Origin of the sequence: Streptomyces sp. NPDC019890 (assembly GCF_044903445.1) — a bacterium.
Classification (GTDB): domain Bacteria; phylum Actinomycetota; class Actinomycetes; order Streptomycetales; family Streptomycetaceae; genus Streptomyces.
This window is the reverse complement of record NZ_JBJDQK010000009.1, coordinates 228,134-283,574: the sequence shown is the minus strand read 5'-3', so window position 1 is coordinate 283,574 and position 55,441 is coordinate 228,134. Positions and strand designations below refer to the sequence as shown.

Sequence of the window (55,441 nt, the reverse complement as noted above, 5' to 3'; positions counted from 1 at the left end):
AGCGGTGGGTGTTCCGTACGAGCGTGGAGGTGCCGCACAGGGCGTCGTGGCGGCCGCCGGTGTCCTCGACAAGGGTGGCGAGAACCCGGCCCTGGTCGGAGAGGAGGAGCCGGCCGGCGCGGAGGTAGGCGTTCCACTGGACCTTGACGGTGTCGGCGGCGTTGAGCCGCTCCCAGGGGCGGCCGTCGACGTACAGCAGCAGGTGCGCGCAGGCGTCGCCGCGCAGGTCGGTGAGCCGCAGCTCGGTGCCGCGGGCGATGACGCGGTGCGTGTAGTTGCCGCCGGCGACGGTCTCCGCCCAGACCAGATGCCCCGCCTCGCAGGGCGGGTCGGGCCACTCGGTGGCCGGCACGACGGGCATGGCTTCGGCGCGGACGCCGTCCTGGGCGCGGGCGTGGTCGCGGGCTCCGTATGTCGTGGCGGTCGCCATGGCGGTGTGCCTCCTCCGGCTCGACGGATGTCGCGTTCTATTTCTGTCGCGCGACAGAAATTAGGCGGAGGGGGAGTCGTGTCCATTGCCCGGCCATTGCCGGACCGTTACGGAACGCTCACCGTGATCTTGCCGCAGGAGGCCGGTCCGTGGTGTGCGACGATCGGCAGCATGAGCACCACCACGGGACGACGGGTCGGACGGCCGCGCGCCAAGCAGCGGCCGGACAGCGGAATGGCCACCCGGGACGAACTCCTGCTGGCCGCAGCGGAGTTGTTCACCACGCACGGATACGCGGCGACCACGACCCGGGCGGTCGCCGAGAGCGCGGGCATGCGGCAGGCGACGATGTACCACTACTTCAGCGGCAAGGAGGACCTGCTCGCGGAACTCCTGGAGTCCACGGTCACCCCCTCCCTGACCCTGGCACACCGCCTGCTCGCCGACGAGTCGCGCCCGGCGGAGGCTCGCCTGTGGGAGCTGTGCCGCTCGGACGTGGAACTGCTCTGCGGGGGTCAGCACAACCTGGGCGCGCTGTACCTGCTCCCGGAAGTGCAGGGCGAACGCTTCGCGGGCTTCCACCGGGTGCGGTCGGACCTGAAGTCGGCGTACGGGGAGCTGCTGTCGGCGACGGAGGCGGGGGCGGAGCTGGAGAAGGACGAGCGGGCGCTGCGTACGGACCTGGTGTTCGGCCTGATCGAGGGAGTGATCCTGGTCCACAGGGGCGACCCGGACCGCCCGGTGACGACGTTCGCGTCGGCGACGGCGGACGCGGCGCTGAGGATAGTGGGCTGCGTGCTTGCCTGAACCTGGGAGCTGACGCGCCGGGCGCTGTGACCGGCGAGGGGTGTGGTGGAGGTCATCTTCCCTGCTGGTCGAGGCACTTGGACTGCGTTGCGATGGGCTTGACGGCGTCGGAGAGCGCGACCAGGACGGCATCGACGGACTTGCTGCGCTCGGAGATGGTCAGCTCGACGGCGGGCCTTCGGCCGTAGGTGACCAGCAGCCGCCCTCCCCTGCCGTGGTCGGGCATCTCGCGGATGACCCAGTCGGTGTTGTTGATGCTGGCGCACGCATCGGTGGTCTTCTCGGGCGGGGTGACGCCGCAGCGGGCGATGACCTCGTTGTTGCCCCAGACGGTGACGCCGGGGCTGAGTGCGCCCTGGCGGCTCAGTCCGGCGAGCTTGCCCGGGAGGCGTTCGGCCAGCGCGGCGCAGGCCGGGTCTTTGGCATGCGGGCCGGGCTTGGGCGCGTCCTCGCCGGTCAGGGCGGCGAAGGTCACTCCGAGGGCGGTCAGGGCCAGGGCGGCGATGAGCAGGAGCCAGCTCGAGCGGGATCGGTTCCTCACAACTTTGAACCGTACGGCAGGACTGGGGCCTGGAGTTGTTCGGGGGCTCCCCTTCAGGACGACCTCCAGGTGTCCCGAGCGCCGTGCGGGCTACTCCCCGGTTCACGGTGGGTGATCTTCGAGCGTAGCGATGGGGCTCCCGGTGCGGTATTGGCCGTTGGGGTACTGCCCTATGGGCCGATGCGGGGCGGGAGTTGACGTCGGTAGGGTGGGGTGGTCCAGCCGCCCCGGGCGAAGCGCGTACTCCTTCGATCCACAACGGGGCGGGCGTCTGTGTGTGTTGGGGTCTTGGGATACTCGCCGACCATGAAGAGGATCACGTGGCCTGTGGTGGTGGCTGCCCTGGCGGTGTCGCTCGCGGCATGTGTCGGGGGCGAGGAACGCGCCGGCGAGCGTGTTGAGGGCGGCACGAAGAAGATCGCGGCCGGGCACCGGCAGCAGGCGGCGGACATCGAGGGCAGGACCCCTGGCGGGGAGCCGGTTCGGCTGTCGGACTTCCGGGGGAAGGTCGTGGTGATCAACGCGTGGGCGTCGTGGTGCGGGCCGTGCCGGGCGGAGACTCCCGGTCTTCAGAGACTCCACAAGGAGCTGGGCGGGCAGGGGTTGCAGGTGCTCGGGGTGAACGGCGAGGACGATGCGGCGGCGGCGCAGGCGTTCCTGGGCGAGTACAAGGTGACGTACCCGACGCTGATGGACGAGGGGGGCCGTCAGATGCTGCGGATGCCCAAGGGCCTGGTATCCCAGCTCGGGTTGCCGTACACGCTCGTCGTGGACCGGGACGGGAAAGTCGCTGCCGCGCATGGAGGGGCAATCAACGAGGCTGAGTTGAAGGGTCTCGTCACGCCGCTGCTCAAACCGTAAGAGGCGGACGGTGTCCGCCGGTGCCAGGTTGCGTCAAGATCCTTAACTTCCTGTGCGTGCGGGGTGTTCGGTGGTGGCGTGGAGTGGGACGAGGGCCCGGGTGTTCGAGCCCGCGCCGGTCCCGGACGGGTTCACCTCGAACGAAGAAGTATTCGACTGAGTGATGTTCTTGGAGGGCATGTGAAGGGCGAGATACGGTCGCTGGCGGCCATCGTGGGTATGACTGCCGTGATCGGCATCGGAGGTGTTTCCGGGACCGCGCAGGCGGCGCCTGAGCGGGCACCTGCGGTCGCGGGGGCGTGTTCCATGGGTTCTGTGTGCCTGTGGGATCTCAAGGACTACAAGCGGCAGCAGACCTCCTGGGCCGCCACGCCTACATCGGTCAACGCCTGCTCCAAGGGCGCCAGGGGCCTGATCGACATCCGGCGGTTCACCAACCGGCTGCCCCGCTCGGGATGGAACAAGTCCCCGAAGAACTGGCACCTGATCGGCAAGGACAAGAAGACGGTCAAGCTGACGATCCCGAAGCGGGGGATGCGCGGCTCGAAGGTGCCGGACATCAGGAAGTACAAGGAGATCTACTTCATGTGCTGGAAGTAGGGCTACCGGCACGGAGGGGGAACGGAAGGGCCCCGCACGCGGAGGGATTGCGTGCGGGGCCCTTGCTCATGTGCGGGTCAGCACTTCACGACGGGCGTGTACGGCAACCCGAGCTGGGATACCAGGCCCTTGGGCATCCGCAGCATCTGACGGCGTCACGACGTACATGTGTACGTGGACGAGATCAAGGTGTAGTGGAAGGTTGAGCCAGTTCCGGGAGAGGCTGAGCAGGCGTTGCCGTGTGCACTCGCCTTGTATTCCGCCACCGCCAGACGGCTCCGAGCCCAACGCTGACAATCAGGAACAGCACCGTGAACCACTGGAAGTACCAGTGTCCGCCCGACGGGTCGTACACCGACGCCCGCGGCCACGCCAGGTTCACCGTCATGAACAGGCCGTACGCCAGTGCCACGATGTTGATCGGCAGGCCCCAACGGCCCAGTGAGAACAGCGGGCGGCCCGTCTCGTCCGTCTCCGCGGTGCTGCGGTCCCAGTCGCCGCGCAGCCTACGTACCAGCATCGGGCCCGTCACCATCGCGTACGCGAGATAGAGCATCGCGATACACGTGGTGCCGATCGCGAGGAACGCCTCCGGCGAAGCGAGGTTGAGCAGGCCGAGTGCCGCCGCCGCGATGCCCACCGCGAGGGCGGGGGCGGCCGGCATGCCCGTGCGGGGGGAGACCTTTGCCAGGCGGGGCGAGAAGGGCAGCACGCCGTCCCGGGCCATGGAGAAGAGCATCCGCGATCCGGCCGTCTGGATGGCCAGCGTGGCCACGGCGATCGCCACGACCACGTCCGCGAGCAGCGCCTTGCCCACGCCGTCGCCGAGGCTGCTCGTCAGGACGTACGACAGACCTTCCGTCGCGAGCCGCCCGTCGGTCAGGCTGGGCGCGGCGAGAATGCCGCCGAGCAGCAGCAGCCCGCCGAGTGCGCCGGCCGAGGCGAGGGCGAGCAGGATCGTGCGGGGCGCGGTGCGGCGCGGGGCGTGGGTCTCCTCGCTGAGTTCGCCCGCGCTGTCGAAGCCGATGAGGACGTACGCCGCCGTGAACGAGCCGACGAGCAGCGCGCCGATGGCTCCGCCCTGGCCGCCCGTGTGCAGGGTGACGCCCGCCCCGCGTTCGGAGTGGGTGAGGAGCAGCACCACGATCAGTGCCGCCCCGATGATTTCCGCGGTGACTCCGATGCGGTTCACGGCCGACATCACGCGGTTGTCGAGGAGGTTGACGCCGGTGGTGAGTGCGAGCAGCACCACGGCGAGTACGGCCGCATTGGCCGCGCCGGTCGGCGTGGTCGGCGCGGGGTCGCCGCCCACCAGCTGGAAGCCGGACCAGATCGCGGGCAGGACGACCTGCAGCGCGAGTGCCGCCGCCGCGACCACGACGACCTGGCCGATCACCATGATCCAGCCGGCGAACCAGCCGAAGCCGGGCGTGCTCAGCCGCGTCGACCATTGGTAGATGGCGCCCGACAGCGGGTAGCGCGCCGCGAGTTCGGCGAAGCAGGCGGCGACCAGGAGCTGTCCGGCGAACACCGCGGGCCACGTCCAGAAGAAGGCCGCGCCGCCGAACGAGAAGCCGAAGGCGAAGAACTGAAAGACGGTGGTGAGGACGGAGATGAAGGAGAAGCCCGCGGCGAAGGAGGCGTACCGCCCCATGCTGCGGTGCAGCTCCTGCCGGTAGCCGAAGCCGGCCAGCGCGGCCGAGTCATCCTGCTCGGTCCCGTGTGGACCCGGCCGTACGTCCGAGGGTGCGGTGGCGGTCATGGCAGCCCCTGTCGCTGATTCCTGTCGGATGACAGAAATTAGGGAGAGGCTGTTTCACCGGCGTCACACCGCCATGTCCGTACGGGGCCCAAGTCCTCACGCTCCCTCACCCCGGGCACCGCCCGGCGAAAAGATCTACCGCCCGACCAATCCGGCGCCCCCAGCGCGCCGAATGCCCACCGAGGGGCGGTGCCCGAGGCCGGCCCGGAGGGAGCGGGAATGGTAGTGGAACGGCGGCGTACGTGCTGCGTGCTGCCCGGCGCAATCCCTGGGCCACCCTCGCCGTGTCCGCCGCCGTCCGGCTCCATGGCATCCACCTCTTCCTGTCCTGACTGTCCGGACTGCCCGGACTGCCCGGACTGGATGTCCAGCCCCGTCCTCGTCAGCTGCCCCAGGAGGGTGTGAAGTGACCGTGTCCCTGTCCCCGGCGTCCCCGCGCACCGCGTTCGTCGACGCGCGGCGCTGGCCCGATGTGGCCGCCCTGCCCAAGTACTCCCGGCTCCGGACTGCTGTCGCCGAACGGCTCGTGCGGCACGCGCTCGGCCGGCTGCCGCTGCGCGTGCGGCTCGGCGGCGGCCACCCGGTCGGTCACGGCGGCCCCCTGATGGAAGTGCACGACCCGGACGCCCTCTTCCTCCGCGTCGGCGCCTGCGGCCTGATCGGCTTCGGCGAGTCGTACATGGCCGGCGAGTGGGAGGCCCGCGATCTCGTCGGCGTGCTGACCGTGCTCGCCGAACACGCCGCCAGCCTCGTCCCCGAGCCGCTTCAGCGGCTGCGCGGCGCCTGGGCGCCCCGGCAGCCGGCCGCGCGGCGCAACACCGCCGAGGGCTCGCGCGCCAACGTGAGCCACCACGACCTCCCCAACCAGCTGTTCGCGCTCTTCCTCGACGAGACCCTGTCGTACTCCTCCGCCCTCTTCCGCGGCTTCCCGGCACAGCACCATCTGCTGGCCGCCGCGCAGCACCGCAAGATCGACCGGCTGCTCGATCTCGCCCAGGTCGGATCCGGCAGCCAATTGCTCGAAATCGGCACCGGCTGGGGCGAGTTGGCGATCCAGGCGGCCCGGCGCGGCGCGCGTGTGCTGACCGTCACGCTCTCACGGGAGCAGCAGGAGCTGGCGTGGCGGCGCATCCGGGACGCGGGCCTTCAGGACCGTGTGACCGTCCTGCTGCGCGACTACCGCAAGGTGCTCGGCCGCTTCGACGCGATCGTCAGCGTGGAGACGATCGAGGCTGTCGGCGAGGAGCACTGGCCCGAGTACTTCATGACACTGGACCGGCTGCTCGCACCCGGTGGACGGGTCGCCCTGCAGGCGATCACCATGCCGCACGAACGGCTGCTGGCCTCCCGCGGTACGTACACCTGGATCCAGAAGTACATCTTCCCCGGCGGGCTGCTGCCCTCGACCGAGGCGATCGAGCAGCTCGTCGCGCGCTGCACCGCGCTGCGTGTGGCCGAACGGGACGGCTTCGGCCCGCACTACGCGGAGACGCTGCGGCTGTGGCGCGAACGCTTCACCGCACGCGCCGCCGAGGCGGACGCCCTCGGCTTCGACGAGACCTTCCGCCGGATGTGGACCTTCTATCTCGCCTACTCCGAAGGGGGCTTCAGGTCCGGGTACCTGGATGTGCAGCAACTGCTGCTGACGAAGGGGGAGACGGCCGACTGAGCGGTCGGCCCGGCACCGCGGGGCCCGGGCTGTGGACATGGTCCACAGCCCCCGGTTGTGACCGCTCCGGGGACGGCCGGCTTCCGCACGGTGTCCCTGGGCGGCGCGATCAGTGCAGGCTCCGGCCCCGTTCGAGCCGCGCCCTGCGTTCGGCCTGGTCCACCAGCGGGTCCGGGTAGTCCAGGCGGGCCCGTTCCAGGCCGTCCAGCGTCCAGGGCTGATGGACGGCGGGGCCCGCCAGCCCCTCCAGCTCCGGGACCCACAGGCGCACATAGTCGCCGTGCGGGTCGAACCGCTTCGCCTGCGCGAGCGGGTCCAGGATGCGGTTGGGGCGCGAGTCGGTCCCCGTGCCCGCCGCCCACTGCCAGTTGAGCTGGTTGTTGGCGATGTCCCCGTCCACCAGCAGATCCAGGAAGTGGCGGGCGCCGACGCGCCAGTCCACGTACAGCGTCTTGGTGAGATAGCTCGCCACCAGCATCCGCGTGCGGTTGGGCAGCCACCCCTCGTACCGCAGCTGGCGCATCGCCGCGTCCACGATCGGGGAGCCGGTCCGGCCCTCCTTCCACGCGGTGATCTCTTTCTCGTCCCGGAACCAGTGGTCGCCGCGCGCCCGGTAGTCGGCGTGGGCCGCGCCCGGCCGGGCAGCCAGTACCTGGTGGTGGAAGTCCCGCCAGGCCAGCTGGCGTACGAAAGCCTCCGCGCCCGGGCCGCCCTTGCCGCGCGCCCGCTGCACCACCTCCGTGGCGGACAGCGTGCCGAAGTGGAAGTGGGCGGAGAGCCGGGACGTGGCGGGGCCGGCCAGATCGTCGCGCCGCTGGTGGTACGCCTCGATGCCGCCGCTCTCGTCGGCGAGCCAGCGGCGCAGCCGCTCCCGGGCCTCCGGCTCACCGCCCCTGGGGAGCCCGGGCGACGTACCGGCGACCGTACTGCGCCGCGGCAGGGGAAGGCCGGCCAGTTCGGGCACCGACACGGCGCGCGGCGCGGCAACCGCGTCACGCAGCCCGGCAGCCTCCCACCTGCGGAAGTACGGCGTGAACACCGCGAAGTGGTCTCGGTCCACGGGCGTCACCTGCCCCGGCGGCAGCGCCGTGACCACCCCGTCGTGGACGTGCAGGGCGCACCTGATCGCCTGAAGTGCCTCGCGCAGCCGCCGCTCCCTGCGCAGGGCGTAGGCGCTGACCCCGCCCGCGATGTGCACCACCCGCGCGCCGCTCTCGACGACCACCCGGCAGACCTGCTCGACGACTTCGCCCGCGCGGATCACCAGCCGGCCGCCGCGCTCGTGCAGCCCGGCGTCCAGCGCCGCCAGGCAGTCGGCGAGAAAGGCGCGCCGGTTGGGCGCGTCGAAGCCCGCGCGGCGCACGCCCCGGTCGAGCACGAACAGCGGCACCACCTCGTCCGCCTCGCGCACTGCGGCGCACAGCGCCGGCTGGTCATGAAGCCGCAGATCGGAGGTGAACAGCATCACCGCAACGCTCATACGGGTCCTTCCTCAGGCGGGAAGTGCATCAGGTGGGGAACTGCATCAGGCGGGAAGTGCACCATGCCGGAAGTGCGTCGGACGGGAGGTACGTCGGGCCGGAGGTGTGCATCAGACCGGGAAGTTCATCAAGGCCAGCGGGTCGGTGGTCGGCTTCGGCGAGCCGCCCGCCGGTTCGACCGTGATGCCCATGCCCGACGCGGCGTTCAAAGGTCCGTCCATCAGCACGGCGTTATTGGTGACCGCGGGATCCATCAGACCCGCCGGACGCATCACTCCTCCGTCGTTGAACCAGAGTTGGTAGACCTTCCCATGCGGCGGCTTGGGCAGCCCGGACGTGAGGAACGCGGCCTTGTTCCTGCTGTGCGAGACGACGACCGTGCCCCGCGCCCCGTCCGGGAGCTTCGTCGTGCTCACCCTGGTGTCGGGCGCGGCGAGTACCAGGGCCAGCTCCTCGGCCCGCTGCTGCGCGCGCTGCGCCTGCAGGCGTGCGTCCGTCGCCTCCTGGTGCTGCCAGAAGGCCACCCCGCCGAACGCGGCGGCAGCGGCGAGACAGGCCGCCAGCACGAACCGGGACAGCGTCCGGCCGCGCTTGGCCCTGCTGGGCACAGCCCGCCGCGAGATGCGCGGTGGATCCTGGCGTTCGGCGGAGACCCGACGCAGTACCTGCTGCTTGAGCGCGGGCGGCGGCGTCATGGCCACCGCGAGGCCCAACTTGCTTACGGTGGCAGCCAGTTCACGCACCTCCTGGGCGCAGGCCGGGCACACCCCCAGATGCCGCTCGAACTCGGCACGCTCGTCGGGCGCCAGCGCGTGCAGCACATAGGCGCCGGTCAGCGTGTGCAGATCCGCCGTGGTCATGCGCTCACCCCCAGGCAGTCGCGCAGCCGGATGAGCCCGTCGCGCAGTCGTGTTTTGACCGTGCCGAGCGGCACGGAGAGCAGTTCGGCCACTTCCCGGTAGGCCAGCCCGCGGTAGTACGCGAGCGTCACCGACTGCCGTTGCAGCTCGGTCAGGGTGCGCAGGCAGCGCCGTACCTGTTCGCGTTCGAGGCGGGCCTCGACCTGTTCGGTGACCTCGTCGTACGCGGGGGTCTGCGCCAGCAGTGCGGCCCGCCGCTCGCGGTCGGTGGATGCCTGGGACGATCTGACCCGGTCCACCGCCCGGCGGTGGGCGAGGGTGAGGATCCAGGTCATCGCCGAGCCGCGGGAAGGCTGGAAGCGCGCCGCGGTACGCCACACCTCGATCAGCACCTCCTGGGTCACCTCCTCCGACTGGGCCGGGTCGCGCAGCACGGCGCGCACCAGCCCCAGTACCGGACCGCAGACCGCGTCGTACACCCGGGAGAAGGCCTCCTGGTCGCCACGGGCGACCAGGCTCAACAGTTGCTGCAGGTCGGTTCCCGTCGAGGCGGGGCCGCCTATCGGTACTGCTTTGTTCACGCGGCTTTCCTCCACTGTGCGGGCATGTTGTCCGGACAGATTTCACCAGGCATTCGGAGCCGAGGGGAGGGTGGATTGGTCCGGGTCCGCAGATGCTTTCACGCCGGTCCCGCGTGATGCCGCCCGCCACGTGTGTTACAGCGGTTGTACGGCCCGGTGCCCCGCTGTGGCCCCGGACCGGGCCTTCGCCGCGCGCAGCACCAGGAAGACGACGAGGGCGATGGGCGACAGCAGAATCGTCAGGACCAGCAACGGGCTCATCACCAGCGGGCGGATGCCGAGCCGCCTCGCCTCGAGGAACATCCACTGGCCGAGGAGCAGGTCCCAGGCTATGACCTGCGCCCAGATCGCCCCGGCGCCGTTCGCCAGGAGCGTCAGATCCCGGAATCCGTCGATGTCCGGGCTGCGGACCGCCGCCCAGAGCTCGGGGAAGACCGGGATGGCCATGGTGAAGTAGACGACCAGGACCGGGACGACGGTGAGCGGCGAGGCGGCGATGCGGGCGGTGGGGCGCCAGCGGGGCGCGAAGATCATCAGCAGCCAGACCGGGCTCGCCAGCCAGAAGGAGAGTTCGAAGAGAAAACCGGTCATGCCACGAGCTCCTTGTCAATGTCGACTGCCTTGGGGGATACGTGCGTTGTGCGCAGGGCGGTGTACGAGCCGATGGCGGCGGCGACGAGGATCACGGCCGCGGCGGTCAGCGTCGCGCCGTCCGGGTGGATCAGCGGCTGGCCGCGCAGCGCCTGCCAGGTGACGAGGGCGAGCACGGCGGCGTACGTCCCCGCGGCGACGAGCACCAGCCGCAGCCGTACGCGCTCGTTGCGCAGCCGGGCGACCCGCGGTGCGAGGGCGATCAGGGCGAGCAGGAAGAGCGGCAGCACCTGCAGGGCGTGCATGCCGACGAAGTGGGGGATGCGCAGATCCCCGCCGGTGGTCGACCACCCCGTCAGTGGCATCGAGGGGCCGCCGTCCGGCACACCGACACTGTGCGCACCGACGATGGTGGAAACACCTCGGCCGCCTGCCGCCTGCTGCTCGGGCGTGGGCTGCGTCATCAGATTGCCGAGCCCGGCTCCGACGAGGGCGATGGCCGCGCCGAGCCGCATCGCCCAGGCGGACGCGCGGTCGGCCAGCCGGGAGCGGAAGAGCAGGATCGCGATGACGAGTGAGCTGATCCAGAGGACGATGATCGTGGCCCCCATGATGGTGAACAGTGTGCCGTCGAGGTCGGTTTCGAAGTTGAAGTGGCTGCGCCTGCCGCGGATCACCTGCCCGGTGATGATCACCATCTCGATCGCGCCGGTCAGGGCGACGATCGTGCCCGCCCACCAGCCCGCCCGGCGGCCGCGGGTGGCGAGCGAGAGCATCCAGGCCAGCGTCAGCGCGTAGAGCCCGAGTGAGAACGAGAACTTCAGGGGCTTGAACCAGATCGGCGAGCCCACCAGGACCCGGTCGTCGGCGACCATGCCCACCACCGAGACGACCGTGAGGACCGCCATCGACGCGGTGAAGATCATGAGTGGCCGATGCCATGTGCGCCATGAAGGCATGAGGAATCCCCTCCCTTGGGAGAATAGATAGCGGCACTATCTGCTATCCGATAGTGGAACTATCTATGATGGGATGTGGCCCTGGCAAGGGCGGAAGGGTGAATGGGTAGTGCGCATTGGCGAGTTGAGCCGCAGGACCGGTGTTCCGGTGCCGACGATCAAGTACTACGTACGCGAAGGGCTGCTCCCGGCCGGTCGGCTGACGAGCCCGAACCAGGCGAGCTACGACGATGCGCACGAGCGCAGGCTGCGGCTGATCCGCGCGCTGCTGGATGTCGGCGGACTGAAGGTGGCGGCCATCGCGGACGTCCTGGCGGCGGTCGACGACCCGGACCAGTCGGTGCACAAGGTGCTCGGTGTGGCCACGGATCTGATCGTCCCCACGTACGCCGACGAGGAGCCGGACGCCGAACTGGACGCCGAACTGGCCGCGGCACGCGAGGAAGTGCGTGAGCTGATCGCCCGACGCGGCTGGCTGGTCGACGACGGCTACCCGGCCGCCGAGGCGCTCGCCGCGGCGCTCGCGGCGCTGGAGAGGGTCGGCCACGGGGCCTTCTCGTCGGTGCTCGACGCCTACGCAGACGCCGCGGAGCGCGTCGCGCGGGCCGACCTGGCCTATGTCGCAGGCCGGGCCGGTCTTGACGACCTGGTGGAGAGCGTGGTGGTCGGCACGGTGCTCGGGGACGCCGTGTTCGCGTCGCTGCGGCGCCTCGCACAGGCCGACGTCTCCGCCCGCGTGTACGAGGGCGACGAGGGCGACGAGGGCGACGAGGGCGACGAGGGCGCGGAGAGCGGCAGCGGTCGGACCACGAACGGCGAGACCTAGAACGACGAGAGGGGCAACGGGCGGACCAAGGGCGCCGCGCCCGGCAACGGCAGGCCCGGGAACGACGAAACCCCAGGCTGAGCTCAGCCAGGGGTCCGCGCGGAAGCAGAGTGTTACCAGGGGTGTGTCAGGCCGACCGCTCCTGCTCGCGCTCCACCTGTTCGTTCCACTCGCGCTTGACGGCGCGCCACGCCTCGTCCGTCTTGCCGAGCCGCCAGTACCCCGAGATCGACAGCTGCTCGCGCGGAATCTGCCGGTCCAGCCGCAGATGGCGGCGCAGCTCCTTCACGAACGCCGCCTCGCCGTGGACGAAGGCGCACACACTGCCCTCGGGGAAGTCGAGCCCGCGGACGGCCGCCACCAGCGCCTCGCCGACCGGGCGGTCGCCGCGGTGCAGCCAGGTGATTTCGATGCCGTCCGGCGTGACGACCTTCTGCTCGTCATCGGGGCCCTCCACCTCGACGAAGGTGCGGACGACCGCGCCCGCCGGCATCTGCTCCAGCGAGGCCGCGATCGCGGGCAGTGCGCTCTCGTCGCCGACCAGCAGATGCCAGTCCGCGGCCGGATCCGGCGCATAGCCGCCGCCGGGGCCCAGAATGCGCATCGTGTCGCCGACCTGCGCCCTCGCGGCCCACGGGCCCGCCAGGCCCTCGTCGCCGTGCACCACGAAGTCGACCGTCAGCTCGCGGTGGGCCGGGTCCCAGCTCCGTACCGTGTAGGTGCGGTTGGCGGGCCACTGCTCGCGTGGGAACTCCTCCCGGATCCGGTCCACGTCGAACGGCTCCGGATAGCTCACGCCCTCGGGCGCGAACAGCAGCTTGACGTAGTGGTCGGTGAACCCGTCCATGGCGAAGCCGGCGAGCCCTTCACCGCCCAGGACGACGCGCACCATGTGCGGGGTGAGCTGCTCCGTGCGGACCACCTGCGTCTCGTACGGCTTCGGTGCCTTGCGGGCCGGTCGTTCTGCCACGGCGGTCTCCCCTGAACTCGTGCTCTGCTTAGGCTTGCCTAAGTTAACACCTCAGCCGTGAAGTGTGGACAGCAGCCGCTGCAGTGCGCCGCCCAGGCCCCACCGGGCCGCGAGCTCGTCCAGCGTCGCCGGATCACGCGGCTCGGAAGGCAGCGCGGGGTCGAAGTCCGGCAGCGGCACGTCCGACGCGACCCGTACGACCTTGGGCGCGACGGCGACGTACTCCCTGGCCTCGTCAAGGCGCTTGCGCTGCGAAGGCGTCAGCTTGGCGAGCGGATTGCCTACGGCCGCCATGATCCCGGCCAGATCGCCGAACGAGTCCAGCAGCTTGGCGGCGGTCTTCTCGCCGATCCCCGGGACACCGGGCAACCCGTCGCTCGGGTCGCCGCGCAGCAGCGCCAGATCGACATACCCCGGGCCGTCGACGCCGTACTTCTCGCGCAGCCAGGCCTCGTCCGTGACCTGAAGCGTCCCGACGCCCTTGAGCGGATACAGCACCCGCCGACCGCGCGCATCGTCCACCAGCTGGTAGAGGTCGCGGTCGCCCGTGACGATGTCGACGGGCCCGGTGGCGCGCCCGGTGAGGGTGCCGATGACGTCGTCCGCCTCATAGCCGTCGGCGCCGATCCGGGCGATGCCGAGGGCGTCCAGCACATCGATGATCACCGGCACCTGTGGGGAGAGGGTGTCCGGGATCTCCTCCTCGTCGGGACCCTTCTCCGTCTCGACGGCGACGCGATGCGCCTTGTACGAAGGGATCAGCTCCACCCGCCAATGCGGCCGCCAGTCGTTGTCCCAGCAGGCCACCAGATCGTCGGGGCGGTGGTCCTGGACCAGTCGGGCGATGAAGTCGAGCAGCCCGCGCACGGCATTCACCGGTGTGCCGTCGGGAGCCCTGACCGAGTCGGGGACCCCGAAATAGGCCCGGAAGTACAGGGAAGCGGTGTCGAGGAGCATCAGGCGTCGCGTCACAGCCCCGATGATGCCGCACCCCACTGACAGGCCGCCGTACGCACCTCTGAAGGACAACCCCCCTCTCGCAAGTGGACGCCGTTCGCCAAGGCGGCCAAGAAGTAGGAGCAGCCTCAGAAATAGGAACAGCAGCCTCCCGCTCGCACCAGTGGTGGTTCCCGCCGATGGCGGGGACCACCCCTTCGCGCGCTTCGCCGGCCCCGCCCGCAGGAGGAGCCTCGGCGCGAAACCGGAGCCGGAAGCTGCGTAAGGTGAGACATGACCAGGGAAGGGGAGCCCGGCAGATGGACGCGAAGGACGCGAAGGACCCGAAGGAACCTCTTCGGGTGGGCGTGGCCGTGCGCAGGCGCCGCCGTGCCCTGGACCTCACGCTCGCCGCAGTAGCGGCGCGCAGTGGCCTCTCTGTGCCCTTCCTCAGCCAGATCGAGAACGAGCGGGCCCGCCCCAGCATGCTCTCGCTCCAGCGGGTGGCGGACGCCCTGGAGACCACGACGGCCCGGCTGCTCGCCGCATCCGACGCCACACGCACGGTCAACGTCGTACGAGGCTGGGACGAGGCCGCGCTTCCGCCCGCCGCCAGGACCCGCCGGCTTGTGCGCGGACGTCATCAACTGCAGGCCCTGGAGTTCATCGGGGAGCAGGACGCGGGCCGCGAGTTCCAGCACCCCAACGACGAGCTGATGTACGTCGCGGACGGCACCGCGGAGGTCGAGGCGGAGGGACGCGCCTACCGGCTGGCGCGCGGCGACACGCTCTTCCTCTCCGGCGGCGTACGGCACCGGTGGCGCGCCACCTCCCCGGACACCCGGATCGTCGTCGTGACGGTCTCCGACCACATCGAGACGCCCGAGAAGTAGGAGCCGTAGTGCGCGTCGTCTCGCTGGTGCCCTCGCTGACCGAGGCCGTGGCCGTCAGCGCGCCCGGGCTGCTGGTGGGGGCGACCGACTGGTGCAGCCACCCTGCCGGTCTCGACGCCGTACGCATCGGCGGCACCAAGAACCCGGACACGGCGGCGGTGATCCGGCTGCACCCCGACCTCGTGATCGCGAACGAGGAGGAGAACCGGGCGCCCGATCTGGCCGTGCTGCGCGCGGCGGGCGTCGAGGTGCTGGAGACCGAGGTACGCGACCTGGATCAGGCGTTCCGCGAACTGGAGCGGGTACTGGTGGGCGGCTGCGGACTGACCCGACCGCGCTGGCTCGACCAGGCACAGGAGGCGTGGTCGGCTGTTGGGCCGATGGGGGAGCTGTCGGCGGTCGTACCGATCTGGCGGCGGCCGTGGATGGTGCTCGGCCGCGACACCTTCGCGGGTGATCTGCTTCGCCGACTGGGCGTCCGGAATGTATACGCGGGGCACGCCGAACGGTATCCGCGCATCCCACTGGACCAACTGCGCGACTGCGGCGCCCATTTGGCGGTCCTGCCCGACGAGCCGTACCGCTTCGCGGCGGACGACGGGCCCGAGGCCTTTCCGGGGCTGCCTGCCGCGCTGGTCAGCGGGCGCCATCTCACGTGGTACGGGCCGTCGCTGGCGGAGGCGCCCGGCGTGCTCGGCGCGGCGCTACGACGAGCACTTCGCTGAATGGCTGCGGCCAGTACCGGGATCCGCCCGGGGTCTGCGAACCCTGCCCCGAGTAGGCGCACACAGGGACTACAGCCCGGACCAGGGGTCTTCACGCCTCCACAGGGTGGGAAAGTGCAACGAGACAGCCTGCTCAGTGGCGAGTCGGTCGATGACGCGCATGGTGGCGTCGAGGTCGTCGCCCAGATAGGGCAGTGCGCGCAGGGGCTTGCTGAGTGGCCGGAAGAAGTCGTCCCAATGGATGAGGACGACCCGACGTGCACCCACCGTCTCGACCGTCTCCTTCCAGTAGGTCCGGATGTAATCCTCGTCCTGAAGGCCCAGTTGTCCTACGCCGAGGTAGACCACGTCGGCCGACCGCCCACTCAGGAGGCCTGGGACGAAACCTGCACTCCCTTGAATCAGTGCGCTGCGGCCGCCGGTGTGCTCGAGGAGGAGGGACCAGGCCTCGCCGCAGCGGTACGCCGATGCCATGACTGGCGGCACGACGGGGTCGTTGATGGCCCCGGGGTACCGGTCGGGTGGGCAGTGACAGGACTCGACCAGGGTCAACGTGAAGGCGCCGCACCTGACCTGTTCGCCGGGCGTGACGTGCACAATCCTGTCGTCGGGCAGATCGCCGCCACGTCCGACGTTGGCTGCGGAGGGGCCACCGACCAGGCGGGCTCCGGTGCGGGCAGCGACCACCGCCGAGTCCATGGCGTGGTCAAAGTGGGTGTGTACGGGGACGAGCGCGTCCAGTGACGTCACCTCAGCCCGCTTCAAAGCGGCGTCGATACGAGCATGGTTCGGGGCAATTCGTCGCGCGAGAACCGCCAGGAGTGAGGGGCGCGAGAAGAAACCGTCGGTCATGACGGCTGAGGTCCCGTCCCCGACGAGGAGGGTGGACACGCCCAGGAAGGTGACGGACAGCCCTTGATCAGCCTCGGGCAAGTCGAAGCGGTCCGCGTAGCGGGAGATGTCGGGGCGACCGAACCGAATCTTCACGGGACGACCCTATAGTCGGCCTTGCTTCGCGACGGCCCCCATGAGCGACGGGGTACGACAGTGCGCGACCGCCGACTTCAGGGCAGCTGGCCGACTACCAGGCGCAGTCGTAGGCTGAGCCCGTGGCCGTAGCAGCAGGTGAGTACGAGATTGGCCGGCAGACCGGTCGGTTGCTGCTGCGTACCTTCCGCCAGGGCGTTGCCGCAAGGGTGGGACATGACCTGCTCATCGAGGCCACCCTCTGGCAAGGTCACGTCACCGTGCCCGCAGACTCCGCCACCCGGCCCGCAGTGTCCGTACGCGTGGACCTGGGGGCGCTGAAGGTTCTGGAAGGCACCGGCGGGGTCAAGCCGCTCAGCGACGGCGACAAGCAACAGATCCAGCAGACGATGCACAAGTTGCTGAAGGTCGATGGCCACCGAGATGCGACCTTCACCTCCACGGGTGTGGAACTCCACGACGACAGCGCAATCGTCGCGGGCGAGCTGACCCTGGTCGGGCAGACCCGCCCGCTGCGCTTGGAGGTGCGGCAGCAGGACGACGTCACCGTCGCCGGTACCGCGAGCCTGGTGCAGTCCCAGTGGGGCATCAAGCCATACTCAGGCTTCTTCGGCGCCCTCAAACTCCGCGACGCGGTCGACGTCGAGTTCACCGTCGCCCTTCCGAGAGGTTGACGCAGCAGGCCGACAGCAGCGCCCAGTGGGTGTTGCGAGCAGCGCTCCGCTGAACAGGCCGCGCAGCGTACGGAATCCTGCCACCGCCCAGGCCGTGAAGAGGAACGCATACAGGCCGACCGCCAGCCAGTCGAAGGCGACCCGGCCCGTGTGGTGCGCAAGACCCTCCGCGCCGGTCACGCAGGTGCCGACCGGGAAGGTGAAGGCCCACCAGGTCATCGCGAACGGCATGCCCTCCCGCGCGGCTCGCACGACCATGGCGCCGGCGAGCAGCAGCCACAGCAGGGCGAAGGCCATCACCGGGACGCCGTAGATCACGGCGAAGGTGCCGAGCGCTTCGGCGTACGGGGTCCGGATCGCGCCCGGGGCCACGTCCGCCAGTTTGTTGACCGCGGTCGTCGACTGGCCGAGCGGGCCGAGCACGAGGAAGAGGGTGGGCGTGAGCGCGAGCGGCAGCGGGCCGAGGTGGATCAGCCGGGAGAAGAGCATCGGCAGGATGATCAGGGTGGCCAGCAGGCTGAGCGCGAACATGGCGTAGCTCGCCAGCAGCAGCCCCTCCCGCCACTGCCCGGCCGGCAGTCGCGGTACCAGGAGGGAGCCGAGCGAGGCGGAGACCATCGGGGAGACGACGGGCAGCAGCCAGACGGGTGAGGCGGCGCTGAGTGCGACCCGTTGGCGTACGACCATCCGATACGGGACGACTACGGCGGCAGTGAGCCCGATCAGGGTGCCGGCGATGAAGAGGGCAGCCGCGGTCGTCACGGCCGCGGGCTCGCCGATCACATCCTCTCCGACCGTCAGGGTGCCGATGCCGACGGCCAGCAGCGCCATGGACAGACAGCCGTAGAAGGGCGCGATCGCCGGGTCGGCGAGGTGGGCGCGGGCCTGGTCGCGGTGGTGGACCCAGTGCGCGGCGCGGGCGGCCAGGACGACGGCGAGCAGGGCGGCGGACAGCGCCCAGACGGCGGTGCAGGCGGTGCGCAGGCCGGGGAAGTCGAGAGGGAGGCCGACGCCGGCGTTCGCGACGATGGCGGTGCCCATGACGGTCGCGTACCAGTTGGGGCCGAAATGGCGGAGCGACGGCAGCCGTACGGTGGTGAAGGTGGACGCGGTGGCGTGGCGGTGGGGCTGCACGGCGATGACCATCTCCCCACACTCGCGTCGGGCGTGGCTCCCCACCAGGGATGATTCTCCTATGGACCCATAAACTGGGCTTATGAGCGAAGCCGAGGAAGAGCGGGTGCCGCTTGCGCACCGGGTGCCGGATCTGGGTGCGCTGGAGCTGCTGCTCTCCGTCGCGAGGCACGGCAGCCTGGGGCGTGCGGCGCGTGAACTGGGCATCACCCAGCCGGCCGCCAGCAGCCGGATCCGCTCGATGGAGCGCCAGCTGGGGGTCGCGCTGGTGGACCGGTCACCGCGCGGGTCCCGGCTCACGGACGCGGGGGCGCTGGTCACGGACTGGGCGCGGCGGGTCGTGGAGGCGGCGGAGGCGTTCGACGCGGGGGCGCAGGCGCTGCGGGGGCGGCGGGACTCGCGGCTGCGGGTGGCGGCCTCGATGACGATCGCGGAGTATCTGCTGCCGGGCTGGCTGATCGCGCTCCGCGCGCAGCGGCCGGGCACGGCGGTCTCGCTGCTGGCCGGAAACTCGGCGACGGTGGCCCGGCGGCTGCTCGCGGGCGAGGCGGATCTGGGCTTCGTGGAGGGGCTGTCCGTGCCGCAGGGCCTGGACGGCGCGGTCATCGGCCACGACCGCCTCCTGGTGGTGGCGGCCCCGAGCCATCCGTGGGCCCGTCGCCGGGCTCCGCTGACTCCGGCGGAGCTGGCGGCAACCCCGCTGATCCTCCGCGAACGGGGTTCGGGCACCCGCCAGGTCCTCGACTCGGCGCTGTCGGCCTGCGGCGGGCTGGCGGAACCCCTGCTCGAACTCGCCTCCACGACAGCGGTCAAGGCGGCGGCGGTGAGCGGGGCGGGCCCGGCGGTCCTGAGCGAGCTGGCGGTCACGGAGGAACTGGCGGCGCGCCGCCTGACGGCGGTCCCGGTGGAGGAGGTGGGCCTTCACCGGGACCTGCGTGCGGTCTGGCCGACGTCGCATCGGCCGACGGGCCCGGCGCGGGATTTGCTCACGCTGACGAGGGGACGGTCGACGGCGGGGTGACACCGGGTTCCCGCGCGTCGATCGCCTGCGGCGGGCTCGCCCCCATCCCGGCCCTTCCCGCTGGGCCGATTTGCGGCTCCGCCGCGTGGGGGCTCCGCCCCAGGCCTCACGCCTCAAACGCTGGTGGGGCGAGTCACCGGGTTCGTGGTGAGCGTGGGCCAGGGGGGCGTTGGTGGTTGCTGTCCGGTGGGTGGTTTCGCGGGCGAACCGCAGGAAAGGGCAAGGCAGGGGAAACGCTCCCCTCAGGACGACGCCGCCGCGACCAGCGATGACATCACCCGGTCGTCATCCCCCGCCTCCGGGTGCCACTGCACCCCCAGCGCCCACCCCGCGCCCGCCTGCTCCACCGCCTCCACCGTGCCGTCCTCCGCATACGCGCTCGCCACGAGGGTGTCGGCCAGGCGGTCCACCGACTGGTGGTGGTACGTCGGGACCGACGACTCCTCCGGCACGATCGACGCGTACCGCGTCCCCGGCACCGGCTTCACCGTGTGCCGGCCGAACACGCCCACACCCCCCACGTGACCGTCCAGGTGCTGCACCAGCGTCCCGCCCAGCGCGACGTTCAGCAGCTGCAGCCCCCGGCAGATCCCCAGCAGCGGCGTCCCCGACGCCAACGCCGCCCGGATCAGGGCGAGTTCCCAGGCGTCCCGCTCCCGCGCCGGCGGGCCCGTGCGGGGGTCGGGCTCGGCTCCGTACCGTAGGGGCTCGACATCCGCGCCGCCCGCGATGACAAGGCCGTCCAGCCGGGCCACGACCGACTCGGCCATGGACGGGTCGTCCGGTGGGAGGAGCGTGGCCAGGCCGCCCGCCGTCTGGACGAGGCGTGGGTATCCGGCGGGCAGTAGCGCCGCAGGCATCTCCCACACGCCCCACTTGGCCGGTTCCAGATACGTCGTGACACCGATGAGCGGCTTGGACACAGTGACTCCGTTTCCCGCGGATCCAGTTCAGTTGCGTTCGAGTCAGTTACGTTCGAGCTCGGCCTCGGCCGCCGCCAGCGCCGCGAACTCCTCCTCCGGCGCCCGCGCCACCAGGTGATGGCGACTGTAGATCGCGAAGTACGCGAGGGCCACGGCATAGACGCCCAGCGCGATGAATGCTGCGTCCTTGTCCACCAGGAACGTCGCCACCAGCGCGGAGAGGGCGAGCACGAACGCCACCGAGGAGGTCAGCACGCCTCCCGGGGTGCGGTACGGACGCTCCAGGCCCGGCTCCCGGCGCCGCAGCACGATGTGCGACAGCGCCATCAGCGCGTACGAGATCGTCGCGCCGAAGACCGCGATGTTCAGCATCCGGGCCCCGTTCCCCGTCCCCGCCGCCAGCGCGAAGCCGATCGCCCCGGGGATCAGCAGCCCCAGGTACGGCGACTTGCGACGGCTGGTGAGGGAGAGGAAGCGGGGCAGATAGCCGGCCCGGGAGAGTGCGAAGAGCTGGCGTGAGCCGGCGTAGATCAGTGAGAAGAAGGACGCGACCAGGCCGGCGAGACCGGCGTAGTTGACGAAGCGGCTCAGCGGCGTCGGGTCGCCGTCCCCCTGCAACGCCACCACCAGCGGGTTTCCGGCCTCCTGGATGGCGTTCGAGCCGCGTGCGCCGGTCGAGGCGAAGAAGGTCAGCACGGCCAGCAGCACCAGGATGGCCATGGAGATCGAGAGCGCCCGCGGCATGGAGCGCACCGGGTCCTTCGCCTCCTCCGCCGCCAGCGGTACGCCCTCGACGCCGAGGAAGAACCACATGCCGAAGGGGAACGCCGCCCAGATGCCCAGCAGCCCGAACGGCAGCCACGAGCCCGAGCCGAACGCGTTCTTGTCGACCGGGATGTCGTCGAGCCCGCCCGCGCTGAAGTCGGTGAACGCGCCGACCGCGAAGATCAGCAGCGCCGCGACCGCGATCGCCGTCACCACCAGGCTGAAGCGCAGCGCCTCGCCGACGCCCCACAGGTGGATCCCGATGAAGATCGCGAAGCAGGCGAGATAGACCGGCCAGCCGGATTCGAGGCCGAACAGACCGAGCGATTCGACGTAGTCGCCGATGAAGATGGAGATCGCGGCGGGCGCGAGGATGTACTCGATGAGAATCGCGGTGCCGGTCAGGAAGCCGCCCCAGGTGCCGAGCGCGCGGCGGGCGAAGCCGTAGCCACCGCCCGCCGTCGGCAGGATCGCCGACAGCTCTGCGAGCGCGTAGACGAGACAGGCGTACATCACGCCCATCAGCAGCGTGGCGACCGCGAGTCCGCCGAAGCCGCCCTTGGACAGGCCGATGTTCCAGCCGGAGAAGTCCCCGGAGACGACATAGGCGACGCCGAGCCCGGTGAGAAGCAGCCAGCCGGCGCTGCCCCTGCGCAGGGTGCGCCGGTTCATGTAGGCGTCGTCGGCCGGGGAGGAAGAGGGGGAGGAGTCGTGTGTGGTGGTGCCTTCGGCCATGGGGTCGCTCCTGGCAGAGGTCAAAGGTTTGTGCGGACACCATTGCGGCAGTCTTCGGGAATGCGCAAGCCCCCTGCGTAAACCCGAGGTTACGGATGAGCAGCGGCCGGGGGTCAGGACAGAAAGCCGCGCAGCAGTGCCGCCGTGCCCTCGCAGTGCTCCCGCATCACCTCGCGCGCCGCGTCCGCGTCCTGGTCGAGGACCGCCTCGACCAGCGCCGTGTGCTGGTGCTGCGAGTGCTCCAGATTCCGTACGAGCAGCGGAATGCAGTCCAGCAGATCGTTCAGCGTCGCCCGCACCGCGGCGTACTGCGCGGTCAGCGTGGGCGACCCGGACAGCTCGGCGAGGGTCAGATGCAGCAGCGTGTCCTGCCGCCGGTACTCGGTCAGCGGTGCGTCGTGCGTCGCGGCAAGGGCCGTACGCAGGCGTGTTATGCCCTCGTCGGACAATCCGTGGGCCGCGCACAGCCCGGCGGCCCCCACCTCGAGCACCTCGCGGAAGCGCAGGGTGTCCTCGACGTCCACGTCCGCCACGCGCCGGCGCAGCTCGTCCTCGCCGTGGGCGTCGGGGCGGTGCAGTACGAACGTGCCGCCGTACCGGCCGCGCCTGCTCTCCACCAGGCCCTGGTCGGTCAGCACCTTCAGCACCTCGCGCAGCGTCACTCGGCTGATCCCCATCCGCTCCGCGAGCTCGCGCTCCGCGGGCAGCCGGTCCCCGCGCGGGACCAGCCCGAGGCGCAGCAGCTGAAGAATCTGTTCCAGCGCCTCTTCGAAGCCGTTGCCCGCCCGCACGGGGCGCAGTACGGGGGTCAGCGGGTCTGCCGGTTCACTCTTCTTCACCACGTCGCCGTTTCCTCTTCCCATGCAATGGTCTTCAGTAATACCTTATGGCTTCCGGCTGACCCAAGGAGGCGTAATCCCGTGGCAGACCGCAAACCCCCGCTCGGGGTCGAGGAGCTTCGCGCCCTCGTCGCGAGCGGCGAGATCGACACAGTCGTCCTGGCCTTCCCCGATATGCAGGGACGGCTCCAGGGCAAGCGGTTCGCCGCACCCTTCTTCCTGGACGAGGTCCTGGAACACGGCACCGAGGGCTGCAACTACCTCCTCGCCGTCGACACCGAGATGAACACCGTCGACGGCTACGAGATGTCCTCGTGGGAGCGCGGCTACGGCGACTTCGCCATGCACCCCGACCTCACCACACTGCGCCGGATCCCCTGGAACCAGGGCACCGCTCTGCTCGTCGCCGACCTCGCGTGGAACGACGGCTCACCCGTCGTCGCAGCTCCCCGCCAGGTGCTGCGCCGCCAGCTGGAGCGCCTCGCCGAGCACGGCTTCACCGCGCATGTGGGCACGGAGCTCGAGTTCATCGTCTTCCGGGACACGTACGAGGAGGCCTGGGACCGCAACTACCGCGACCTCATCCCGGCCAACCAGTACAACATCGACTACTCCGTCCTCGGCACCGGCCGGATCGAACCACTGCTGCGCCGGATCCGCAACGAGATGGCCGCGGCCGGCCTGACCGTCGAGTCCGCCAAGGGCGAGTGCAACCCCGGCCAGCACGAGATCGCCTTCAAGTACGACGAGGCCGTGGTCACCTGCGACCAGCACGCCGTCTACAAGACCGGCGCCAAGGAGATCGCGTCCCAGGAAGGTGTCTCGCTCACCTTCATGGCCAAGTACAACGAGCGCGAGGGCAACTCCTGTCATATCCACCTCTCGCTCCAGGACGCCGACGGCCGCAATGTGATGGCGGGCGACGGGAACGGCCAGGGACACGACATGTCGCCGGTCATGCGGCACTTCCTGGCCGGACAGCTGGCCGCGCTGCGTGACTTCTCGCTGCTGTACGCGCCCAACATCAACTCCTACAAGCGCTTCCAGCCCGGCTCCTTCGCGCCGACCGCCGTCGCCTGGGGCTACGACAACCGCACCTGCGCGCTCCGCGTCGTCGGCCACGGCCGCTCGATGCGCTTCGAGAACCGGCTGCCTGGCGGCGACGTCAATCCGCACCTGGCCGTCGCGGGACTCGTCGCGGCCGGTCTGTACGGCATCGAACAGCAGCTGGAACTCCCCGACGAGTGCACCGGGAACGCGTACACCGCCGGATACGAGCAGGTCCCCACCACGCTGCGGGAAGCCGCCGAACTCTGGGAGAACAGCCCGATCGCCAAGTCCGCGTTCGGCGCCGAAGTCGTCGCGCACTACCTCAACATGGCGCGGGTCGAGCTCGATGCCTTCGACGCCGCGGTGACCGACTGGGAGCTCCGCCGCTCCTTCGAACGTCTGTGAGGAACGTCTTGTCGTACGCGTACCACGAGGTGCTCAACCCGGCGACCGGCCAGGTCGTCGAGACCGTGCGGGCGACGACGGCCGCCGAGGTCGATGCCGCCGTCGCACGGGCGGCCGCCGCCCAGCGCGGCTGGGCGGCGGCCGCACCGGCCGACCGCGCCAGGCTGCTGCGCCGCTTCGCGGCCGTCGTCGACGAACACCTCGAAGAACTGGCGCAGTTGGAGGTGCGGGAGGCCGGTCACACCATCGGCAACGCCCGCTGGGAAGCCGGTAACGTCCGCGATCTCCTCGACTTCGCGGCCGGGGGAGTGGAGCGCCTCAGCGGCCGGCAGATCCCCGTCGCGGGCGGCCTCGACATCACCATCCTCGAACCGCTCGGCGTCATCGGCGTGATCGCGCCCTGGAACTTCCCCCTGCCGATCGCCGCCTGGGGCACGGCCCCCGCGCTGGCCGCGGGCAACGCGGTGCTCCTCAAACCCGCCGAGACGACCCCGCTGACCGCGCTGCGGCTGGCCGAACTGGCCCTGGAGGCAGGCCTTCCCGAGGATCTGTTCCAGGTGCTGCCGGGCGCGGGCGACGTCGCGGGCAACGCGCTCGTCGAGCACCCGGGCGTGGCGAAGATCGTCTTCACCGGCTCGACCCGCGTCGGCAAGAGCATCATGGCCAGGTGCGCCGACCGCGTGAAGCGCGTGACGCTCGAACTCGGCGGCAAGAGCCCCAACATCGTCTTCGCCGACTCGGACCTCGAGGCCGCGGTCGCCGCGACCCCCATGTCCTTCCTGGACAACAGCGGCCAGGACTGCTGCGCACGCACCCGCATCCTGGTGCAGCGCTCCGTCTACGACCGCTTCCTCGATCTCCTCGCTCCCGCGATCGAGTCCGTCGTGGTCGGCGACCCCGCCGACGAGAAGACCCAGATGGGCCCCCTGATCTCCAGGTCCCAGCTGGAACGGGTGCGTTCGTACGTACCCGACGAGCTGAAGGGGATCCGCGGCACAGCACCCGAAGGACCCGGCTTCTGGTTCCCGCCGACCGTGCTCACCGACCTCGCCCCGGATGCCCCGGCGGCCTGCGAGGAGGTCTTCGGCCCGGTGGCCGCGGTCCTCCCCTTCGAGGACGAGGCCGAGGCGGTCCGGCTCGCCAACGCCACCGAGTACGGCCTGTCAGGGTCGATCTGGACCCGCGACATCGGCCGCGCGATCCGGGTCTCCCGCGCCGTCGCCGCCGGCAACCTCTCGGTCAACTCCCACTCCAGCGTCCGCTACTGGACGCCGTTCGGCGGCTACAAGCAGTCCGGCCTCGGCCGCGAACTCGGCCCCGACGCGCTTGCCGCTTTCACCGAAACCAAGAACGTCTTCATCAGCACGGAGGCCTGAACACACCATGACCGAGACCAACATCTGCCGCCGCCTGGTCGGCCGTACCGCAGTCATCACCGGCGCGGGCAGCGGAATCGGCCTCGCCAGCGCGCGCCGCCTGGCCTCCGAGGGAGCGAACGTCGTCTGCGGCGACATCGACGAGATCGCGGGCAAGGCCGCGGCCGACGAGGTCGGAGGCACCTTCGTACGTGTCGACGTGACCGACCCGGAGCAGGTCGAGGCGCTGTTCAAGACGGCGTACGACACCTATGGCAGCGTTGACATCGCCTTCAACAACGCGGGCATCTCGCCGCCCGACGACGACTCCATCCTCACCACCGGACTGGAGGCCTGGAAGCGCGTCCAGGACGTCAACCTCACCTCCGTCTACCTCTGCTGCAAGGCCGCCATCCCCTATATGCAGCGCCAGGGCCGCGGCTCCATCATCAACACCGCGTCCTTCGTGGCGATCATGGGCGCGGCGACCTCCCAGATCTCGTACACCGCGTCCAAGGGTGGCGTGCTCGCCATGTCGCGCGAGCTCGGCGTGCAGTTCGCCCGCGAGGGCATCCGGGTGAACGCGCTCTGCCCGGGACCGGTCAACACCCCGCTCCTGCAGGAGCTGTTCGCCAAGGACCCGGAGCGCGCCGCGCGCCGGCTCGTCCACATCCCGGCCGGACGGTTCGCGGAGGCGGACGAGCTCGCCGCCGCCGTGGCCTTCCTCGCCAGCGACGACTCCTCGTTCATCAACGCCACCGACTTCCTGGTCGACGGCGGAATCTCGGGCGCGTATGTCACGCCTCTGTAGGCCAACCGCTACCTCGCTTCCGTAGTCAGTCCGCAGCAAACACGCCGACAGCCGGGCGTCCCTACCCCGGCGCGGCCTCGGCATTCACCGAGCGGGACGGCACATCCGCGCCCGTACGCAGGGGGACGGCAGCGTCGTTCGCGACCAGCTGGACTCGGTGTACCCGTCCTGAACGGGCCCCCTAAGGTGGCCGGATGAGCATGACGACACCGGCCGGCTGGTACCCGGACTCCAACATGCCCGGCACCGAACGCTGGTGGGACGGGACCGCCTGGACCGCGCACACCCGCCCGGTCCAGGCGCAGGTCCCGGCCGCCGGTTTCGGTCCGCCTGCCGCCGCGGTGAGCCGTAAGGGCAGCACCCTTGCCCTGGCCACCGTGGGTGTTGTCCTCGTCGCCGCGATCGCCACCGGTGCGGTGCTGCTCGGGAAGGACGACGAGGGCGCGAAGCCCAAGTCCGCGCCGAGCGTTTCCGATCCGGCCGCGAGCACGGCCGACCCGAAGAACAGCCAGGCCACGACTCCGCCCGCGACGGACGACTCCGCACTGCTCACCGACCAGCTCAACGGCATCTCCATGCCCGTCCCCAAGGGTTGGGAGAAGTCGGACAGTTCGCTCGACGAGGGCTCGACGATGGTCACGGAGGAGACCTACGACTGCCCGGCCGGCGGCTCGCCGCTCTGCCGTCGCGGCCGGGTGTCCTCCATCACCGCGACGCGGACGGACAAGACCTCGCCCGCGGCGCTGGCCAAGCAGGACATCGCGACGGCGGCGGACAAGGCGTACGAGGAGGACGTCGTCGGCAGCCGCATCTACGGCGGTATCAAGTCCCACACCGTGCTCGCCTCGCAGTCCGTCGCGGTCGCCGGGCGCGCGGGCTATCTGGTGCGCTGGCGGGTCGTCACCGGAGCGGGCCCCGGCGGGTACGTCCAGTCGCTGGCCTTCCCCTCGACGGTGGGTACGGAAGCAATGGTCATCGTCCGGTTCGCCTTCGACGCGAGCCCCGAGGCGCCTGGGCTCGCGGACATGGACAAGATCGCTGCGAGCATCCGCCCGATCGGCGATGCGACGAGCGGCGGCGTGGGCAGCAGCATCGGCCCGGGCTAACCCCTGTCCGGCCGATCCTGCCGGGCTAGAGGAAGGCGCGGCCCTCGCCCCGGTACGTCGGCGCGGTCCCCGTCACCCGGTCGCCCTCGATCAGGTGCAGCGTGTCGAAGCGCTCGCACATCTCCCCGGCCTTGGCGTGCCGGAACCACACCTTGTCGCCGATCAGCAGATCGTCGGCAGGCGCGCCGAGCAGCGGGGTCTGCACCTCGCCGGGTCCCTCCTGCGGGTCGTAGCGCAGCCCTTCCGGGAGATACGGCACGGGCAGCCGGTCCGCGCCCGCGGCGCCCGAAGCGGGATAGCCGCCGCCGAGCACCGTGACCACGCCGACGCCGGGCCTGCGCACCACGGGCTGGGCGAAGAGCGCGGCCGGACGCCCATTGAACGACGTGTAGTTGTCGAAAAGACGCGGCACATACAGCCCCGAACCGGCGGCGATCTCGGTCACCGCGTCCTCGGCCGCGGTGTGCTGGACGCTGCCGGTGCCGCCGCCGTTGACGAACTCCAGGTCCGGCGTCACCGCCCGTACCGCGCGCACCACGGCCGCCCGCCGGACGGCGAGCTCCTTGCGAGCGGTGGCCTGCATCAGCCGGATGACCTGCGACCGCAGCGGCCGCCCCACCAGGGCGTCGCCGACCCCCGCGACATGCCCCTCGTACGCCATGAGACCCACCAGCCGGAAACCGGGGCGGCGGGCGATCGAGCGGGCCAGCTCGGCGAGCTGCGCGGGCTCGCGCAGCGGGGAACGCAGCGCGCCGATCCGCACCCGCCCGCCGAGCAGCTTCAGGGAGGTGTCCAGCTCCAGACAGATCCGGATCTCCTCCTTGCCGCCCGCCCGCGAGCGGTCGATCAGCTCCAGCTGTGCCAGGTCGTCGACCATCACGGTCACGGCGGCGGCCAGCTTGGGGTCGGCGGCGAGCTCCGCGTACCCGGACCGGTCGGCGGACGGGTAGGCGAGCAGTATGTCGTCGAACCCGGCCCGCGCCAGCCACAGTGACTCGTCCAGCGTGAACGACATGATCCCGGCGAACCCGTCCCGCGCAAGGACCCGTTCCAGGAGCGCTCGGCAGCGTACGGACTTGCTCGCGACCCGGATGGGCTTCCCGCCGGCCCGGCGCACCAGATCGTCCGCGTTGGCGTCGAACGCGTCGAGATCCACGACGGCGAGTGGGGCGTCGAGATGGGCGGTGGCCCTGTCGTAGCGGGCCCGGTCAGCGGCACGGGGAGTCATGGCCCGAGCTTGCCAGACCGGATTACCGCAGGGTAAGAGGACGTTTTGGGCAGATCCACCCGGACCCCTGGTCTCGTTGCCGCGGGGTGCGTTTGAGCCCGTAGAGTGACCGGCACGCGGTGACGAACGGGCCTGCCCCGAGAGGCGATCCGTCGTTGTACGTGGACGAGAAACCAGGGGGGCGGGATGAGCACGGAGGCGCAGCGCCCTCCCGGCCGCCACGAGGACGAGACGCCGCCCGGTGCGTCCCGCATCACGGAGGCACTGGTTTCCCCGGAGCCCCCCAGGCCGCTCCGCACCTCGGGCATCGCGGACCTGCTCCCCCCGGACACACCTGCGCACACCTCCGAGCCCGCGCAGAAGCCCCGACCTGCGTCGCAGCCGTCGACCGGGCTTCCGCCCGCGCGCGCGGCGTCCACGTCTGCGGACGCCCGGCGGCCGGTGCGTGCGGACGGCCCGCCGACGGATCGGCGCGCGGAGCCGCCCAGCCCTGCGCCGCTGCAGCCTGGCGTACCACCCGCGCGCACCGCTTCCACGCCCGCGGACGCCCGGCGGCCGGAGGCTGACGGCCGCCCCGGGCGTGCGCCCTCCGCGCGTCCGGGACGCCCCGAGGGCTCCGGCGTGCCCCGTGCGTCGGCAGACGGCGCGGACGCAGCCGCCACCGCGCCGACGGCGGCGCCCCGTACCGCCGCCGAGCGCCCCGGCGCGCCCCCTGCTGCCCCACAACCCCCCGCCGGGCTTCCGCCGCGGCCGGACGTGCCGCCCGCGCGTGCCGTGTCCACGACGGCCGACGTCTGGGCCGGGCGGGCGGAGACCACGCCGCGCCCGGACCGCCCCGACGTTTCCGACGCGGAGCCGCCGTCCGGCGTACCGCCCCGGCCGGACGTGCCGCCCGCTCCCTCCGACGCAGGGCGACCGGCGACCGACCTTCCCGCAGCGGACGCAGCCGCCGCCGCGCCGGCCCCGCCCGCCGACGCCGCGGCCGTCGAGACCACCACCCGGCTGCGGCCCATTTCCGCGCCCCGCTCCACACCGCCCGGCCCGCGGCTGCCCGCAGGCATGCCGCCGCGGCCCGTCGCGCCGCCCGCGCGGCGCAGGGCCGTCGGGGCCGTCGACCTCACCCCCCGGCCCGGCGCGCTGCCCCCGCACCCCGGCGGGCACTCCTTCCCGCCGCCCGAGACCCCGGCCGAGATGACCACCCGCCTCCGTCCCGTCCGGACCCGGCACCCCCTGCGGACCATCGGCGCCGTCGCCTGCGTCGTACTCGGACTCGGGCTGATCGGCGGCGCGGCGACCGGCAGTTGGCTCACCGGTGACTCCAGCGCCGACCCTGCCGCCCCCACCGGGTACACCCACACCCGCGGCCTGTGGCACAGCGTCCCCGTCAACACGCTCTTCCCGCCCACCCTCAAGGGCGACGGCGCAGGCCCCGGCGGCGCCGACCGGGTCTGGACGCGGATCGCCGTCGCGCCCGACGACGGCTGCGCGCCGGCCCTCGACCCGCTGCTGCTCAAGTCGCTGCAGACGGTCGGCTGCACCCGAGTGCTGCGCGCCACATACACCGACGCCACCGCCAGCAACGTCACCACCGTCGGGATGATCTTCACCGAGGCCGACGCGGACGCCATGCGCGCGCTGAGCTCCCGCTTCACCTCGGAAGGGCTCGACGAGCGCACCGATCTGATGCCCCGCACCCTCCCGGCCGAGGGCACCGTCGCCGCCCGTTTCGGCGACCGGCAGCGCGCGAGCTGGACCGTGAGCGTGCTGACCGAGATGCCGGTCGTCGTCTACGCCGTCTCCGGCTTCGCCGACGGCCGCCCCGTCACCGACCCGCAGCCCGCCGGCGAGGCCAAGGCACAGGGCGCGACGTCCGCGCCCGCCCAGGCCGGCCTCGGCCATGAGGCCAAGGGCATCGCCGACCGTATCGAGGGCGGTCTGCGCAAGACCGTCAGCACGGCCACGGAGAAGCCCGAATGACCCGTCGCCACCGCCTCGCCGCCACCCTCGCGGCCGCCGTCCTCGCCGTCCTGCCGGCGACGCCCGCGCACGCCGACGCGATACGGGCCCAGCAGTGGGGGCTCGACGCCATGCGGACGGACCAGGCCTGGCGCACCACCAAGGGCCAGGGCATCACCGTCGCGGTCCTCGACACCGGCGTCGACGACAGCCACCCCGACCTGGCCGGCTCCGTACTGCCCGGCAAGGACTTCATCGGCTTCGGCGCTCAGCGCGGCGATCGCGCCTGGGCCCGCCACGGCACCGCCATGGCCGGCATCATCGCCGCCCACGGCCACGGCCCCGGCCGCGAGGACGGTGTCATCGGCATCGCGCCCGAGGCGAAGATCCTCCCCGTCCGGGTCATCCTCGAAGGCACCGACAAGGCCCGTGAGAAGGCCCGCAACTCCCGCGGCACCGCGCTCGCCCGGGGCATCCGCTGGGCCGCCGACCACGGCGCCGACGTCATCAACCTCTCCCTCGGCGACGACAGCGAGTCCGCGCACCCCGAGGCCGGCGAGGACGCCGCGGTCCAGTACGCACTCGCCAAGGGCGCCGTGGTCGTCGCATCGGCGGGCAACGGGGGCGAGAAGGGCGACCACATCTCCTACCCCGCCGCCTACCCCGGCGTGATCGCCGTGACCGCTGTCGACCGCTTCGGCACCCACGCCGCGTTCTCCACCCGCCGCTGGTACGCCACCGTCAGCGCCCCCGGCGTCGACATCGTCATCGCCGACCCGGACCGCAAGTACTACCAGGGCTGGGGCACCAGCGCCGCGTCCGCATTCGTCTCCGGCGCGGTCGCCCTGGTGCGCGCCGCGCACCCCGGTCTCACGCCCGCCCAGATCAAGAAGCTCCTCGCGGACACCGCCGACGACGGTCCCAAGAGCGGCCGCGACGACGCCAGGGGCTACGGCGAGGTCGATCCGGTCGCCGCCATCAAGGCGGGGGCGAAGCTGCGGCCCGCGGATCTGAAGGCCGCGTCCGCGGGCTACAGCAGGAAGTACTTCGGCCCCGGCCCCGACCCCGCGCAGCAGGACGCGGAACCGGCCGGCTGGCTCGCCGCGCTCGCGGGCGGCATCGGCGCGCTGGTGCTCGCAGGAGCGGTCGTGCTCTGGCGCGGCGGCCGGCCGGCCCGTCGCTGACCCGGCGGCCGGCCCGCCCGTCGCTGCCTCCCGGCGTCACGCCGACCCGACCGCCTCCCGCACCGCCGCCTCCACGCACGCGATGCCCGCCTCCTTCGTCGGATGCCCGTCGGACAGCACCGCGATCAGCCGGCCCCCGGCCCGCCCGACGGAGTGGACGACCCACAGCCCGGTCGCACGCATCGGCATCCACCCGTTCTTGAGCGCCCACTCGCCGCCCGCTGCCGACACACCCCAGTCCTGGCCCTCGGTCACCTGCCCCATCAGGGACCGCAGAAAGGCGTACGGGCCGCCGAACACGGCCCGCATCAGGGTGAGTTGATCCCGCGCGGTGGTCCGCGTGAGACCCCACGCCGACTCGGCCCTGGTCTGCGTGAGCCCGAGCCGCGCATGCGCCGCGTCCAGCCCCGGCGCGCCCCCGATCGCCGCCCACAGCTCCGTAGCCGCGTCGTTGTCGCTGCGTACGATCATGGCCCGCGCCAGCTCCCGCTGCCGTGCGCCCAGCGGACGTCCCTCACGCAGCAGCGCGGCCAGGATGGACACCTTCACGATGCTCGCCGCCGGGTAGGTGCGCTCCTCGCCGTACGACCCGTCGAGCGTGGCGACCGAGAGACAGGCACTCATAGCAGGGAGGTTAGGCTCAACGCGTGGCGCTCAAGAACATCCCTGACTCCGGTTTCTCCGACGACGACGGCACCGCCGACCCACGGCTGACGGCGGCCCTCGCCGCATGGTCCGAGGACCGGACGGCTCAGCGCCCCGTGCTCGAAGCGCTCAAGGACGCCCGGCTGCTGGTCCCCGTCGTCGCCGTCCTCGGCGAGGTCGAGGAGGACGAGAACGGCCTGCGCCGCGAGAAGACCAGCGACATGGCGGTCCCCACGCTCACCGCGGGCGATCGCCGTGCGCTGCCCGCCTTCACCTCGATCGCCTCGCTGGCCCGCTGGGATCCCGAGGCCCGCCCCGTCGCCGTGCCTCTCCACCAGGCGCTGCAGGCGGCCGCGCACGAGAAGGCCGACACGCTCGTCATCGACCTGGCGGGCCCCGTCCCGTACCAGCTGACCGGCCGTGCGCTGCTCGCGCTCGCGGAGGGCCGCACGAGCGCCGATCCGCTCGACGACCCGGCGGTCACGGCGGCGGTACGGAACGCGGTCGCCGCGGAGCCCGCGGTGCTCCGTGCCCACCTCGGACCCGGCGCCGCGGACGGCACCCTCGCCCTGGTCCTCACCCCGGACGCGGTCCCGGCACAGGCGGCCCGCCGCATTGCCGAGGCGCTGGCCGCCGACGACGTGCTGAGGGCCCGCCTGGTGCGGGGCCTCGACCTGGCGCTGCTGCCGGCCGAGGCCACCCCTCCGGGCGAGCCCCTGTTCGTACGCGGGTGAAAGGTCAGTCGTACACGTCTCAGCCGTAGACGGGACCCGTGTACTTCTCGCCAGGACCCTGGCCCGGCTCGTCCGGCACCAGCGACGCCTCGCGGAACGCCAGCTGCAGCGACTTCAGCCCGTCCCGCAGCGGCGCCGCGTGGAAGGAGCTGATCTCCGTCGCGCTCGCGTCCATCAGACCGGCCAGCGCATGGACCAGCTTGCGGGCCTCGTCCAGGTCCTTGTGCTCCGCGCCGTCCTCGGTCAGGCCGAGCTTCACGGCGGCCGCGCTCATCAGGTTCACCGCGACCGTGACGATGACCTCGACGGCGGGGACCTCCGCGATGTCGCGGGTCATGGCGTCGAAGTCGGGGGACTCATTGGGGGTGGTCGCGTCACTCATGCCGCACACGATATGCCCCGCCGGGCCCGGACCCGTCCGTGGCCTGAGTTAGCCCCTTCCGCCCGGAGCTGCTAACCTTGTGTAACGACCGGTCGGACACCTGTGTGCCCGACCCACAAGTGGAGGCTCCGATTCTCCCACCTGGCCACCCTCACGGGCGGCGGGTCACCGGTCAGGCGGCGCCCATCGTTCCGTACGGACGATGGAGGTCGCCCGATGTGCGCCCCGCGGTTGACCGCGGCGGTGCTCCGGTATTCGAGGAGCTGCCGCCTGTGTCCCGTCCGGGGCATTTTTCACGTTCCGGCGCGGTTGGTCTTACTAAACAGACGTTACGCGGCTGTCTGCCAGGCAGTCGTGTGGTGCTACCGAGGAGGATCCATCAGCGCCGAGCCCCGCATCAACGACCGGATTCGCGTTCCCGAAGTGCGACTTGTCGGTCCCAGCGGCGAGCAGGTCGGGATTGTTCCGCTTGCCAAGGCCCTCGAGCTTGCGCAGGAGTACGACCTCGACCTGGTCGAGGTCGCGGCGAACGCCCGGCCGCCCGTGTGCAAGCTCATGGACTACGGGAAGTTCAAGTACGAGTCGGCCATGAAGGCCCGTGAGGCGCGCAAGAACCAGGCGCACACGGTCATCAAGGAGATGAAGCTCCGGCCGAAGATCGACCCGCACGACTATGACACCAAGAAGGGTCACGTCGTACGGTTCCTCAAGCAGGGCGACAAGGTCAAGATCACGATCATGTTCCGTGGTCGTGAGCAGTCCCGCCCCGAGCTTGGCTTCCGCCTGCTGCAGCGGCTCGCTTCCGACGTCGAGGACCTCGGATTCATCGAGTCGAACCCGAAGCAGGACGGCCGGAACATGATCATGGTTCTTGGCCCGCACAAGAAGAAGACCGAGGCCATGGCCGAGGCGCGTGAGGCTCAGGCCGCCCGCAAGGCGGAGCGCCAGGGCTACGCGCACGAGGAGACCTCGGAAGAGGCTGCCCAGGCTCCGGCCGAGGAGCCTTCCGAGACCTCCGAGGCGTGACCGAAGGGCTGCCATCCAGGCGGCCCGGGTCCCGCCCGGAACCACAAACCAAGATCTGACGCTCCCGCTGGCCGGTGCCCGCACCGGGGGAGCGCCACTGACGAGGAGATAACGGCGCGATGCCGAAGAACAAGACGCACAGCGGTGCCAAGAAGCGCTTCAAGATCACCGGCTCCGGCAAGGTGCTCCGTGAGCGTGCCGGCAAGCGCCACCTGCTCGAGCACAAGCCGTCGAAGCTGACGCGTCGCCTCACCGGCAACGCCGAGATGGCCAAGGGTGACTCGAAGACCATCAAGAAGCTTCTCGGCAAGTGACGTCATCCGTCCCCGCTGACCCGGGGACGGGACGCCGAGACCGGGACCTAATCGTTTCCGGGCCGTGTGAGTCCAACCACGGCCCCGCTACAAGGAGTTAACAAGTGGCACGCGTCAAGCGGGCAGTCAACGCCCACAAGAAGCGCCGGGCGATCCTCGAGCAGGCCAGCGGCTACCGCGGTCAGCGGTCGCGCCTGTACCGCAAGGCCAAGGAGCAGGTCACCCACTCCCTGGTCTACAACTACAACGACCGCAAGAAGCGCAAGGGCGACTTCCGTCAGCTGTGGATCCAGCGCATCAACGCCGCTGCCCGCCAGAACGGCATGACGTACAACCGCCTCATCCAGGGTCTGAAGGCCGCCAACATCGAGGTGGACCGCAAGATCCTGGCCGAGCTCGCGGTCAACGACGCCAACGCGTTCGCCGCGCTCGTCGAGGTCGCGCAGAAGGCGCTGCCGAGCGACGTCAACGCCCCGAAGGCCGCGTAAGCGGCCTGACGGCCGCGTCCAGCCGGACCGCTCCAGGACCCGCAGGCCTCCGGCCTGCGGGTCCGGTCGTGTTGGGGGTCCCACGAACCCCCGTCGGTGCCGGGCCGTCCGGGGGCTGTTCGCGGACGGCCCGGCAGACCCGGTCAGCTCCCGGAGCACTGCGAATCCCCGTCAGGCTTCGCGGCCCTTCTGGCCGACAGGCCGGCGTCACGTGGTCTGCGGGCATCGCATGCCCGGTCCGCTGCCGAACCTCCGGCCGACAGGCCCTGGCCCCGGGCGGCGCAGTGCGCCGTTTCGGAGCATCCCGACCCCCGTCGGACCTCGAGCCCTTCACGGGCCCGGTGGGCGGGGGTACCCGCAGGTTCCTCCGGGCCGACCCCGGAACCCGAATCAGAGAGCCGCAGGCGACATGCGCACCCCCGAGCTGATCTCACCGCGATCCCCGCGCGTCACCGCCGCCCGGCGGCTTGCCAAGCGCGCCTTCCGGGGCAAGGAGCGCCTGTTCATCGCCGAGGGCCCGCAGGCCGTGCGTGAGGCGGTTGCCCACCGCGGCCCCGGCGGCGAGCCCACCCTGGTCGAGCTCTTCACCACCGTCGAGGCCGCCGAGCGGTACGCGGACATCGTCGACGCCGCTGACGACGCCGGCGCCCGGGTGCACCTTGCCTCCGACGCCGTGCTCGCCGAGATCTCCCAGACCGTCACCCCGCAGGGCCTCGTCGGCGTCTGCCGCTTCCTGGACTCCCCGTTCGAGGAGATCCTGGCGGCCAGGCCGAAGCTCGTCGCCGTACTCGCCCATGTACGCGACCCCGGGAACGCGGGGACGGTGCTGCGCTGCGCGGACGCCGCCGGTGCCGACGCCGTCGTCCTCACCGACGCCTCCGTCGACCTCTACAACCCCAAGTCCGTGCGCGCGTCGGTCGGTTCGCACTTCCATCTGCCCGTCGCCGTCGGGGTCCCCGTCGAACAGGCGGTGCAGGGGCTGCGGGACGCCGGGGTGCGCGTACTGGCCGCCGACGGCGCGGGCGACGACCTGGACGACGAGCTCGACGCGGGCACCATGGGCGGCCCCACGGCCTGGATCTTCGGCAACGAGGCCTGGGGGCTGCCGGAGGAGACCCGCGCGCTCGCGGACGCCGTCGTACGCGTGCCGATCCACGGAAAAGCCGAAAGTCTGAACCTCGCGACCGCAGCAGCCGTATGCCTCTATGCCTCGGCGCGTGCCCAGCGCGCAGGCAGTACTCACTGAGTGGGAGTACTCGCTCAGGGGGTCCGCTCGGTCACGTCCAGCTAGTAGTGTGACGGGCTTGGGGCCCACTGCGCCGGCGGAGAGGTGGGGTACGGGGATATGGCGGTCGGGACAAGCAGGCTCGCGGAGACACACGGGGCTTTGCTGTGCCACTCCGGCGGTCACGATGTCGTAGGGATCGACCCCGACGACCTGCCCGACGGCCTTGTCGTCGCCGACGAGAGCGGCCGGGTCATCTGCTTCAACAACGCGGCCGTACGGATCACCGCCGTGTCCAAGGGCGAAGCCCTCGGCCTGCCGCTCGAGCGCGTGCTGCCGCTGGAGGACCTCAAGGGCTGCCGCTGGTGGACCCTGACCGATCCGTACGGCGGGCTCGCCACCCGCGTCGGCCAGCCCGAGCGCAATCTCCTGCTGCCCGGCGGCCGCGAGGTCCTCGTCTCCGCCCGCTATGTGCGCGAGTACCCGACCGGGCCGATACGCAGGCTCGTCATCAGCCTGCGCGGCACCGAGGCCAGGCGCCGCACCGAACGCAGCCATGCCGAGCTGATCGCCACCGTCGCCCATGAGCTGCGCTCACCGCTCACCTCCGTGAAGGGCTTCACGGCGACGCTGCTCGCCAAGTGGGAACGGTTCACCGACGACCAGAAGCGGCTGATGCTGGAGACCGTCGACGCCGACGCCAACCGCGTCACCCGGCTCATCGCCGAACTGCTCGACATCTCCCGTATCGACTCCGGACGGCTCGAAGTGCGCCGCCAGCCCATCAACATCGCGGCCGCCGTCGGACGCCACATCCAGGCGCACATAGCCAGCGGCCAGAGCCCCGACCGCTTCTTCGTACGCATCCAGCGCCGGCTGCCCGATCTGTGGGCCGACCCGGACAAGATCGACCAGGTACTCGGCAATCTGCTGGAAAATGCGGTGCGCCACGGTGCCGGAACCGTCACCATCGAGGTGGCGCCGGCATCGGCAAAGGACGACGAGAAGGGTACGGCCGTCACCGTGAGCGACGAAGGCCCCGGTATTCCCGAGGAATCGATGGGCCGCGTCTTCACCCGCTTCTGGCGGGGGAGCAAGCGCGGTGGCACAGGCCTGGGGCTCTACATCGTCAAGGGCATCGTCGAGGCGCACGGCGGGACGATCACCGTCGGCCGCGGACCCGGCGGTGGCGCCGAGTTCCGATTTATTCTGCCCGTGGGCGCCCCGGCCTACCTGGCCTAGCCGCCCGCGGGCTCATTCGCCTCTCCACACCCCGTTAGACTCGTCCTTTGGCACCTTTGCGTCCTCGGTCGACGAGCGGGGGCCCCAGCCAGCCCATCGGAAGTACGGGAAGAGATGTCCGCACCCAATAAGTCGTACGACCCTGTTGAGGTCGAGGCACTGAAACCGGCAGAGATCGAGCGCATGCGGGACGAGGCGCTCGCCGCCTTCGCCGCCGCGGGCGACCTCGAAGCGCTCGCCCACGCCAAGGTCGCCCACACCGGAGGCACCTCGCCGCTCTCGCTCGCCAACCGGGAGATCGGCGCCCTGCCCCCGCAGGCCAAGGCCGAGGCCGGAAAGCGCGTGGGCCAGGCCCGCGGCGTGGTGAGCAAGGCGCTGGCCGCCCGCCAGACCGAGCTCGAGGCCGAGCGCGACGCCCGGGTGCTCGTCGAGGAGGCCGTGGACGTCACGCTGCCCCACGACCGGGTCCCGGCCGGCGCCCGCCACCCGCTGACCACGCTCTCCGAGCGCATCGAGGACGTCTTCACGGCCATGGGCTACGAGGTGGCCGAAGGCCCCGAGGTCGAGACCGAATGGCTGAACTTCGACGCGCTGAACATCGCCGCGGACCACCCCGCCCGCGGCGAGCACGACACCTTCTTCGTCGAGGGCACGGATGGTGGTGGGGGCACCACCCAGGCCGAAGGCTCTGGGGGAAGTTCCGGCGTCGTGCTGCGCACGCACACATCGCCCGTGCAGATCCGCTCGATGCTCGACCGTGAGCCGCCGGTGTATGTCATCTGCCCCGGCCGCGTGTACCGCACCGACGATCTGGACGCCACGCACACCCCGGTCTTCCACCAGGTCGAGCTGCTCGCCGTGGACGAGGGCCTGACCATGGCTGACCTCAAGGGCACCCTGGACCACATGGTCCAGGCGCTCTTCGGCGCGGGCATGAAGACCCGGCTGCGGCCGAACTTCTTCCCCTTCACCGAGCCGTCCGCCGAAATGGACATGGTCTGCTACGTCTGCCGCGGCGAGTCCGTCGGCAACCCGGACCGGCCCTGCCGCACCTGCTCCAGCGAGGGCTGGATCGAGCTCGGCGGCTGCGGCATGGTCAACCCGAAGGTGCTTGTCGCCTGCGGTGTCGACCCTGAGAAGTACAGCGGATTCGCCTTCGGGTTCGGCATCGAGCGGATGCTGATGTTCCGCCACAACGTAGAAGACATGCGAGACATGGTCGAGGGTGACGTCCGGTTCACCCGGCCGTTCGGGATGGAGATCTGATGCGGGTCCCGCTTTCATGGCTGCGGGAGTACGTCGACCTGCCGGCCACGGAGACCGGCCGCGACGTACAGACCAAGCTCATCGCGGCAGGTCTCGAGGTCGAGACGGTCGAGCAGCTCGGCGCCGGGCTCAAGGGCCCCCTCGTCGTCGGCAAGGTGCTGACCATCGAGGAGCTGACGGAGTTCAAGAAGCCCATCCGCTTCTGCACCGTCGACGTCGGCATGGCCAACGGAACCGGCGAGCCGCAGGAGATCGTCTGCGGCGCGCGCAACTTCTCCGTCGGCGACAAGGTCGTCGTGGTCCTGCCGGGCGCCGTGCTGCCGGGTGACTTCGCGATCGCCGCGCGCAAGACCTACGGCAGGACCTCGCACGGCATGATCTGCTCCGGCGACGAGCTCGGCATGGGCGACGACGGCAGCGGCGGCATCATCGTGCTGCCGCCCGAGGTCGAGGTCGGCTCCGACGCCATCGAGCTGCTCGAACTGGTCGACGAGGTCCTCGACATCGCGGTCACGCCGGACCGCGGCTACTGCCTGTCGATGCGCGGTGTCGCCCGTGAGACCGCCATCGCGTACGGGCTGCCGCTGCGCGACCCGGCGCTGCTCGACGTGCCCGCGCCGAACGCCTTCGGCTACCCGGTGCAGGTCGACGACCCGGTCGGCTGCGACCGCTTCACCGCGCGCACCGTCGTCGGGCTCGACCCGGAGGCGCGCTCCCCGATCTGGCTGCAGCGCCGCCTGCAGAAGGCGGGCATGCGCCCGATCTCGCTCGCCGTGGACATCACCAACTACGTGATGCTGGAGCTCGGTCAGCCGCTGCACGCATACGACCGCTCGCGCGTCGACGGCCCGATCGGCGTCCGCCGCGCCGAGCAGGGCGAGAAGTTCACCACGCTCGACGGGGCCAAGCGCGTCCTGGACGCCGAGGACCTGGTCATCACCGACAACCGCGGGCCGATCGGCCTCGCGGGCGTGATGGGCGGCGCCAACACCGAGATCGCGGACCACGACGACACCGCCGGTGCCACCACCGAGGTGGTCATTGAGGCCGCGCACTTCGACGCGGTCTCGATCGCGCGCACCGCGCGCCGCCACAAGCTCGCCTCCGAGGCGTCCAAGCGCTTCGAGCGCGGCGTCGACCCGCAGGCCGCGGCTGCCGCCGCACAGCGGACCGTCGACCTGCTGGTGCTGCTCGCGGGCGGCACCGCGGAGGCCGGGGTCACCGAGATCGTCGCGCCGTCCGCGCCGCGTACGGTCTCGATGCCCGCCGACCACCCCGACCGCGTCGCGGGTGTCGACTACGGCCGCGAGACCGTCGTACGCCGCCTCCAGGAGGTCGGCTGCGATGTGTACGGGCAGGACGAGCTGGTCGTCACCGTCCCGTCCTGGCGTCCCGACCTCGCCGCGCCGAACGACCTCGCCGAAGAGGTCATCCGGCTGGAGGGGTACGAGAACCTGCCCTCCACGCTGCCCAGGCCGCCGGCCGGCCGCGGGCTCACCGACCGCCAGCGGCTGCACCGCCGCGTCGGCCGCGCGCTCGCCGGAGCGGGCTTCGTCGAGGCGCCGAACTACCCGTTCGTCAGTGAGGCCGTGTTCGACCGGCTCGGGCTGGACGCCGGTGACCCGCGACGCACCGTCGTCAAGCTGGTCAACCCGCTCTCCGACGAGGAGCCGGCGCTGCGCACCACGCTGCTGCCCGGTCTGCTCGCCGCGCTGCGCCGCAACGACGGCCGTGGCTCGCACGATCTGGCCCTGTTCGAGACGGGTCTGGTCTTCCGGCCGACCGGCGAGGAGACGGTCCCGGGCGAGCTGCCCGTCGACCGCCGTCCCACCGATGAGGAGATCGCCGCGCTGAACGCGGCGCTGCCGCACCAGCCGCGCCGGGTCGCCACCGTCCTGGCGGGCGCGCGCGAGCAGGCCGGCTGGTGGGGCAAGGGCCGCCCGGCCGACTGGGCCGATGCGGTCGAGTCCGCCCGTACGGTCGCCCGCGAGGCCGGCGTCGAACTCACCGTCCGCTCCGACCAGCACGCCCCGTGGCACCCGGGCCGCTGCGCCGCGCTGTACGCCACCGTGGACGGCGAGGAGACCCTCGTCGGCCACGCCGGCGAACTGCACCCGCGCGTCATCAAGGCGCTCGGACTGCCGGAGCGCACCTGCGCCATGGAGGTCGAGCTCGACCTTCTGGAGCGGGCCGGCGAGGGCGTCCTCCAGGCGCCGCGGATCTCCACCTTCCCGGTGGCGACCCAGGACGTCGCGCTGGTCGTCCCCCAGAACGTGCCGACCGCCGAGGTCGAGCAGGTGCTGAGGGAGGGCGCGGGTGAACTGCTCGAGTCCATCAGGCTGTTCGACGTCTTCACCGGTGAGCAGATCGGCGAGGGCAAGAAGTCGCTGGCGTACGCCCTGCGGTTCCGCGCCGGCGACCGGACGCTGACGGTCGAGGAGGCATCGGCCGCCCGGGACGCCGCCGTTGCGCTCGCGGCCGAGCGCACCGGGGCGGTGCTGCGCGGCGCCTGACCGCCTCCGACCTGCATCACGCCTGCTGAGGGGGCGCACCCGGACCACCGGGTGCGCCCCTTTTTGCGCTGGTGGGAGGGGAGGGACCCCAGCTCACTCATTTGGGTGAGAACGTGGGGCGTTGTTCCCGCCGGGCGCCGGGCGGTCGACAGAATCGACCCGATCGTAGGGGCGGGCTGCGCGCCGGACAGGGCCTATGAGGGGACCATCCGCATGATCCGTATCTGGTCTGGGGGAGCCTTTCCGGCCTTGCGACGGGCGAGGGCAGCGCGCGTCGGCGATTCACACATCCGGCGACTGCTTCCCTTGATGCTTCCGACCGCCTGGGGCGTCGCCGCCGTCACTTGGAAGATCGCCTGCCCGCAGGAACAGCCGGAGAGTCTGGGCGAGCGGATCGTCACCGGCGTCGTCTTCTTCACCGTCGGCGCCGGGCTTGTGCTCGGGATCAGGCGGGAGCTGAGCCGCGAGCTCAAACGGGTCCGCGAAATCGCCCATGCCGCACAACGGGTGCTGCTGCGGCCGCTGCCGCCGCGGCTGGACGGGCTGGCTCTTGCCGCGGGCCAGCTCTCGGTCAGCCGCGGTGCCGTGGTCGGCGGTGATCTGTACGAGGCGGTGGCGACGCCGTACGGCGTGCGCATCGTCATCGGGGATGTCCGCGGCCATGGCCTGCCTGCGATCGGGGCGGTCGCCGCGGTTCTCGGCAGTTTCCGGGAGGCCGCCTACGACGAGCCCGAACTCGGTGGCGTACTACGGCGGTTGGACCGGGCGATCGAGCGGCATCTGCGGGAGCGGGCCCGGGACGAGCATCCGGCGGCTTGCGGGGGAGAGCCGCAGAGCCCGTCGGCGGAGGAGTTCGTCACCGTACTGCTGCTGGAGATCGGGGCCGACGGCGGTGTGGCGGCGATCAATTGCGGCCACCCCTGCCCGTATCACCTGCGCTGTCGTGGCGTGGCCCCGCTCGCCTGCGGTGAACCGCTGCCGCCACTCGGCCTGTTTCCGCTCCCCGCCGAGCTGCCGGTGCACCGGTGTGCGCGGGTGCTGCCCGGTGAGGGGCTGTTTCTGCACACGGACGGGGCGGCGGACGCCCGTGACGCGTCGGGGAAGTTCTTCGGTCTGGAAGCCGTGCTCGCCGAGGCCGTGCTGGCTAAGAACGCACTCGGCTCGCCGGTCTCGCCCGCCGCCGTCATCACCTCCGTTCACTCGCAGTTGCTGCGGCACACCGGCGGGCGGCTCGCCGACGATGTGGCGCTGCTCGTGCTGCGCAACGACCGGTCCCGGGTGCCGACGCAGTGCGGTGACACCGCCCTGCGCCGAACCCGGCGCGAACCCTCCAATCGGTAGCCACCTGCAGCCATGTGCAGCGACCGGCAACCAAGGGATTGCCGTGCGGCCGGCGCCGCCCGCCCTGCCGCGGAGTGTCGGGCAGATCAGCAGGGCAGACGACGCGATCGAGGGCCGCCGCACTGTACGAGGGGGAGCCGGCGGCCCGGCCGCCTCCTTGAGAGGCATTTCAGTCAACCGGCGCACGTGGTACGGCGGCAGAGCGCGCGGGGCACAGATCGGGGCACTCCATTCACACCCCGTGCGAATCGCCCTCCACTAGGCTGAGCCCACCGAGCCACCGGAGGGGCCCCATGCAGCCCAACACCCTGCTCGACGCCCTGCTCGACGAGGCGGGCATCTCCAACGCGGGCCTCGCCGCCCGCGTCAACCAGGCGGGCCGGGCAAGAGGCCTGTCACTGCGGTACGAACACACGGCCGTGGCACGGTGGTTGAAGGGTCAGCGGCCCCGCGGTCAGGTGCCCGACCTGATCTGCGAGGTGCTCGCGGGCCGGCTGCGCCGGGCCATAACGCTCGGCGACATCGGCCTGGGAGTGGCCGGGGACGCGGGTACGCCGCCCGGCTCGCCGCTCTGCGGTTTCGTGGAGCGCGCCACCGCACTGTGGCGCTCCGACGAGCAGCAGCGCCCGCACATCATCGAGGCGCCCGCGGTCACCGGAACGCCCGCCGTCATGCCCGTGTGGGAGTGGGAAAACCCTCCGGAGGACTGCGACGTCTCCCGCTCCGGCCAGACGCGCGTCAGCATGGCGGACATCAAGATGCTGCGCGCCGCCCGGGCGCACTACGAGCTCATGTACCGCAAGGCGGGCGGCATCGCCACCCGCGCCCGCATCGTCGGCTTCCTCAACGCCGAGACCGCGCCGCTGCTGCGTGGCGGGTACAGCGATGCCCTCGGCCGTCAACTGCACCGTGCGACGGGCGGTCTGGTGGCGGTCGCCGGTATCTGTGCGTACGACTCCAATGCGCACGGCCTCGCCCAGCGCTACTTCCATCAGGCACTGCGGCTCGCAAAGGCCAGCGGGGACCGGGGACTTGGGGCGTACGTCATCGCGCTGCTGGTCAACCAGTCGCTGTTCATGGCCGAGCACCGGCAGGCGGTGGCCTTCGCGGAGGCGGCGCTGCGGGCCGCCGGGCATCAGATCACCCCGGCGCTGGCCGCCGATCTGTACGCGATGCAGGCGAAGGCGTACGCGCATCTCGGCGACGGCGGCAGTGCGCTCCGGTGCATCCGCCGTGCGGAACTGGAGGCGGAGCGGATCCTTCCGGGGGCCGAGCCGGACGAGACCGGCTACGTCCAGCCGGGCCTGGTGAACGTCCAGGTCGCCGAGGCCCTGCTCAGCCTCGGTGATCTCCCCGCGGCGCGCGAGCACGCCGCGGCGGCCGTGGACACTCCCGCGCACGACCGCGGCCGGGTCCACCGGCTCGCCATGCTCAGCCAGATCGAGCTGCGCCAGGGCGAGGTGGACCGGGCGGCGCACACCGCGGCGGAGATGGTGGAGCGGGCGAGGGGGATGGAGTCGCAGCGCCTGAGGGACCGGCTGCGCGCGGTGCGCAAGCATCTCGTGGCGAGCGGATGCACCAATGCGGACGAGGCGGCCGAACTCATCGACGGGGCACTGCGCGTTCCCCTCTGACCGCGCTCCTGCTGCGATATTGCCATCTACTTGTCGGAAGGTGGCAGAAAAGTGCAGTGGACGAACTTAAGCGAACAAACTGTGTATGAAAACCGCTGGTTCAGGGTCAACCTGGCCGACGTCGTGCTCCCTGACGGCCGGCACCTGGACCACTTCCTCATCCGGCTCCGTCCGGTCGCCGTGGCAACCGCGGTGAACCGGGCCAACGAGGTGCTGATGCTCTGGCGGCACCGCTTCATCACCAACAGCTGGGGCTGGGAGCTCGCCGCGGGAGTCGTCGAGGACGGCGAGGACATCGAGGCCGCGGCCGCCCGCGAGATGGAGGAGGAGACGGGCTGGCGCCCGGGTCCCCTCCAGCACCTCATGACCGTCGAGCCGTCCAACGGCCTCACCGACGCCCGGCACCACCTCTACTGGGCCGAGGACGCGACGTACATCGGTCACCCCGAGGACGACTTCGAGTCCTCACGCCGCGAGTGGATTCCGCTGAAGCTGGTCCCCGACATGGTCGCCCGCGGCGAGGTCCCGGCCGCCAACATGGCGGCCGGGCTGCTGATGCTCCACCATCTGCGGCTGGGCTGACGACAGGCCCTCAGTGGCCGAGCGTCTGCCAGACCGCGATCGCCAGCGCTCCGAGAGCGGTCAGCGCGGCCACGGCGGGCAGCGGCCACCTGGTGTGCTCGAGCGCCCCGACGCGCGCAGCCAGATCGGTGAGATCCCGGTCGATCTGGTCATTGCGCTGTGCGAGCAGTGCCAGGTGCCCGTCGATGCGGGCGAGGCCGACGTCGAGGCTGCGGCGCAACTCGGCGAACTCTTCGACGACCACTAAATGATCAGGGTCGGTGGTGGTCACTGATTGGCTCCTCTTCGGGAAAGTTGGGCAACAGGCCCTTGACTGAAGCGGAACCGAGTCAACTCTCCCTGGTCGGAGGGCGGGAGCGTGTGCGCACGGCATATGCGGGCACGCCCCGCACACTCCGTGTGAATCAGGAGTACGAAGCCGTCACGTGCCCGGCCGGAACATGAGTACGGCCGGATCAGGAGTACGGGTAGAAGCCGGAGCCCGACTTCCGGCCCAGGCGGCCCGCGTCCACCATCCGCTGCAGCAGCGGGGGAGCGGCGTACAGCGGCTCCTTGAACTCCGCGTACATCGAGTCCGCGACCGAGGCGACGGTGTCCAGGCCGATCAGGTCGGAGAGCTTGAGCGGACCCATCGGGTGGGCGCAGCCGAGCTCCATGCCGTTGTCGATGTCCTCACGACTGGCGATGCCCGACTCGAACATCCGGATCGCGGAGAGCAGATACGGAATGAGCAGGGCGTTCACCACAAAGCCCGAGCGGTCCTGGGCGCGGATCGGATGCTTGTCCAGCACCTGCTGCACCACGGCCTCGGAGCGCTTGATCGTCTCCTCGGAGGTGGTGAGCGCCGGGATCAGCTCGACGAGCTTCTGGACCGGGGCCGGATTGAAGAAGTGGATGCCGATGACCTGGTCCGGACGGGAGGTCGCGACGGCCAGCTTCACCAGCGGGATGGAGGAGGTGTTGGAGGCGAGGATCGCGTCCTGGCGGGTCACCACCTGATCGAGCACCTGGAAGATCTCGGTCTTCACCTGCTCGTTCTCCACGACGGCCTCGATGACGAGATCGCGGTCGGCGAACTCCCCGAGGTCGGTGGTGAAACTGAGGCGCTCCAGCGTCGCGTCGCGCTCCTCCTCGGTGATCTTGCCGCGTTCGGCGGCCTTCGAGAGGGAGTTGTAGAGCCGGGTGCGGCCGATCTCCAGGGCCTCGCCCGTGGTCTCGGCGACCTTCACCTCGAGGCCGCTGCGGGCGCACACCTCCGCGATGCCTGCGCCCATCTGGCCACAGCCCACCACTCCGACGCGTGCAATGTCGGCCATTGAGTCCGTCACCTCGTGCCTTTCGCTGATCCACTGCGGCAGGCCCCCGTATGGTTCCGGTGCCCGCCTCGACCCCCCGACGTTACTCCGGAGGTGCGTGTGCACGACGGCCAGGGGGCGGGCATGCTGTGCCGAAACGGCCGCCGGCACCGGGAACCCAGGGGGCAGGACATGGCGCGGATCGGCAGAAGACGCTTCGTGATGACGGCGGCCGGAGCGCTGGCCGCGCTCGCGACGGCCGGGGACGCGGCCGCCGCGCCCGCCGCCTCGTCCGCGCACCGGGGGCACGGGCCCGAGCGGGAGTTCCGCGGGATGTGGCTCGCGACCGTCGCCAACCGCGACTGGCCGTCCAGGCCCGGCCTCACCGCCGCGGAGCAGCGCGCCGAGCTCCTGGCCCACCTCGATACCGCCGTCGCCCGGAAGCTGAACGTCGTCGTCCTCCAGGTCAGGCCGACCGCGGACGCCCTGTGGCCGTCGCCGTACGAGCCCTGGGCCCAGTACCTCACCGGCTTACAGGGGAAGGACCCCGGCTGGGACCCGCTGGGCACCGCCGTGCGCGAGGCCCATCGGCGGGGTCTTGAGCTGCATGCCTGGTTCAATCCGTACCGCGTCGCCAATCACACGGACCTGTCCAGGCTGGTCGAGACCCATCCCGCGCGGGTGCACCCGGAGTGGGTCCTTCCGTACGGCGGGAAGCTGTACTACAACCCCGGCATTCCGGAGGTCCGCCGCTTCGTCCAGAAAGCGATGATGGACGCCGTGCGCCACTACGACATCGACGGCGTGCACTTCGACGACTACTTCTATCCGTATCCGGTCGCAGGACAGGTCTTCGCCGACGACGACACCTACGCGCGCTACGGCGCGGGCTTCCCGGACAAAGCCGCATGGCGGCGGGACAACACGGACCGGCTGGTCCGGGAAATGGCCGAGCGGATCAAGAAGGCCAAAGCGGACCTTCCCTTCGGGATCAGCCCGTTCGGCGTCTGGCGCAACGCCGCGACCGACCCGCTCGGCTCGGACACCAGGGCCGGCGTGCAGACGTACGACGATCTGCACGCCGATACCCGCAAGTGGGTCAGGAAGGGCTGGATCGACTACGTCGTCCCGCAGATCTACTGGCACATCGGCTTCGCCCCGGCCGACTACGCCAAGCTGCTGCCCTGGTGGAACGACGTGGTGCGGGGCACCGGCGTCGACCTCTATGCGGGTGAGGCCCTTTACAAGGCGGGCGATCCGGCCCAGCCCGCGCCCTGGCAGGATCCCGCCGAACTGTCCCGCCATCTCACGCTGGCGCGCTCCTGCTCCGGTGTGCGCGGGCACTGCTTCTTCGCCGCCAAGGAGGTCAGGACCGACCGGATCGGGGCGATGGCCAAGGTGGTGGCCGACCACTATCCGACCAGGGTGCTGCCGCCGGAGTGACGACGAGCGCGTCAGGGCATGCGTGCCCGGCCGCACAGGTCACCCTGTGCCGGCCGGGTCAGGAAAGGTCTGCTCGGCCGAGCCGGGGCAAGGCCGCCCCGGGCCGGTCAGGCGCCGCTGGTGCCGCGGTGTACTACGACCGTGTCGGGGCCCGGCGACATCAGCGCCTCGTGCCCGTCGTCCTCGAAGCGGACGCGGTACGGGGGAGTGCCGTTCTGTCCGAGCACTTCGACGACTTCGGCGAAGCGGTCGTGCTGGCCTACGGTCCTGCCATGCATCAGCAGCTTGTCGCCTGTGTTCGCATGCATCGGGAGTGTCCTCCTCGAAGGCGGTGGTCCGTGTTTCGAGTCTACGGCCGGGGTCGCGAGTTGCACCCTCAGATTCGGGCTCGCTGAGTGACCGCGATGCAGACCAGAACGGCGACGGCCGCAACCGGAGCGGCGGGGGACAACCGCTCGCCCAGCAGGGACACGGACCAGACGAGGGTGAGGAGCGGCTGGGCCAGCTGGAGTTGGCTGGCCCTGGCGATGCCGATCGAGGCCATGCCCCGGTACCAGACGTACAGGCCGCAGAAGGTCGAACCGGCCGCGACCCAGAGCAGCCCGATCACGCCGTGCGCCGTCAGCCGGACCGGCTCGGTGGACAGGGCGAGAACCGATCCTGCGAGGCTGAGCGGCAGGCAGAGCGTCAGGGCCCAGCCGATCACCTGCCATCCCGGCATCAGCCGGGCCAGCCTGCCGCCCTCGGTGTAGCCGGCCGCGCAGACCAGCAGCGCGCCGAAGAGATACAGGTCGCCGGTCTGGAGCGCGCCGCCGCTCTGCTGGACGGTGAAGACGATCACCACGGCGGCGCCGGCGAGCGCCGCCAGCCAGAAGGTGCGCGAGGGACGGCGGCCCGTGCGCACGGCGGCGAATACGGCGGTGGTCAGCGGCAGCAGCCCGACCACCACGGCCGCGTGCGAGGTGGTGGAGGTCTTCAGCGCCAGGGTCGTCAGCAGCGGAAAGCCCACCACCACGCCCCCGGCCACCACGACGAGCCCGGCCCAGTGGCGGCGCTCGGGCAGCGGCACGCGCAGCGCGAGCAGAAAGCCGCCCGCGATCAGCGCGGCGAGGACGCTCCGTACGGCGACGAGCGACCAGGGGCCGAAGCTCTCGAGGCCCCAGACGGTGGACGGGAAGGTGAGCGAGAAGGCGACGACGCCCAGCGCGGCGAGAAGGGTGCCACTGCTGACTGCTATCGAGGTGCTGGGAGTAGCGCTATCCTGTGCTGTCATGCAAGAGCGTAGCAGTGTGGCGGATTTGGCGAATGCGCTGAAGCAGGAGCTCAACCGCTACTCACCGGGTGGGAAGCTGCCATCGAGTCGGGCGCTGGTCGAGAAGTACCGTGTCTCTCCGGTGACCGTGTCCCGCGCGCTGGCGCAGCTCGCCGCCGAGGGCCTGGTCGTCACGCGCCCCGGCGCGGGTGCCTTCCGGGCGCAGCCCCGTACCGACACCGCCCGGGCACCGGGGGACACCTCCTGGCAGGAGGTCACTCTCAGCGCCGACGCCGCGACCGAGCTGGTGCCGCGCGCCGTCGACGCCTCCGGGGTGCTGGCCACGCTCGCCGCACCGCCGCCCGGAGTCGTGGAGTTCAACGGCGGCTATCTGCATCCCTCCCTCCAGCCGGAGCGGGCGATGGCCGCCGCGCTGGCCCGGGCCGGACGACGGCCCGGCGCCTGGGGCAGGCCACCCACCGACGGACTGCCCGAGCTGCGCGAGTGGTTCGCGCGCGGTCTCGGCGACACCATCGGCGCGGCGGACGTACTGATCACGGCGGGCGGTCAGTCCGCGCTGACCACCGCTTTGCGCGCGCTCGCCCCGCCCGGCGCCCCCGTACTCGTGGAGTCCCCCACCTACCCGGGCATGCTGGCGATCGCCCGGGCCGCCGGGCTGCGACCGGTGCCGGTCCCGGTGGACGCCCAGGGAGTGCGTACGGAACTGCTGGCCGCCGCCTTCAGGGCGACCGGCGCCCGGGTCTTCGTCTGCCAGCCGCTCTTTCAGAACCCGACCGGTGCGGTGCTCTCGGCCGAGCGTCGCCCGGACATGCTGCGTATCGCCCGCGAGGCCGGCGCCTTTGTCGTCGAGGACGACTTCGCCCGCAGGCTGGTCCACGAGGACGCGGGTCCCCTGCCGCGCCCGCTCGCCGCGGACGACCACGAGGGAGTCGTCGTCCATGTCAGCTCGCTGACCAAAGTGACCTCGGCCAGCCTGCGCGTGGGCATGCTCGCGGCTCGCGGCCCGGTGCTGGAGCGGCTGCGCGCCATCCATGTCGTCGACAATTTCTTTGTGCCCCGCCCTCTTCAGGAAGCCGCCCTGGAACTGGTCGGCTCACCCGCCTGGAACCGTCATCTGCGCGCCGTATCAGGGGAGTTGAAGGCACGCCGCGACACGCTGACCGCCGCCCTCCGCCTCGGCCTGCCCGAACTCGCCCTCCCGCACATCCCGTCCGGCGGCTACCACCTCTGGCTGCGCCTCCCCGACGGCGCGGACGAGGCCGCCCTGCTCTCCGCGGCCCTGCGCGCGGGTGTGGCACTCGCCCCGGGACGCCCCTACTTCTGCGCCGAACCCCCGGCCGGACATGTGCGGTTGAGCTTTGCCGGAGTCGCGGGAACGGCCGAGATCGCCGAGGGCGTCCGACGGCTGCGAAGCGCCTGCAACGAGGTGCTGGGCTGACCCGCCCGACACAGGCGAGCCTGGCTGATCAACCGTCACTAGCGGTTGGAATGGCCGGGCGTCACGAGATGCGGGGCTGACCTGCCGTCACGAGCGGCTGGGCAGCAGTGCTATGCCGCCTGGGAACTCGGCGGTCTCCGGGAGCTCGCGCGTCAGCCGCACGCCGGTTGTCCGCCGTGACCCTGTCTGCTGCGTGGCTCTGGGGCGCGACAGCAGGGCCTCGGGTGCCATGCCGCGCACCAGCGTGATGCAGTACGCCTCACAAAGATCGTCGAAATCCTCGCCGAACCACAGATGGTCCGTCGCGGTCGCCCCGCTCGTCTCCGTCATGATCCGAGCATGTCAGCCGCCACTGACAGTGCCCGGCCATGGCCGCCGACCGGCGGCCACTCCGCCCTAAGTCACCTCTTGACCTGCGAGGGTTTCGCAACCACGATCGCGCCATGACTGTCCGGATGACGCTCGTCGCGGCCGCCCGCAGCTCCGCCCTGCTCGCGGAGCGCTTCGACGACGACCGGCCGCTCGACCAGGCGGGCTGGTACGAGGTCCAGCTCGCCGCGCACGCCCTGGTGCCGCTCAGCGCGGCAGAGTTGCGGTACTGCGCGCCTACCGCCCGCAGCCGCGCGACCGGCGATGCACTCGGCTATGCGCCGCTCGTCCAGCTCGCTCTTCGCGACTGCGACATGGGCCGCTGGCGCGGCCTCACCCTCGCGGAGGTGACCGCCCGCGAACCGGCCGCCGTCGACGCCTGGCTCGCCGACCCGCGCTCGGCCCCGCACGGTGGCGAGCCGCTGCTCGCGTTCATAGCGCGCATAGGGGGCTGGCTGGACACCCGCCCCGCCGAGGACTGCCGCTCCATCGTGGCCGTCGCCGAGCCCGCAGTCGTACGAGCGGCCCTGGTGTACGCACTCAAAGCGCCGCCCTCGTCGTACTGGAACGTGGACGTCCGGCCGCTGTCGACCGTCACGCTGACCGGTCAGGCGGGGCGCTGGAGCCTGTGCGTGGAGACGGCCGCGTGAGGCACGTCGCGGCGCCGAGGCCGCCCGCCCGGCCCGGCGAGGACCGCACGGCGGGCTAGTGCGTCAGTCTTTGCCGAGCGACTCGCGTTTGCGTTGCAGAAAGGCTCGCTCGGCCGCGTTCTCGGTGCGCTCGATCGCCGCCTCGTACGCCCCTGCCGCCTCCTCGTCGCGTCCCAGCCGCCGGAGCATGTCGGCGCGGATGGCATGGAAGAGGTGATGGCGGTCGAGAGCGAGCCCGTCGACCAGGGTGAGTGCCACGGCCGGGCCTTCCACCTCGGCCACCGCGACCGCGCGATTGAGAGCCACGACCGGGTTCGGGCCAAGGGCGAGCAGCTGGTCGTAAAGCCGCACAATCTGCGACCAGTCCGTCGCGGCGGCGACCGGGGCATCGCTGTGGACCGCGTTGATCGCCGCCTGGATCTGGTACGGACCGGGCGAGTCGCGCCGCAGACACTGCCGGACCAGCTCCTGGCCCTCGGCGATGAGGGCCCGGTCCCAGCGGCCGCGGTCCTGGTCGGCCAGCAGGACGAGGCCGGCGTCGGGCGCGGTGCGGGTGGCCCGGCGCGACTCGGTGAGCAGCATCAGCGCCAGCAGCCCCTTGACCTCCGGCTCGTCGGGCATCAGCTCGGTCAGCAGCCGGCCGAGGCGGACCGCCTCCGCGCAGAGGTCCTCGCGCACCAGACGCTCGCCCGAACTGGCCGTGTAGCCCTCGTTGAAGATGAGGTAGACGACGGCGAGCACATCCCGCAGGCGGTCCGGGAGGTCGGCGTCGCGCGGGACCCGGTAGGGGATGCCTGCGTCGCGGATCTTGCCCTTCGCGCGGACCAGGCGCTGCGCCATGGCCGGTTCTGCGACCAGGAACGCGCTCGCGATCTCCGCGGTGGTGAGCCCGCCGAGGAGCCTGAGGGTCAGGGCGACGCGGGAGGCGGGGGCGAGTGCAGGGTGGCAGCAGGTGAAGATCAGGCGGAGCCGGTCGTCGCGCACAGGTCCCTCCTCGGCTCCTTCGTCGCGGGCGTGCAGCAGGGCGGCCTGGGCGTGCCGGTCCGCGCGGGACGCTTCCCGGCGCAGGCGGTCGATCGCCCGGTTGCGGGCGGTGGTGATGATCCAGCCGGCCGGGCTCGGGGGTACTCCGGTGGACGGCCACCGCTGCACCGCTGTCGTGAACGCGTCCTGGACCGCTTCCTCGGCGACATCCATGTCACCGAAGACGCGGACCAGGACGGCGACCGCGCGGCCGTACTCCTCGCGGAACACGCGCTCCATCACCGATGCGGGCAGCTCCGGCATGCCGGACGTCACCCGGTGGAAAGGTGCTGGAACGGCCTCACCTCGATCGGGAGGGTGATCGCCCGGGCCAGCTTGCGGCCCCATTCGAGCGCGGCGTCCAGATCGGCCGCCTGGATCACCGTGAACCCGCCGATGTGCTCCTTGCCCTCGATGTACGGGCCGTCGGTCGTGAGCACCTCGTGGTCCTTCAGCCGCACCACGGTGGCCGTGCTCGGCGGGTGCAGACCCCCGGCGAACACCCAGGCGCCGGCCGCCTTGAGCTCGGCATTGACGGCCTCGAGGTCCCGCATGATCGGATCCAGGACCTCGGGGGGCGGCGGCGGTCCGTCGGGCTGGTAGATGCTGAGCAGGTAGTGCTTCATGGTCTGACTCCTCGGTACGGCGGCGGCCTCTTGCCTGCCGCTCACCCTCTATACGAATGGCCTTCCGCCGGATCGACATCCGACGCGGCCGTGGCCGGCGGATTTTTCTCGGGGCGCCCGGGCGGCCATGCGTTCACGCGTCGCGCACCGCCGTGAGCGGTGAGTCAGCCGGCGACAGGTCTGCCGTCGACAAGGAGCCAGGGCCCTGCCAAGAGGGGGTCGGACACGAGATATCTTGATGTCGAGCAATGTTGCAGACGTGGAGCGGAGCACCCGGTGACTGACTCGACCATCATCTATACGCACACTGACGAGGCCCCGGCCCTGGCAACCCATTCGTTCTTGCCTGTCGTCCAGGCGTACGCCTCGACGGCCGGGGTCACTGTGGAGACGCGTGACATCTCGCTCGCGGGGCGGATCATCGCCAGCTTCCCCGAGCGCCTGGAAGAGGGCCAGCGGATCGACGACGCCCTCGCCGAGCTCGGCGAGCTGGCCAAGACGCCCGGCGCGAACATCATCAAGCTGCCGAACATCTCGGCTTCGATCCCGCAGCTGAAGGCGGCGATCGCCGAGCTTCAGGAGCAGGGCTATGCGCTGCCGGACTACCCGGACGACCCGAAGTCCGACGAGGACCGGGACGTCCGCGCGCGTTACGACAAGGTCAAGGGCAGTGCCGTCAACCCGGTGCTGCGTGAGGGCAACTCGGACCGCCGGGCCCCGGCGTCGGTGAAGAACTACGCCAAGGCGCACCCGCACAGGATGGGCGCGTGGGTGTCCGACTCGAAGACGAACGTCGCGCACATGGTCGCCGACGACTTCCGCTCCACCGAGAAGTCCGCGGTCATCGCCGAGGCCGGCTCGCTGCGCATCGAGCTGGCGGGGGACGACGGCAGCACCACCGTCCTGCGCGACTCGGTTCCCGTACTCGCGGGCGAGGTCGTCGACGCCTCCGTGATGCGGGTCGCGGCGCTGCGGGAGTTCCTCACGGCGCAGGTCGCGCGGGCCAAGGCCGAGGGCGTGCTGTTCTCGGTGCACCTGAAGGCCACGATGATGAAGGTCTCCGACCCGATCATCTTCGGTCACGTCGTACGTACCTTCTTCCCGAAGACGTTCGCCGAGCACGGCGCGGCGCTCGCCGCGGCCGGACTGAGCCCGAACGACGGACTCGGCGGCATCCTCAAGGGCCTTGAGTCGCTGCCCGCGGGCGCGGCGATCAAGGCATCCTTCGAGGCCGAGATCGCCGAGGGCCCGGCCCTGGCGATGGTCGACTCCGACCGGGGCATCACCAACCTGCACGTACCGAGCGATGTCATCGTCGACGCCTCCATGCCGGCCATGATCCGCACCTCCGGCCACATGTGGGGCCCGGACGGCCAGGAGGCCGACACCCTCGCGGTCCTCCCCGACAGCAGCTACGCCGGCATCTACCAGGTCGTCATCGACGACTGCCGCGCGAACGGCGCCTTCGACCCCTCGACGATGGGTTCGGTGCCCAACGTCGGCCTCATGGCCCAGAAGGCCGAGGAGTACGGCAGCCACGACAAGACCTTCGAGATCCCCACCACGGGCACCGTGCGGGTCGTCGACGGCGGTGGCAACGTCGTGCTCGAGCAGACCGTGGGCGCCGGCGACATCTTCCGCATGTGCCAGACCAAGGACCTGCCGATCCAGGACTGGGTCAAGCTCGCCGTCACCCGCGCCCGCGCGACCGGTGACCCGGCGGTGTTCTGGCTCGACGAGGGCCGCGCACACGACGCGACCCTCATCGAGAAGGTCAAGACCTACCTCGCCGAGCACGACACCGAGGGTCTGCAGATCGAGATCATGTCCCCGGTGGAGGCGACCGCGTTCTCCCTGGAGCGCATCCGCCGCGGCGAGGACACGATCTCGGTGACCGGCAACGTGCTGCGCGACTACCTGACCGACCTGTTCCCGATCCTGGAGCTCGGCACGAGCGCCAAGATGCTCTCCGTCGTCCCGCTCATGAACGGTGGCGGACTGTTCGAGACCGGTGCCGGCGGCTCCGCGCCCAAGCACGTCCAGCAGCTCGTCAAGGAGAACTACCTGCGCTGGGACAGCCTGGGCGAGTTCCTCGCGCTCGCGGTCAGCTTCGAGCACCTCGCGCAGACGACGGGCAATGCGCGCGCCCAGGTGCTCGCCGACACGCTGGACCGGGCGACCGGCACCTTCCTCAACGAGAACAAGTCGCCCAGCCGCCGGCTGGGTGGCATCGACAACCGTGGCAGCCACTTCTTCCTGGCGCTCTA

55 protein-coding genes (2 of these 55 cut by a window edge) are annotated in these 55,441 nt (G+C 71.2%); 30 read left to right on the top strand and 25 right to left on the bottom strand.

The features are described from left to right. Window positions 1–430, bottom strand: partial view of an urea amidolyase associated protein UAAP1 gene (locus ACI2LP_RS24910; RefSeq protein WP_404726712.1) — the 5' portion only. 395 nt of this gene lie to the left of the window's left edge; 430 of the gene's 825 nt are visible here — the first part of the coding sequence; its start codon is at window positions 428–430; its stop codon lies beyond the left edge, outside the window. A gap of 171 nt (window positions 431–601) precedes the next feature. On the opposite strand from ACI2LP_RS24910, the gene ACI2LP_RS24905 reads away from it, so the two are divergent. Further along, entirely contained in the window at window positions 602–1,237 is a 636-nt protein-coding gene (locus tag ACI2LP_RS24905) for a TetR/AcrR family transcriptional regulator (RefSeq protein ID WP_404726711.1), read from the top strand. Window positions 1,238–1,289: 52 nt separating this feature from the next. Here the strand turns inward: ACI2LP_RS24905 and ACI2LP_RS24900 are convergent, their stop codons facing one another. Beyond that, a complete protein-coding gene (locus ACI2LP_RS24900; protein ID WP_404726710.1) occupies window positions 1,290–1,778 on the bottom strand; it encodes a DUF3515 domain-containing protein in 489 nt (162 codons plus the stop codon). A 306-nt stretch (window positions 1,779–2,084) separates the two neighbouring features. Between ACI2LP_RS24900 and ACI2LP_RS24895 the strand changes: the two genes are divergently transcribed. Next, window positions 2,085–2,639, top strand: a complete 555-nt coding sequence (locus ACI2LP_RS24895) for a TlpA family protein disulfide reductase (RefSeq protein ID WP_404726709.1) — start codon at window positions 2,085–2,087, stop codon at window positions 2,637–2,639. 306 nt (window positions 2,640–2,945) lie between these two features. After that, window positions 2,946–3,239 carry a hypothetical protein gene (locus ACI2LP_RS24890; RefSeq protein WP_404726708.1) on the top strand — a complete coding sequence of 98 codons (294 nt, stop codon included), beginning with the start codon at window positions 2,946–2,948 and terminating at the stop codon, window positions 3,237–3,239. 184 nt (window positions 3,240–3,423) lie between these two features. On the opposite strand, the gene ACI2LP_RS24885 is transcribed toward ACI2LP_RS24890, so the two are convergent. Continuing rightward, complete coding sequence (locus ACI2LP_RS24885) at window positions 3,424–5,001, bottom strand: amino acid permease (RefSeq protein ID WP_404726707.1); 1,578 nt, start codon at window positions 4,999–5,001, stop codon at window positions 3,424–3,426. Window positions 5,002–5,407: 406 nt separating this feature from the next. On the opposite strand from ACI2LP_RS24885, the gene ACI2LP_RS24880 reads away from it, so the two are divergent. Continuing rightward, complete coding sequence (locus tag ACI2LP_RS24880; protein ID WP_404726706.1) at window positions 5,408–6,670, top strand: class I SAM-dependent methyltransferase; 1,263 nt, start codon at window positions 5,408–5,410, stop codon at window positions 6,668–6,670. Between the two features lie 109 nt (window positions 6,671–6,779). Here ACI2LP_RS24880 and ACI2LP_RS24875 read toward each other — a convergent pair whose 3' ends face one another. From ACI2LP_RS24875 to ACI2LP_RS24855, 5 genes are all read right to left on the bottom strand, one after another. Beyond that, on the bottom strand, window positions 6,780–8,150 hold the full coding sequence (locus ACI2LP_RS24875) for a cryptochrome/photolyase family protein (RefSeq protein WP_404726705.1): 1,371 nt from the start codon (window positions 8,148–8,150) through the stop codon (window positions 6,780–6,782). 111 nt (window positions 8,151–8,261) lie between these two features. Next, the gene (locus tag ACI2LP_RS24870) at window positions 8,262–9,011 is read right to left on the bottom strand and encodes an anti-sigma factor domain-containing protein (protein ID WP_404726704.1); all 750 of its coding nucleotides are present in this window, start codon (window positions 9,009–9,011) and stop codon (window positions 8,262–8,264) included. Then, on the bottom strand, window positions 9,008–9,592 hold the full coding sequence (locus ACI2LP_RS24865; protein WP_360876133.1) for a sigma-70 family RNA polymerase sigma factor: 585 nt from the start codon (window positions 9,590–9,592) through the stop codon (window positions 9,008–9,010). The genes ACI2LP_RS24870 and ACI2LP_RS24865 overlap by 4 nt, the downstream gene beginning before the upstream one ends. 135 nt (window positions 9,593–9,727) lie before the next feature. Then, window positions 9,728–10,183 (bottom strand): ABA4-like family protein, encoded by a 456-nt coding sequence (locus ACI2LP_RS24860; RefSeq protein WP_404726703.1) that lies wholly within the window; start codon window positions 10,181–10,183, stop codon window positions 9,728–9,730. Beyond that, complete coding sequence (locus tag ACI2LP_RS24855) at window positions 10,180–11,091, bottom strand: hypothetical protein (protein ID WP_404726744.1); 912 nt, start codon at window positions 11,089–11,091, stop codon at window positions 10,180–10,182. The genes ACI2LP_RS24860 and ACI2LP_RS24855 overlap by 4 nt, the downstream gene beginning before the upstream one ends. Before the next feature lie 160 nt (window positions 11,092–11,251). Here ACI2LP_RS24855 and ACI2LP_RS24850 point away from each other — a divergent pair, with 160 nt between their 5' ends. Then, entirely contained in the window at window positions 11,252–11,968 is a 717-nt protein-coding gene (locus ACI2LP_RS24850; protein ID WP_404726702.1) for a MerR family transcriptional regulator, read from the top strand. Between the two features lie 127 nt (window positions 11,969–12,095). On the opposite strand, the gene ACI2LP_RS24845 is transcribed toward ACI2LP_RS24850, so the two are convergent. After that, window positions 12,096–12,938, bottom strand: a complete 843-nt coding sequence (locus ACI2LP_RS24845; RefSeq protein WP_404726701.1) for a siderophore-interacting protein — start codon at window positions 12,936–12,938, stop codon at window positions 12,096–12,098. Between the two features lie 51 nt (window positions 12,939–12,989). Continuing rightward, on the bottom strand, window positions 12,990–13,895 hold the full coding sequence (locus tag ACI2LP_RS24840; RefSeq protein WP_404726743.1) for a 5'-3' exonuclease H3TH domain-containing protein: 906 nt from the start codon (window positions 13,893–13,895) through the stop codon (window positions 12,990–12,992). Window positions 13,896–14,194: 299 nt separating this feature from the next. On the opposite strand from ACI2LP_RS24840, the gene ACI2LP_RS24835 reads away from it, so the two are divergent. Together ACI2LP_RS24835 and ACI2LP_RS24830 are read left to right on the top strand one after the other, a co-directional pair. After that, the gene (locus ACI2LP_RS24835; RefSeq protein WP_404726700.1) at window positions 14,195–14,767 is read left to right on the top strand and encodes a helix-turn-helix domain-containing protein; all 573 of its coding nucleotides are present in this window, start codon (window positions 14,195–14,197) and stop codon (window positions 14,765–14,767) included. A gap of 8 nt (window positions 14,768–14,775) precedes the next feature. Continuing rightward, entirely contained in the window at window positions 14,776–15,492 is a 717-nt protein-coding gene (locus tag ACI2LP_RS24830; RefSeq protein ID WP_404726699.1) for a helical backbone metal receptor, read from the top strand. A gap of 69 nt (window positions 15,493–15,561) precedes the next feature. On the opposite strand, the gene ACI2LP_RS24825 is transcribed toward ACI2LP_RS24830, so the two are convergent. Beyond that, window positions 15,562–16,479 carry an MBL fold metallo-hydrolase gene (locus tag ACI2LP_RS24825; protein ID WP_404726698.1) on the bottom strand — a complete coding sequence of 306 codons (918 nt, stop codon included), beginning with the start codon at window positions 16,477–16,479 and terminating at the stop codon, window positions 15,562–15,564. Between the two features lie 122 nt (window positions 16,480–16,601). Between ACI2LP_RS24825 and ACI2LP_RS24820 the strand changes: the two genes are divergently transcribed. Then, on the top strand, window positions 16,602–17,153 hold the full coding sequence (locus tag ACI2LP_RS24820) for a YceI family protein (protein ID WP_404726697.1): 552 nt from the start codon (window positions 16,602–16,604) through the stop codon (window positions 17,151–17,153). On the opposite strand, the gene ACI2LP_RS24815 is transcribed toward ACI2LP_RS24820, so the two are convergent. Beyond that, window positions 17,079–18,299 (bottom strand): TDT family transporter, encoded by a 1,221-nt coding sequence (locus ACI2LP_RS24815; RefSeq protein ID WP_404726696.1) that lies wholly within the window; start codon window positions 18,297–18,299, stop codon window positions 17,079–17,081. The genes ACI2LP_RS24820 and ACI2LP_RS24815 overlap by 75 nt on opposite strands. 70 nt (window positions 18,300–18,369) lie before the next feature. On the opposite strand from ACI2LP_RS24815, the gene ACI2LP_RS24810 reads away from it, so the two are divergent. Beyond that, on the top strand, window positions 18,370–19,308 hold the full coding sequence (locus tag ACI2LP_RS24810; protein WP_404726695.1) for a LysR family transcriptional regulator: 939 nt from the start codon (window positions 18,370–18,372) through the stop codon (window positions 19,306–19,308). Between the two features lie 242 nt (window positions 19,309–19,550). Here ACI2LP_RS24810 and ACI2LP_RS24805 read toward each other — a convergent pair whose 3' ends face one another. From ACI2LP_RS24805 to ACI2LP_RS24795, 3 genes are all read right to left on the bottom strand, one after another. Next, a complete protein-coding gene (locus tag ACI2LP_RS24805; RefSeq protein WP_404726694.1) occupies window positions 19,551–20,231 on the bottom strand; it encodes a gamma-glutamyl-gamma-aminobutyrate hydrolase family protein in 681 nt (226 codons plus the stop codon). A gap of 42 nt (window positions 20,232–20,273) precedes the next feature. Further along, a complete protein-coding gene (gene eat / locus ACI2LP_RS24800) occupies window positions 20,274–21,731 on the bottom strand; it encodes an ethanolamine permease (RefSeq protein WP_404726693.1) in 1,458 nt (485 codons plus the stop codon). Between the two features lie 113 nt (window positions 21,732–21,844). After that, the gene (locus ACI2LP_RS24795) at window positions 21,845–22,594 is read right to left on the bottom strand and encodes a FadR/GntR family transcriptional regulator (protein WP_404726692.1); all 750 of its coding nucleotides are present in this window, start codon (window positions 22,592–22,594) and stop codon (window positions 21,845–21,847) included. Between the two features lie 57 nt (window positions 22,595–22,651). On the opposite strand from ACI2LP_RS24795, the gene ACI2LP_RS24790 reads away from it, so the two are divergent. The 4 genes from ACI2LP_RS24790 (at window position 22,652) to ACI2LP_RS24775 (ending at window position 27,297) form a co-directional block, all read left to right on the top strand. Further along, window positions 22,652–24,025, top strand: a complete 1,374-nt coding sequence (locus ACI2LP_RS24790; protein WP_404726691.1) for a glutamine synthetase family protein — start codon at window positions 22,652–22,654, stop codon at window positions 24,023–24,025. An 8-nt stretch (window positions 24,026–24,033) separates the two neighbouring features. Next, entirely contained in the window at window positions 24,034–25,401 is a 1,368-nt protein-coding gene (locus tag ACI2LP_RS24785; RefSeq protein ID WP_404726690.1) for an aldehyde dehydrogenase family protein, read from the top strand. A gap of 7 nt (window positions 25,402–25,408) precedes the next feature. After that, window positions 25,409–26,191: a 3-oxoacyl-ACP reductase gene (locus tag ACI2LP_RS24780; protein WP_404726689.1), complete on the top strand. Its 783-nt coding sequence runs from the start codon at window positions 25,409–25,411 to the stop codon at window positions 26,189–26,191. Window positions 26,192–26,385: 194 nt separating this feature from the next. Further along, on the top strand, window positions 26,386–27,297 hold the full coding sequence (locus ACI2LP_RS24775; RefSeq protein ID WP_404726688.1) for a DUF2510 domain-containing protein: 912 nt from the start codon (window positions 26,386–26,388) through the stop codon (window positions 27,295–27,297). A 25-nt stretch (window positions 27,298–27,322) separates the two neighbouring features. Here ACI2LP_RS24775 and ACI2LP_RS24770 read toward each other — a convergent pair whose 3' ends face one another. Next, window positions 27,323–28,525: an amino acid deaminase/aldolase gene (locus ACI2LP_RS24770; RefSeq protein ID WP_404726687.1), complete on the bottom strand. Its 1,203-nt coding sequence runs from the start codon at window positions 28,523–28,525 to the stop codon at window positions 27,323–27,325. Window positions 28,526–29,716: 1,191 nt separating this feature from the next. On the opposite strand from ACI2LP_RS24770, the gene ACI2LP_RS24765 reads away from it, so the two are divergent. Together ACI2LP_RS24765 and mycP are read left to right on the top strand one after the other, a co-directional pair. Then, on the top strand, window positions 29,717–30,502 hold the full coding sequence (locus ACI2LP_RS24765; protein WP_404726742.1) for a hypothetical protein: 786 nt from the start codon (window positions 29,717–29,719) through the stop codon (window positions 30,500–30,502). Further along, window positions 30,499–31,665 (top strand): type VII secretion-associated serine protease mycosin, encoded by a 1,167-nt coding sequence (gene mycP, locus ACI2LP_RS24760; protein ID WP_404726686.1) that lies wholly within the window; start codon window positions 30,499–30,501, stop codon window positions 31,663–31,665. The genes ACI2LP_RS24765 and mycP overlap by 4 nt, the downstream gene beginning before the upstream one ends. A gap of 36 nt (window positions 31,666–31,701) precedes the next feature. On the opposite strand, the gene ACI2LP_RS24755 is transcribed toward mycP, so the two are convergent. Continuing rightward, window positions 31,702–32,289, bottom strand: a complete 588-nt coding sequence (locus ACI2LP_RS24755) for a serine hydrolase (RefSeq protein ID WP_404726685.1) — start codon at window positions 32,287–32,289, stop codon at window positions 31,702–31,704. Between the two features lie 23 nt (window positions 32,290–32,312). Between ACI2LP_RS24755 and ACI2LP_RS24750 the strand changes: the two genes are divergently transcribed. Further along, window positions 32,313–33,044, top strand: a complete 732-nt coding sequence (locus ACI2LP_RS24750; protein WP_404726684.1) for an SseB family protein — start codon at window positions 32,313–32,315, stop codon at window positions 33,042–33,044. Between the two features lie 19 nt (window positions 33,045–33,063). On the opposite strand, the gene ACI2LP_RS24745 is transcribed toward ACI2LP_RS24750, so the two are convergent. Continuing rightward, window positions 33,064–33,426 carry a DUF1844 domain-containing protein gene (locus ACI2LP_RS24745; RefSeq protein WP_360876178.1) on the bottom strand — a complete coding sequence of 121 codons (363 nt, stop codon included), beginning with the start codon at window positions 33,424–33,426 and terminating at the stop codon, window positions 33,064–33,066. Between the two features lie 354 nt (window positions 33,427–33,780). Here ACI2LP_RS24745 and infC point away from each other — a divergent pair, with 354 nt between their 5' ends. The 10 genes from infC to ACI2LP_RS24695 all read left to right on the top strand — a co-directional run bounded on the left by infC (window position 33,781) and on the right by ACI2LP_RS24695 (window position 45,057). Further along, complete coding sequence (infC, locus tag ACI2LP_RS24740) at window positions 33,781–34,452, top strand: translation initiation factor IF-3 (RefSeq protein ID WP_404726683.1); 672 nt, start codon at window positions 33,781–33,783, stop codon at window positions 34,450–34,452. Window positions 34,453–34,571: 119 nt separating this feature from the next. Then, complete coding sequence (rpmI, locus tag ACI2LP_RS24735; protein WP_360876182.1) at window positions 34,572–34,766, top strand: 50S ribosomal protein L35; 195 nt, start codon at window positions 34,572–34,574, stop codon at window positions 34,764–34,766. Between the two features lie 104 nt (window positions 34,767–34,870). Continuing rightward, entirely contained in the window at window positions 34,871–35,254 is a 384-nt protein-coding gene (gene rplT, locus ACI2LP_RS24730) for a 50S ribosomal protein L20 (protein WP_018103794.1), read from the top strand. A gap of 409 nt (window positions 35,255–35,663) precedes the next feature. Next, window positions 35,664–36,500, top strand: a complete 837-nt coding sequence (locus tag ACI2LP_RS24725) for a TrmH family RNA methyltransferase (protein ID WP_404726682.1) — start codon at window positions 35,664–35,666, stop codon at window positions 36,498–36,500. A gap of 99 nt (window positions 36,501–36,599) precedes the next feature. Beyond that, window positions 36,600–37,721 carry an ATP-binding protein gene (locus ACI2LP_RS24720; RefSeq protein WP_404726681.1) on the top strand — a complete coding sequence of 374 codons (1,122 nt, stop codon included), beginning with the start codon at window positions 36,600–36,602 and terminating at the stop codon, window positions 37,719–37,721. A gap of 114 nt (window positions 37,722–37,835) precedes the next feature. Continuing rightward, complete coding sequence (gene pheS / locus ACI2LP_RS24715; protein WP_404726680.1) at window positions 37,836–38,987, top strand: phenylalanine--tRNA ligase subunit alpha; 1,152 nt, start codon at window positions 37,836–37,838, stop codon at window positions 38,985–38,987. Continuing rightward, window positions 38,987–41,500 carry a phenylalanine--tRNA ligase subunit beta gene (pheT, locus tag ACI2LP_RS24710; RefSeq protein ID WP_404726679.1) on the top strand — a complete coding sequence of 838 codons (2,514 nt, stop codon included), beginning with the start codon at window positions 38,987–38,989 and terminating at the stop codon, window positions 41,498–41,500. The genes pheS and pheT overlap by 1 nt, the downstream gene beginning before the upstream one ends. A gap of 213 nt (window positions 41,501–41,713) precedes the next feature. After that, window positions 41,714–42,841: a PP2C family protein-serine/threonine phosphatase gene (locus tag ACI2LP_RS24705; protein WP_404726678.1), complete on the top strand. Its 1,128-nt coding sequence runs from the start codon at window positions 41,714–41,716 to the stop codon at window positions 42,839–42,841. Between the two features lie 293 nt (window positions 42,842–43,134). Continuing rightward, on the top strand, window positions 43,135–44,475 hold the full coding sequence (locus ACI2LP_RS24700; protein ID WP_360876195.1) for a transcriptional regulator: 1,341 nt from the start codon (window positions 43,135–43,137) through the stop codon (window positions 44,473–44,475). Window positions 44,476–44,526: 51 nt separating this feature from the next. Beyond that, complete coding sequence (locus tag ACI2LP_RS24695; protein ID WP_360876197.1) at window positions 44,527–45,057, top strand: NUDIX domain-containing protein; 531 nt, start codon at window positions 44,527–44,529, stop codon at window positions 45,055–45,057. Window positions 45,058–45,067: 10 nt separating this feature from the next. Here ACI2LP_RS24695 and ACI2LP_RS24690 read toward each other — a convergent pair whose 3' ends face one another. Both ACI2LP_RS24690 and ACI2LP_RS24685 read right to left on the bottom strand, forming a co-directional pair. Beyond that, a complete protein-coding gene (locus ACI2LP_RS24690; protein WP_360876199.1) occupies window positions 45,068–45,328 on the bottom strand; it encodes a hypothetical protein in 261 nt (86 codons plus the stop codon). Between the two features lie 184 nt (window positions 45,329–45,512). Continuing rightward, entirely contained in the window at window positions 45,513–46,373 is an 861-nt protein-coding gene (locus tag ACI2LP_RS24685) for a 3-hydroxybutyryl-CoA dehydrogenase (RefSeq protein ID WP_355836131.1), read from the bottom strand. Window positions 46,374–46,544: 171 nt separating this feature from the next. Between ACI2LP_RS24685 and ACI2LP_RS24680 the strand changes: the two genes are divergently transcribed. Then, complete coding sequence (locus ACI2LP_RS24680; RefSeq protein ID WP_404726677.1) at window positions 46,545–47,795, top strand: glycoside hydrolase family 10 protein; 1,251 nt, start codon at window positions 46,545–46,547, stop codon at window positions 47,793–47,795. A gap of 107 nt (window positions 47,796–47,902) precedes the next feature. Here ACI2LP_RS24680 and ACI2LP_RS24675 read toward each other — a convergent pair whose 3' ends face one another. After that, on the bottom strand, window positions 47,903–48,103 hold the full coding sequence (locus ACI2LP_RS24675) for a DUF1918 domain-containing protein (RefSeq protein ID WP_404726676.1): 201 nt from the start codon (window positions 48,101–48,103) through the stop codon (window positions 47,903–47,905). 68 nt (window positions 48,104–48,171) lie between these two features. After that, window positions 48,172–49,068, bottom strand: coding sequence for a DMT family transporter (locus ACI2LP_RS24670; RefSeq protein WP_404726675.1), 897 nt, complete (start codon window positions 49,066–49,068; stop codon window positions 48,172–48,174). Here ACI2LP_RS24670 and ACI2LP_RS24665 point away from each other — a divergent pair. Continuing rightward, window positions 49,067–50,506 (top strand): PLP-dependent aminotransferase family protein, encoded by a 1,440-nt coding sequence (locus tag ACI2LP_RS24665; protein WP_404726674.1) that lies wholly within the window; start codon window positions 49,067–49,069, stop codon window positions 50,504–50,506. The two genes, ACI2LP_RS24670 and ACI2LP_RS24665, sit on opposite strands and share 2 nt — an antisense overlap. A gap of 87 nt (window positions 50,507–50,593) precedes the next feature. Here ACI2LP_RS24665 and ACI2LP_RS24660 read toward each other — a convergent pair whose 3' ends face one another. After that, on the bottom strand, window positions 50,594–50,836 hold the full coding sequence (locus ACI2LP_RS24660) for a DUF6461 domain-containing protein (RefSeq protein WP_404726673.1): 243 nt from the start codon (window positions 50,834–50,836) through the stop codon (window positions 50,594–50,596). Window positions 50,837–50,949: 113 nt separating this feature from the next. Between ACI2LP_RS24660 and ACI2LP_RS24655 the strand changes: the two genes are divergently transcribed. After that, window positions 50,950–51,525, top strand: a complete 576-nt coding sequence (locus ACI2LP_RS24655; protein ID WP_404726672.1) for a histidine phosphatase family protein — start codon at window positions 50,950–50,952, stop codon at window positions 51,523–51,525. Window positions 51,526–51,588: 63 nt separating this feature from the next. Here ACI2LP_RS24655 and ACI2LP_RS24650 read toward each other — a convergent pair whose 3' ends face one another. Next, complete coding sequence (locus tag ACI2LP_RS24650; protein WP_404726671.1) at window positions 51,589–52,812, bottom strand: RNA polymerase sigma factor; 1,224 nt, start codon at window positions 52,810–52,812, stop codon at window positions 51,589–51,591. Window positions 52,813–52,820: 8 nt separating this feature from the next. Then, window positions 52,821–53,174, bottom strand: a complete 354-nt coding sequence (locus ACI2LP_RS24645) for a YciI family protein (RefSeq protein WP_404726670.1) — start codon at window positions 53,172–53,174, stop codon at window positions 52,821–52,823. Between the two features lie 276 nt (window positions 53,175–53,450). Here ACI2LP_RS24645 and ACI2LP_RS24640 point away from each other — a divergent pair, with 276 nt between their 5' ends. Next, window positions 53,451–55,441, top strand: the 5' portion of a protein-coding gene (locus ACI2LP_RS24640; protein ID WP_404726669.1) for an NADP-dependent isocitrate dehydrogenase. The gene runs 229 nt beyond the window's last position; only the first 1,991 of its 2,220 coding nucleotides appear in the window; the start codon lies at window positions 53,451–53,453; its stop codon lies off the right edge, out of view.

Bases quoted from the DNA above. Each gene is read 5' to 3' on its own strand.
- ACI2LP_RS24905 (WP_404726711.1), top strand. From the start codon at position 602: ATGAGCACCACCACGGGACGACGGGTCGGACGGCCGCGCGCCAAGCAG.
- ACI2LP_RS24895 (WP_404726709.1), top strand. From the start codon at position 2,085: ATGAAGAGGATCACGTGGCCTGTGGTGGTGGCTGCCCTGGCGGTGTCG.
- ACI2LP_RS24890 (WP_404726708.1), top strand. From the start codon at position 2,946: ATGGGTTCTGTGTGCCTGTGGGATCTCAAGGACTACAAGCGGCAGCAG.
- ACI2LP_RS24885 (WP_404726707.1), bottom strand. From the start codon at position 5,001: ATGACCGCCACCGCACCCTCGGACGTACGGCCGGGTCCACACGGGACC.
- ACI2LP_RS24875 (WP_404726705.1), bottom strand. From the start codon at position 8,150: ATGAGCGTTGCGGTGATGCTGTTCACCTCCGATCTGCGGCTTCATGAC.
- ACI2LP_RS24870 (WP_404726704.1), bottom strand. From the start codon at position 9,011: ATGACCACGGCGGATCTGCACACGCTGACCGGCGCCTATGTGCTGCAC.
- ACI2LP_RS24860 (WP_404726703.1), bottom strand. From the start codon at position 10,183: ATGACCGGTTTTCTCTTCGAACTCTCCTTCTGGCTGGCGAGCCCGGTC.
- ACI2LP_RS24855 (WP_404726744.1), bottom strand. From the start codon at position 11,091: ATGGCGGTCCTCACGGTCGTCTCGGTGGTGGGCATGGTCGCCGACGAC.
- ACI2LP_RS24840 (WP_404726743.1), bottom strand. From the start codon at position 13,895: ATGCTCCTCGACACCGCTTCCCTGTACTTCCGGGCCTATTTCGGGGTC.
- ACI2LP_RS24835 (WP_404726700.1), top strand. From the start codon at position 14,195: ATGGACGCGAAGGACGCGAAGGACCCGAAGGAACCTCTTCGGGTGGGC.
- ACI2LP_RS24815 (WP_404726696.1), bottom strand. From the start codon at position 18,299: ATGGTCATCGCCGTGCAGCCCCACCGCCACGCCACCGCGTCCACCTTC.
- ACI2LP_RS24810 (WP_404726695.1), top strand. From the start codon at position 18,370: ATGAGCGAAGCCGAGGAAGAGCGGGTGCCGCTTGCGCACCGGGTGCCG.
- eat (WP_404726693.1), bottom strand. From the start codon at position 21,731: ATGGCCGAAGGCACCACCACACACGACTCCTCCCCCTCTTCCTCCCCG.
- ACI2LP_RS24795 (WP_404726692.1), bottom strand. From the start codon at position 22,594: ATGGGAAGAGGAAACGGCGACGTGGTGAAGAAGAGTGAACCGGCAGAC.
- ACI2LP_RS24780 (WP_404726689.1), top strand. From the start codon at position 25,409: ATGACCGAGACCAACATCTGCCGCCGCCTGGTCGGCCGTACCGCAGTC.
- ACI2LP_RS24775 (WP_404726688.1), top strand. From the start codon at position 26,386: ATGAGCATGACGACACCGGCCGGCTGGTACCCGGACTCCAACATGCCC.
- ACI2LP_RS24770 (WP_404726687.1), bottom strand. From the start codon at position 28,525: ATGACTCCCCGTGCCGCTGACCGGGCCCGCTACGACAGGGCCACCGCC.
- ACI2LP_RS24765 (WP_404726742.1), top strand. From the start codon at position 29,717: ATGACCACCCGCCTCCGTCCCGTCCGGACCCGGCACCCCCTGCGGACC.
- mycP (WP_404726686.1), top strand. From the start codon at position 30,499: ATGACCCGTCGCCACCGCCTCGCCGCCACCCTCGCGGCCGCCGTCCTC.
- ACI2LP_RS24755 (WP_404726685.1), bottom strand. From the start codon at position 32,289: ATGAGTGCCTGTCTCTCGGTCGCCACGCTCGACGGGTCGTACGGCGAG.
- ACI2LP_RS24745 (WP_360876178.1), bottom strand. From the start codon at position 33,426: ATGAGTGACGCGACCACCCCCAATGAGTCCCCCGACTTCGACGCCATG.
- rpmI (WP_360876182.1), top strand. From the start codon at position 34,572: ATGCCGAAGAACAAGACGCACAGCGGTGCCAAGAAGCGCTTCAAGATC.
- ACI2LP_RS24725 (WP_404726682.1), top strand. From the start codon at position 35,664: ATGCGCACCCCCGAGCTGATCTCACCGCGATCCCCGCGCGTCACCGCC.
- ACI2LP_RS24720 (WP_404726681.1), top strand. From the start codon at position 36,600: ATGGCGGTCGGGACAAGCAGGCTCGCGGAGACACACGGGGCTTTGCTG.
- pheS (WP_404726680.1), top strand. From the start codon at position 37,836: ATGTCCGCACCCAATAAGTCGTACGACCCTGTTGAGGTCGAGGCACTG.
- pheT (WP_404726679.1), top strand. From the start codon at position 38,987: ATGCGGGTCCCGCTTTCATGGCTGCGGGAGTACGTCGACCTGCCGGCC.
- ACI2LP_RS24705 (WP_404726678.1), top strand. From the start codon at position 41,714: ATGATCCGTATCTGGTCTGGGGGAGCCTTTCCGGCCTTGCGACGGGCG.
- ACI2LP_RS24700 (WP_360876195.1), top strand. From the start codon at position 43,135: ATGCAGCCCAACACCCTGCTCGACGCCCTGCTCGACGAGGCGGGCATC.
- ACI2LP_RS24685 (WP_355836131.1), bottom strand. From the start codon at position 46,373: ATGGCCGACATTGCACGCGTCGGAGTGGTGGGCTGTGGCCAGATGGGC.
- ACI2LP_RS24680 (WP_404726677.1), top strand. From the start codon at position 46,545: ATGGCGCGGATCGGCAGAAGACGCTTCGTGATGACGGCGGCCGGAGCG.
- ACI2LP_RS24675 (WP_404726676.1), bottom strand. From the start codon at position 48,103: ATGCATGCGAACACAGGCGACAAGCTGCTGATGCATGGCAGGACCGTA.
- ACI2LP_RS24665 (WP_404726674.1), top strand. From the start codon at position 49,067: ATGCAAGAGCGTAGCAGTGTGGCGGATTTGGCGAATGCGCTGAAGCAG.
- ACI2LP_RS24670 (WP_404726675.1), bottom strand. From the start codon at position 49,068: ATGACAGCACAGGATAGCGCTACTCCCAGCACCTCGATAGCAGTCAGC.
- ACI2LP_RS24660 (WP_404726673.1), bottom strand. From the start codon at position 50,836: ATGACGGAGACGAGCGGGGCGACCGCGACGGACCATCTGTGGTTCGGC.
- ACI2LP_RS24655 (WP_404726672.1), top strand. From the start codon at position 50,950: ATGACTGTCCGGATGACGCTCGTCGCGGCCGCCCGCAGCTCCGCCCTG.
- ACI2LP_RS24650 (WP_404726671.1), bottom strand. From the start codon at position 52,812: ATGCCGGAGCTGCCCGCATCGGTGATGGAGCGCGTGTTCCGCGAGGAG.
- ACI2LP_RS24645 (WP_404726670.1), bottom strand. From the start codon at position 53,174: ATGAAGCACTACCTGCTCAGCATCTACCAGCCCGACGGACCGCCGCCG.